57 protein-coding genes, 1 tRNA gene and 1 pseudogene (1 of these 59 running past the window's edge) are annotated in these 57,551 nt (G+C 59.3%); 21 read left to right on the top strand and 38 right to left on the bottom strand.

Going from position 1 to position 57,551, the window contains the following annotated elements; all coding sequences use genetic code 11:
- From HB376_RS30200 to HB376_RS30220, 5 genes are all read left to right on the top strand, one after another.
- Positions 1-311: hypothetical protein (locus tag HB376_RS30200; protein ID WP_213767345.1), on the top strand; the 311-nt coding region annotated here is incomplete at its 5' end.
- A gap of 62 nt (positions 312-373) precedes the next feature.
- Positions 374-1,588, top strand: coding sequence for a DUF2863 family protein (locus HB376_RS30205; protein WP_213767346.1), 1,215 nt, complete (start codon positions 374-376; stop codon positions 1,586-1,588).
- Positions 1,589-2,470: 882 nt separating this feature from the next.
- Positions 2,471-3,289 carry a response regulator transcription factor gene (locus HB376_RS30210; protein ID WP_213767347.1) on the top strand — a complete coding sequence of 273 codons (819 nt, stop codon included), beginning with the start codon at positions 2,471-2,473 and terminating at the stop codon, positions 3,287-3,289.
- 117 nt (positions 3,290-3,406) lie between these two features.
- A complete protein-coding gene (locus HB376_RS30215) occupies positions 3,407-4,081 on the top strand; it encodes a hypothetical protein (protein WP_213767348.1) in 675 nt (224 codons plus the stop codon).
- A gap of 162 nt (positions 4,082-4,243) precedes the next feature.
- Positions 4,244-4,843 (top strand): hypothetical protein, encoded by a 600-nt coding sequence (locus HB376_RS30220; protein WP_213767349.1) that lies wholly within the window; start codon positions 4,244-4,246, stop codon positions 4,841-4,843.
- A gap of 213 nt (positions 4,844-5,056) precedes the next feature.
- Here the strand turns inward: HB376_RS30220 and HB376_RS30225 are convergent, their stop codons facing one another.
- Both HB376_RS30225 and yaaA read right to left on the bottom strand, forming a co-directional pair.
- On the bottom strand, positions 5,057-6,217 hold the full coding sequence (locus tag HB376_RS30225; protein ID WP_213767350.1) for a M14-type cytosolic carboxypeptidase: 1,161 nt from the start codon (positions 6,215-6,217) through the stop codon (positions 5,057-5,059).
- 54 nt (positions 6,218-6,271) lie between these two features.
- A complete protein-coding gene (gene yaaA, locus HB376_RS30230; protein WP_213767351.1) occupies positions 6,272-7,051 on the bottom strand; it encodes a peroxide stress protein YaaA in 780 nt (259 codons plus the stop codon).
- A 55-nt stretch (positions 7,052-7,106) separates the two neighbouring features.
- Here yaaA and HB376_RS30235 point away from each other — a divergent pair, with 55 nt between their 5' ends.
- Positions 7,107-7,610: a putative toxin-antitoxin system toxin component, PIN family gene (locus HB376_RS30235; RefSeq protein WP_213767352.1), complete on the top strand. Its 504-nt coding sequence runs from the start codon at positions 7,107-7,109 to the stop codon at positions 7,608-7,610.
- Between the two features lie 42 nt (positions 7,611-7,652).
- Positions 7,653-8,834 (top strand): pyridoxal phosphate-dependent aminotransferase, encoded by a 1,182-nt coding sequence (locus tag HB376_RS30240; protein ID WP_213767353.1) that lies wholly within the window; start codon positions 7,653-7,655, stop codon positions 8,832-8,834.
- On the opposite strand, the gene HB376_RS30245 is transcribed toward HB376_RS30240, so the two are convergent.
- Positions 8,831-9,496 (bottom strand): glutathione S-transferase, encoded by a 666-nt coding sequence (locus tag HB376_RS30245; protein WP_213767354.1) that lies wholly within the window; start codon positions 9,494-9,496, stop codon positions 8,831-8,833. The two genes, HB376_RS30240 and HB376_RS30245, sit on opposite strands and share 4 nt — an antisense overlap.
- Positions 9,497-9,611: 115 nt before the next feature.
- Here HB376_RS30245 and HB376_RS30250 point away from each other — a divergent pair, with 115 nt between their 5' ends.
- From HB376_RS30250 to HB376_RS30275, 6 genes are all read left to right on the top strand, one after another.
- Positions 9,612-11,153, top strand: coding sequence for a 3-hydroxyacyl-CoA dehydrogenase (locus HB376_RS30250; protein ID WP_213767355.1), 1,542 nt, complete (start codon positions 9,612-9,614; stop codon positions 11,151-11,153).
- A complete protein-coding gene (locus HB376_RS30255; protein WP_213767356.1) occupies positions 11,150-11,938 on the top strand; it encodes an enoyl-CoA hydratase in 789 nt (262 codons plus the stop codon). The genes HB376_RS30250 and HB376_RS30255 overlap by 4 nt, the downstream gene beginning before the upstream one ends.
- Positions 11,935-12,663 (top strand): histidine phosphatase family protein, encoded by a 729-nt coding sequence (locus tag HB376_RS30260; protein ID WP_213767357.1) that lies wholly within the window; start codon positions 11,935-11,937, stop codon positions 12,661-12,663. The genes HB376_RS30255 and HB376_RS30260 overlap by 4 nt, the downstream gene beginning before the upstream one ends.
- 90 nt (positions 12,664-12,753) lie before the next feature.
- Complete coding sequence (locus HB376_RS30265) at positions 12,754-13,863, top strand: phosphotransferase (protein WP_213767358.1); 1,110 nt, start codon at positions 12,754-12,756, stop codon at positions 13,861-13,863.
- Positions 13,864-13,882: 19 nt separating this feature from the next.
- Positions 13,883-15,097, top strand: coding sequence for an acyl-CoA dehydrogenase family protein (locus tag HB376_RS30270; RefSeq protein ID WP_213767359.1), 1,215 nt, complete (start codon positions 13,883-13,885; stop codon positions 15,095-15,097).
- 116 nt (positions 15,098-15,213) lie between these two features.
- Positions 15,214-15,906, top strand: coding sequence for a glutathione binding-like protein (locus HB376_RS30275; RefSeq protein WP_213767360.1), 693 nt, complete (start codon positions 15,214-15,216; stop codon positions 15,904-15,906).
- Between the two features lie 58 nt (positions 15,907-15,964).
- Here HB376_RS30275 and HB376_RS30280 read toward each other — a convergent pair whose 3' ends face one another.
- The 28 genes from HB376_RS30280 to HB376_RS30415 form a co-directional block, all read right to left on the bottom strand.
- The gene (locus HB376_RS30280; protein ID WP_213767361.1) at positions 15,965-16,417 is read right to left on the bottom strand and encodes a MaoC family dehydratase; all 453 of its coding nucleotides are present in this window, start codon (positions 16,415-16,417) and stop codon (positions 15,965-15,967) included.
- Positions 16,414-16,872, bottom strand: coding sequence for a MaoC family dehydratase (locus HB376_RS30285; RefSeq protein WP_213767362.1), 459 nt, complete (start codon positions 16,870-16,872; stop codon positions 16,414-16,416). Before HB376_RS30285 ends, HB376_RS30280 begins: the two co-directional genes overlap by 4 nt.
- 31 nt (positions 16,873-16,903) lie before the next feature.
- Positions 16,904-18,025 carry an acyl-CoA dehydrogenase gene (locus tag HB376_RS30290; RefSeq protein WP_213767363.1) on the bottom strand — a complete coding sequence of 374 codons (1,122 nt, stop codon included), beginning with the start codon at positions 18,023-18,025 and terminating at the stop codon, positions 16,904-16,906.
- A gap of 10 nt (positions 18,026-18,035) precedes the next feature.
- Positions 18,036-19,232 carry an acyl-CoA dehydrogenase family protein gene (locus HB376_RS30295; RefSeq protein ID WP_213767364.1) on the bottom strand — a complete coding sequence of 399 codons (1,197 nt, stop codon included), beginning with the start codon at positions 19,230-19,232 and terminating at the stop codon, positions 18,036-18,038.
- A 67-nt stretch (positions 19,233-19,299) separates the two neighbouring features.
- Complete coding sequence (locus HB376_RS30300) at positions 19,300-19,794, bottom strand: DUF1178 family protein (protein WP_213767365.1); 495 nt, start codon at positions 19,792-19,794, stop codon at positions 19,300-19,302.
- A gap of 226 nt (positions 19,795-20,020) precedes the next feature.
- The gene (locus tag HB376_RS30305; RefSeq protein ID WP_213767366.1) at positions 20,021-20,623 is read right to left on the bottom strand and encodes an NUDIX hydrolase; all 603 of its coding nucleotides are present in this window, start codon (positions 20,621-20,623) and stop codon (positions 20,021-20,023) included.
- A gap of 71 nt (positions 20,624-20,694) precedes the next feature.
- Entirely contained in the window at positions 20,695-20,991 is a 297-nt protein-coding gene (locus HB376_RS30310) for a DUF2818 family protein (protein WP_213767367.1), read from the bottom strand.
- Positions 20,991-22,469, bottom strand: a complete 1,479-nt coding sequence (nuoN, locus tag HB376_RS30315; protein WP_213767368.1) for an NADH-quinone oxidoreductase subunit NuoN — start codon at positions 22,467-22,469, stop codon at positions 20,991-20,993. The genes HB376_RS30310 and nuoN overlap by 1 nt, the downstream gene beginning before the upstream one ends.
- Positions 22,470-22,493: 24 nt before the next feature.
- On the bottom strand, positions 22,494-23,984 hold the full coding sequence (locus HB376_RS30320) for an NADH-quinone oxidoreductase subunit M (RefSeq protein WP_213767369.1): 1,491 nt from the start codon (positions 23,982-23,984) through the stop codon (positions 22,494-22,496).
- Between the two features lie 17 nt (positions 23,985-24,001).
- Positions 24,002-26,074, bottom strand: coding sequence for an NADH-quinone oxidoreductase subunit L (nuoL, locus tag HB376_RS30325; protein ID WP_213767370.1), 2,073 nt, complete (start codon positions 26,072-26,074; stop codon positions 24,002-24,004).
- A gap of 17 nt (positions 26,075-26,091) precedes the next feature.
- Positions 26,092-26,397: an NADH-quinone oxidoreductase subunit NuoK gene (gene nuoK, locus HB376_RS30330; protein WP_158933863.1), complete on the bottom strand. Its 306-nt coding sequence runs from the start codon at positions 26,395-26,397 to the stop codon at positions 26,092-26,094.
- Positions 26,398-26,411: 14 nt separating this feature from the next.
- A complete protein-coding gene (locus HB376_RS30335; RefSeq protein WP_213767371.1) occupies positions 26,412-27,113 on the bottom strand; it encodes an NADH-quinone oxidoreductase subunit J in 702 nt (233 codons plus the stop codon).
- Between the two features lie 189 nt (positions 27,114-27,302).
- Positions 27,303-27,791, bottom strand: coding sequence for an NADH-quinone oxidoreductase subunit NuoI (gene nuoI, locus HB376_RS30340; RefSeq protein WP_050381450.1), 489 nt, complete (start codon positions 27,789-27,791; stop codon positions 27,303-27,305).
- A gap of 18 nt (positions 27,792-27,809) precedes the next feature.
- Positions 27,810-28,874, bottom strand: a complete 1,065-nt coding sequence (nuoH, locus tag HB376_RS30345; protein ID WP_213767372.1) for an NADH-quinone oxidoreductase subunit NuoH — start codon at positions 28,872-28,874, stop codon at positions 27,810-27,812.
- Entirely contained in the window at positions 28,875-31,214 is a 2,340-nt protein-coding gene (nuoG, locus tag HB376_RS30350) for an NADH-quinone oxidoreductase subunit NuoG (protein ID WP_213767373.1), read from the bottom strand.
- A 31-nt stretch (positions 31,215-31,245) separates the two neighbouring features.
- Positions 31,246-32,571: an NADH-quinone oxidoreductase subunit NuoF gene (nuoF, locus tag HB376_RS30355; RefSeq protein ID WP_213767374.1), complete on the bottom strand. Its 1,326-nt coding sequence runs from the start codon at positions 32,569-32,571 to the stop codon at positions 31,246-31,248.
- A complete protein-coding gene (gene nuoE / locus HB376_RS30360) occupies positions 32,568-33,053 on the bottom strand; it encodes an NADH-quinone oxidoreductase subunit NuoE (RefSeq protein ID WP_213767375.1) in 486 nt (161 codons plus the stop codon). The genes nuoF and nuoE overlap by 4 nt, the downstream gene beginning before the upstream one ends.
- A 158-nt stretch (positions 33,054-33,211) precedes the next feature.
- Positions 33,212-34,465: an NADH-quinone oxidoreductase subunit D gene (locus HB376_RS30365; RefSeq protein ID WP_089164957.1), complete on the bottom strand. Its 1,254-nt coding sequence runs from the start codon at positions 34,463-34,465 to the stop codon at positions 33,212-33,214.
- 9 nt (positions 34,466-34,474) lie between these two features.
- Positions 34,475-35,077, bottom strand: a complete 603-nt coding sequence (locus HB376_RS30370) for an NADH-quinone oxidoreductase subunit C (RefSeq protein ID WP_213767376.1) — start codon at positions 35,075-35,077, stop codon at positions 34,475-34,477.
- Positions 35,078-35,200: 123 nt separating this feature from the next.
- Positions 35,201-35,680 (bottom strand): NADH-quinone oxidoreductase subunit B, encoded by a 480-nt coding sequence (locus tag HB376_RS30375; protein ID WP_027819582.1) that lies wholly within the window; start codon positions 35,678-35,680, stop codon positions 35,201-35,203.
- A 75-nt stretch (positions 35,681-35,755) separates the two neighbouring features.
- Positions 35,756-36,115 carry an NADH-quinone oxidoreductase subunit A gene (locus HB376_RS30380; protein ID WP_213767377.1) on the bottom strand — a complete coding sequence of 120 codons (360 nt, stop codon included), beginning with the start codon at positions 36,113-36,115 and terminating at the stop codon, positions 35,756-35,758.
- 166 nt (positions 36,116-36,281) lie between these two features.
- A tRNA-Leu gene (locus HB376_RS30385) sits at positions 36,282-36,366 on the bottom strand.
- Positions 36,367-36,480: 114 nt separating this feature from the next.
- Positions 36,481-36,858, bottom strand: a complete 378-nt coding sequence (secG, locus tag HB376_RS30390) for a preprotein translocase subunit SecG (protein WP_213767378.1) — start codon at positions 36,856-36,858, stop codon at positions 36,481-36,483.
- A gap of 87 nt (positions 36,859-36,945) precedes the next feature.
- Positions 36,946-37,728, bottom strand: coding sequence for a triose-phosphate isomerase (tpiA, locus tag HB376_RS30395; RefSeq protein ID WP_213767379.1), 783 nt, complete (start codon positions 37,726-37,728; stop codon positions 36,946-36,948).
- Between the two features lie 185 nt (positions 37,729-37,913).
- The gene (locus HB376_RS30400; RefSeq protein ID WP_213767380.1) at positions 37,914-38,930 is read right to left on the bottom strand and encodes an NAD(P)H-quinone oxidoreductase; all 1,017 of its coding nucleotides are present in this window, start codon (positions 38,928-38,930) and stop codon (positions 37,914-37,916) included.
- Positions 38,931-39,111: 181 nt separating this feature from the next.
- A complete protein-coding gene (pnp, locus tag HB376_RS30405; protein ID WP_213767381.1) occupies positions 39,112-41,259 on the bottom strand; it encodes a polyribonucleotide nucleotidyltransferase in 2,148 nt (715 codons plus the stop codon).
- Positions 41,260-41,625: 366 nt separating this feature from the next.
- Positions 41,626-41,904: a 30S ribosomal protein S15 gene (gene rpsO / locus HB376_RS30410; RefSeq protein ID WP_213767382.1), complete on the bottom strand. Its 279-nt coding sequence runs from the start codon at positions 41,902-41,904 to the stop codon at positions 41,626-41,628.
- A gap of 273 nt (positions 41,905-42,177) precedes the next feature.
- A complete protein-coding gene (locus tag HB376_RS30415; RefSeq protein WP_255631638.1) occupies positions 42,178-43,575 on the bottom strand; it encodes a branched-chain amino acid ABC transporter substrate-binding protein in 1,398 nt (465 codons plus the stop codon).
- 299 nt (positions 43,576-43,874) lie between these two features.
- On the opposite strand from HB376_RS30415, the gene HB376_RS30420 reads away from it, so the two are divergent.
- Together HB376_RS30420 and HB376_RS30425 are read left to right on the top strand one after the other, a co-directional pair.
- On the top strand, positions 43,875-44,384 hold the full coding sequence (locus tag HB376_RS30420) for a hypothetical protein (protein WP_213767383.1): 510 nt from the start codon (positions 43,875-43,877) through the stop codon (positions 44,382-44,384).
- 212 nt (positions 44,385-44,596) lie between these two features.
- The gene (locus tag HB376_RS30425) at positions 44,597-45,253 is read left to right on the top strand and encodes a carbonic anhydrase (protein WP_213767384.1); all 657 of its coding nucleotides are present in this window, start codon (positions 44,597-44,599) and stop codon (positions 45,251-45,253) included.
- A gap of 157 nt (positions 45,254-45,410) precedes the next feature.
- Here the strand turns inward: HB376_RS30425 and HB376_RS30430 are convergent, their stop codons facing one another.
- From HB376_RS30430 to HB376_RS30455, 6 genes are all read right to left on the bottom strand, one after another.
- Positions 45,411-46,955 (bottom strand): 2-isopropylmalate synthase, encoded by a 1,545-nt coding sequence (locus HB376_RS30430; protein ID WP_213767385.1) that lies wholly within the window; start codon positions 46,953-46,955, stop codon positions 45,411-45,413.
- Between the two features lie 351 nt (positions 46,956-47,306).
- Positions 47,307-48,170: a CDP-diacylglycerol--serine O-phosphatidyltransferase gene (gene pssA / locus HB376_RS30435; protein WP_213767386.1), complete on the bottom strand. Its 864-nt coding sequence runs from the start codon at positions 48,168-48,170 to the stop codon at positions 47,307-47,309.
- 66 nt (positions 48,171-48,236) lie between these two features.
- Positions 48,237-48,881, bottom strand: a complete 645-nt coding sequence (locus tag HB376_RS30440) for a phosphatidylserine decarboxylase (protein WP_062084542.1) — start codon at positions 48,879-48,881, stop codon at positions 48,237-48,239.
- A 136-nt stretch (positions 48,882-49,017) separates the two neighbouring features.
- The gene (gene ilvC / locus HB376_RS30445) at positions 49,018-50,034 is read right to left on the bottom strand and encodes a ketol-acid reductoisomerase (protein WP_213767387.1); all 1,017 of its coding nucleotides are present in this window, start codon (positions 50,032-50,034) and stop codon (positions 49,018-49,020) included.
- 70 nt (positions 50,035-50,104) lie between these two features.
- Positions 50,105-50,596, bottom strand: coding sequence for an acetolactate synthase small subunit (ilvN, locus tag HB376_RS30450; RefSeq protein ID WP_047844600.1), 492 nt, complete (start codon positions 50,594-50,596; stop codon positions 50,105-50,107).
- A 114-nt stretch (positions 50,597-50,710) separates the two neighbouring features.
- Entirely contained in the window at positions 50,711-52,474 is a 1,764-nt protein-coding gene (locus HB376_RS30455; RefSeq protein ID WP_213767388.1) for an acetolactate synthase 3 catalytic subunit, read from the bottom strand.
- A 384-nt stretch (positions 52,475-52,858) separates the two neighbouring features.
- Here HB376_RS30455 and HB376_RS30460 point away from each other — a divergent pair, with 384 nt between their 5' ends.
- Genes HB376_RS30460 through HB376_RS30475 form a run of 4 tightly spaced genes read left to right on the top strand, consistent with a single transcriptional unit; the run spans position 52,859 to position 55,165 of the window.
- Complete coding sequence (locus tag HB376_RS30460; protein ID WP_047844602.1) at positions 52,859-53,422, top strand: RNA polymerase sigma factor; 564 nt, start codon at positions 52,859-52,861, stop codon at positions 53,420-53,422.
- On the top strand, positions 53,419-53,865 hold the full coding sequence (locus tag HB376_RS30465) for a DUF3619 family protein (protein ID WP_213767389.1): 447 nt from the start codon (positions 53,419-53,421) through the stop codon (positions 53,863-53,865). Before HB376_RS30460 ends, HB376_RS30465 begins: the two co-directional genes overlap by 4 nt.
- A gap of 18 nt (positions 53,866-53,883) precedes the next feature.
- On the top strand, positions 53,884-54,633 hold the full coding sequence (locus tag HB376_RS30470) for a DUF3106 domain-containing protein (protein ID WP_213767390.1): 750 nt from the start codon (positions 53,884-53,886) through the stop codon (positions 54,631-54,633).
- Between the two features lie 7 nt (positions 54,634-54,640).
- Positions 54,641-55,165: an RDD family protein gene (locus HB376_RS30475; protein WP_213767391.1), complete on the top strand. Its 525-nt coding sequence runs from the start codon at positions 54,641-54,643 to the stop codon at positions 55,163-55,165.
- Positions 55,166-55,296: 131 nt separating this feature from the next.
- Here the strand turns inward: HB376_RS30475 and HB376_RS30480 are convergent, their stop codons facing one another.
- Positions 55,297-56,004 carry a class I SAM-dependent methyltransferase gene (locus HB376_RS30480; protein WP_213767392.1) on the bottom strand — a complete coding sequence of 236 codons (708 nt, stop codon included), beginning with the start codon at positions 56,002-56,004 and terminating at the stop codon, positions 55,297-55,299.
- A 590-nt stretch (positions 56,005-56,594) separates the two neighbouring features.
- On the opposite strand from HB376_RS30480, the pseudogene HB376_RS30485 reads away from it, so the two are divergent.
- Both HB376_RS30485 and HB376_RS30490 read left to right on the top strand, forming a co-directional pair.
- Positions 56,595-57,428 (top strand): annotated as a pseudogene (locus tag HB376_RS30485) (UDP-2,3-diacylglucosamine diphosphatase); the annotation flags it as partial.
- A 50-nt stretch (positions 57,429-57,478) separates the two neighbouring features.
- Positions 57,479-57,551 carry the 5' end (the start) of a glycosyltransferase family 1 protein gene (locus HB376_RS30490; protein WP_213767394.1) on the top strand. Its footprint extends 959 nt past the window's final position, so only the first 73 of its 1,032 coding nucleotides appear in the window; it begins with the start codon at positions 57,479-57,481; its stop codon lies off the right edge, out of view.

A 57,551-nucleotide genomic window follows, 5' to 3' on the forward strand; every position in this document is an offset into this window, starting at 1 on the left:
CGTGCAGCACAGAAACGAGATTATGTCCTGCGTTTCGCTTTCCGTCAACAGGTTTTTTACTCAACCCCGACTTTCTGATTCGCTGCGAAGCCCGTCCTGCTTGGCTCTGCGGCATCCTCAATAGCGACACGCGCCCTGCACTTTCTCACTTCCCTTCGCCTCTTCGTGAAGCGAAGGAACGGAATTCTAGTGCCCGTTTCTCACTCGCGCAAGAGGTTCGTGAAAAGATTTTCAGCGGTGCTTTTCTTCACCGTAATAAAGGGCGCAAAAGGAAGGCGCGAACCCGGTATCGCGGAGAGGTGGTGCGCTAATGGTCCAACCGGACGCATAGCGACTACAATCTAAGGTTCTCTGCACCTGATAACTGCCTCCTATGCGCTCGCGAATCGCCAAACGACTTCCCCCGGATGCCGACAAGCTCGTCGGTCTTTCGCTCTCGCTCTTCGCATCGGGCAGCCGTATAGAAGACCGGTTCTGGGAAGCGCGTCTCGACGCCCTTCTCGGGAAAATTGTGCGCAACGGCAATCAGACTGCGCTCGATGCCGCCCTCGACCATCTTCAACTCAAGTTCCCGGACGCCTACGGCGCGCTCGCCGATATGGCGGAAACACAAAGCGAGTCGTTCGCGATCGAGATCGACGGCGTGCCGCACGAAGCATTGCTGATCGCGGCACCCGTGCTGGCATGGACTCGCTACTCAATTCCATCCGGACCGCTCAAGGCCGACGTGGTCGACGCCTTGCGTGCTCAGCTGCAAGCCCACGTGCTCGCGGAAGGCGCCAAGGTGTCGGTTGCGCCGTATCTCTATAGCATCGACCAGTTGCCGCGCCACCATGTGGAGACTGCGCGCGTGGCGCAGCAACTCATACAAACCGTACTCGGCAACGCGCCAGCCCGCCTCAATCTCGCTGACCTGCCTGAAACCTCACCGATCCTCGCCGATCCGCGCTTTTTGCTTGCGATGGCCATCGTGCCCGCAGGCGAAGCGCTGTTTCGGTGGCAAGAAGAAACGGCCGGCACCCGGATCGAACGCGGTCAGTGCCTTGAACACTGGGCGGCCCAGGGCGGCGCCACTTTTGCCGCCATCCTGCCAGGCTGCGAATTCGAATGCCTGTTGCCCGACGCCTACTACTCGGCATGTCGTGACGCCGACGAACAAGTTCGGCCGCACTCGGTCCGCACCGCCGTTCGCTACCTGTTCGACACGCTCGGCACGACGCCTGACGAATTACGCGCCGTGATTGCAGGGTTCGGCGAGCAACGCGTGGACGAATATCGGATCGGCTTTACCCGCCGCGGCAGCAACGACGTGATCTACGGCGTCGTCTGGCCGCTTTACGGACGGGAAAACGGCGAAATTGGCGCGGCGGAAGAAGCGGCCGAGCTGGAAGGCGCGGACGGTCCGGTGGAAGAGATCGTTGCGTTGTTGAAGCGCTCGGGCGTAACCGATGTGCGTCGTCACACCGGCCGTTTCGAGCCGGAATATTGCGATGATTGCGGCGTGCCACTGTATGCGGATCCGCTCGGGGAGATCGTCCATGCGGAAATGCCGGAAGACGCTGAGCCAGCCCAGCCGCATTTTCACTGAGTTAAGCGGTTGAAGGCGTTGCGACTCGTGCGCCGAACGTTGCCGCCCTGCGCTGGTTCGTATCACCGCAAGCGATCGGGAGATTAGCGTATCCGGACTTGCGGAATAAGATGCAGCGCAAATCCTGATGGGTCTAATCTTAACTTCCTGATCCGATACAAAAAACCGTTCCAAGCGACCATTGGGACGGTTTTTTTTGCACGTCGCACTCCCGGCTACCAATTACATGGGACGTCTGCGGAACCCGCGTCGCGCGAACAAACAGGTACGCTCCAACTCCCTCGAAATAAAACCCATTTCCCGAAGCAGTCCCAAGCGTCGAGCTCGCTATCACCAGGAAGGGGCTAGGACAGCTGATCCGCCCTATCGTCTATGCGATGCAACCCCGGGTAGCAGCGTCTTTCTCGTGTTTTCATCCCCCGAGCCCCATCTACCACTCCGGCGGCGCTACCGACTTATCGGACGAAATCGATACGCGGAGCAGTGAAAAGCTCAAGCCACTTGCCGCGTTGTCAGATCAAAACAACGCCGCTAGTGGATTCAAGCAAGAACAACCCAAATTACCCCCGTGCAGGTGCGATGCCGCAGCACGGAAGCGCGCTTCAGATAAGTCTCATTACGTCTCGTATTCACACTTTCACTTGAGAATCATCCCAACTTCAACCGAGGGCATTCGAGACTTCTCCTAGCAAAACTGCCCTGAAGTGAAATTAATTCGCCAAATCAACCGCCAGGCGAAACACAGCCCGGGATTTTGTGCGTAATGCCTATGCCATTCGGTCAGGGCGCAATTTCGGCCGCGATTGGTCATTATCGGTTCAGCCGCATATCGCCCGCCCGGAAGCGGGCATCGCGCCGAACCCATATAACAACGAGGCACGCATGAAATTCACCATAGTCAACTCCGAAGCCGAGCGTCGCGAAGGTTTGAAGGCGCTTTTAAGGCATATCGACCGGCGCGCGCGTTTCAACGAGGCGAAAGACTGGCGGCAAGCGGCAAGCGCGGTCCTGCGGCTCGACCCTGACATGATCGTGATCGACTGGCACGACGCCATGCGCATGGCAGATCTGCGCACGCTGCTGAACGCCTTCCCCAGGATCCCCGCGGCAATCATCGTGGACGAAGCATCAACCGCGAAGGTCCGCATGCTTCTTAGCGCCGGCGTGCTCGGCGTCGTGCCACGCGATCTCGACCCCACATTGATTGTTCGTGCGCTTGAAATGGTTCTGCTGGGCGGCCATTACGTTCCTGCGTGCGCGCTTGATCCGACGCTCGAGCCCGTTTTCCTGCCGCGTCGTGATACCACGCCGAAAGAGTTACGAAAGGGCGCAAAACGGTTCAACACATTGTCGCTGCGCCAGCAGCAAATCATGCGGTGCGTGCATATGGGCAGCACTAACAAGATCATTGCGAAGACACTTGGAATCAGCGAGGGCACGGTAAAAATCCACTTGGGCAGCATTTTCCAACAACTCGGTGCACCGAATCGCGCCGCCGCCGTTGCTATTTATAACGGCTGGCAGAATGGCTATCTTGAAGTCCTGAAGCGCGAGGCTGACGCGTCGCCACGGCCCGCGCTCGGCGACGCCGGACCGGTACCACTGCGCGCAGCCGCTTTGCTGACGTATGCGCCGCGGCCGGAAATAGACGAACACCTGCTGCCAATGGCCGCCCAACCGCGACCCCGATTCGGCGATTGAACACGGTCATTTCATAGTCGGGACGCAACGCGTGAATTGACGCGTTGCGTGTTGGAAAATCCCCGCTGGCACAGTCAATGCGCACGTTTTCGGGCGCAAACGAGTAATATAAGATTTATGGGTTTCTTCTACACACCTCTTCCGCTTTGGCTCGCAATAGGTGGCTGGATTGTCACTGTGGGTGTGCTCGCGCTTGCGATCTGGAAGAACCCGTTTCGACGGTTGCAAGATGGGACGCTTCAGCACGTCTGGTTCGGCATTGTCGTCGCGGTGACGGTGCTGTGGGCGTGCAATACATGGTTCGAAGATGGTCCCGCCATTCATCTGCTTGGCGCCACGCTGATGGTCACGCTGTTCGACTGGCAACTCGCACTGGTCGGGATGGCCGTGACAAGCGGTCTGGCGGCCGTTGTGCTGGATGCCTCATGGCCCGGCGTTCCTGTGACCTTCATATTGTTCGGGGCATTGCCTGTTGCCGTATCGTCGCTGCTACAGAAGGCCATCCAGGCGTGGATCCCGCGCAGCCTCTTCGTCTTCATCGTCGGCCACGGTTTCCTGACATCGGCATGTGCCGTCGCCGTAGCATGCTCGGCTGGCCTGCTTCTGGAAATCGTGCTTGCCAACGGCGAGCTTATTATCCCTGCTGGATTTACGCTCGCTGCCTCCCTGCTCGTAGCCGGCGAGGCCTTGTTCACTGGCGTGTTCACCATCCTGATTACCGTCTACCGGCCTACCTGGATCACTACGTTCGACGTCCGGCGTTATCGGCTGGATCGTGGGCCGCGCGTCTGAACGCCGCACCAATTCCAAACCTTATCCCGCATCAAAGTCCACGACAGAACTGTGTCGAGGCCGGACATCGTTGGCTGTTCGTGAAAGAATTTAATATAAGATGGAACTCCCGCTCACTGTCGGGCATCTTACGTGCCTGTTGTCTCTTTAGTGCAGAACCTGATGGATAGTATTCAAGTACCGCGTCGACTGCTCCGGCTGGTCGGCCGGCTGGTGGCAATTGCATCAATGGCGACACTCGCGTCGGCCGCATGCAGCGCCACCGCGTTCGCCGATACGCTCGACGAACGCAACGAGCTCGTCAACCACTTCGTCACCGACTTCAACGCCAATCCCTTGGTGGCTGACTGCGCCGCACACGGAAGTTTCGTGGCGAGTACGTCGACGGCGTTCGATCACGTGGAGTTTCCGGCCAGTTCCTTCGACTCGGCTCATGGCAGCATCACCCCTTGGAACGACGCATTCGATGACCACAAGCAACGCATCAAGGTGGACAACGTCGTGACGGTCGAGGGCCTTGGCGTCACCAAGGACGGCGACTCCAGCCCTTCCACGCTGAAGTTCCGCTGCGGCTACGTAGGCAGCCAGATGCTGGCTTTCGGCTGGAATGATCCCGTTCCGTCAGCCAGGCCGCGCGCCGAACCCCGCTCGAGCCACGGTGCAAGAGGCCACCATGGCGCGGTCAAGGGCAAAGGCAAGACGAGCTCGAAATCGGCAGGCGGCAAGCCGACGAAAAAATCGGCGAGCAAAAAGAAGCACTGAGCTGCAGTACTCCGAGTCAATGCCTACTGCGGCGTAGACCTCTGAATCATAGGCCTCTGCGTCACCGTCTACTGAGTCACTATCTCAAGCTCAGACGCCAAGGCAAAAGGGCGTGATCGCCGTCCAGCGATCACACCCTTTTGATGCAGCTCCTTCGGAACGCACACCTATCGCGTGCATTCACCGGCGCTCACTTCACTCCGTTAGCTAGCCTCAGAACGCCTGCAGATGCCGCAGGATAGCCTGAAGCATCGACGCCCCCAGCGCAGCGCTACGCTCGCCGTTCCAGCCCACCCGCTCGTCCGGCAGATTCGCGTTGTCCTTGAATGGCATCTCAAGCGTCAGCGACAAACATCCGAACTCATTGCCCACATATTTAGACGCCAGCTTCAACGCGTCCGTCTGGTACTTGCTCGCTTCATAGCCGTACACGTCCTGAAAATCCGGGCTCGCCTGCTTGAAGCATTCGATGAAAGCCTTCTGTTCCTTCGCTTGTTTTTCGGTGAAGCCAGGCAGCATCTCCGAACCGGCCACGAACACGTAAGGCAGCGCTTCGTCGCCGTGGATATCGAAGAAAAGATCGCAGCCCAGCGCGTGAATGGCGTTACGAACGGCCAGCACTTCAGGGCTGCGCGCAGCGTCGGGTTCCATCCATTCGCGATTCAGGTTGGCACCCGCGGCGTTGGTGCGCAGATTGCCGAGCGCGCTGCCATCGGGATTCATGTTCGGCACGATATGGAACACGGCGTGATCAAAGATCAATCGCGCGACCGGGTCGCCCGCCCAGTCGCCCCAGCCCGCCAGCCGTTTGATCAGCCCTTCCACGAACCACTCGGCCATGGTCTCGCCGGGATGCTGACGCGCGATGATCCACACGTTCTTCTTCGGCTTCACCGGGCGCTCGGTCGCTTCGGTCAACCCCAGCGACACCAGCGACATCGGCCGGCCCTGCACCGTCTGGCCAATTTCCGTCAGCGTCGCGTGCGGCATCTGCTGAACGGCGCCGAGGAAACCCGCGTGGCGCTCTTCGCTATACGGCTCGAAATAGGCGTAATAGACGGCGTCGAAATCGGGTGTGTGCTCGATGGTCAATACACGGCCGTCGTAACGTGTGGGTACGCGGAACCAGTTGATCCGGTCGTAGCTCGCCACCGCCCGATAGTCGCGCCAGCCATCGGCGAACGCACAGTCAGCGGCGTTCTCGAAGGTCATCGTGAGCGGTTCGTCGCGCACGCCCGAAACCCGGAAGTAGAACCACTGCGCGAAGTCCGCGTGGCTGTCCGGACGCACACGCAGGCGAATGGCCGCGGGGTCCTCGGCCGACACAACGTCGATCGCGCCTGCATCGAATTGACTCGTGATTGAAATGCTCATGACGCTTCCTTAATAGTGCGGAATCAGGCGGAATCCAGTGCGCAATCGCTGCGCTCAAAGACCCAGCCGCCGGCGATACACATAACTCGTTTCGGTCGATGCCTTTTTATCGAAGGCATACCCTTCGCTCTCGAAAGCCTTCAGTCCTTCCGGCTCGTCAATTCGATGCTGCACCGCAAATCGCGCCATCAGGCCGCGTGCGCGTTTAGCGTGAAAACTGATGATCTTGTACTGGCCATTCTTCCAGTCCTGGAAGACCGGCGATATCACCGGTGCGTCGAGTCGCTTCGGCTGCACCGACTTGAAATACTCGTTGGAGGCGCAGTTCACCAGCACGCGTGCGCCCTTCTGCTTTTTCATCTGTGCGTTCAGGGCCGCCGTGATGCGGTTGCCCCAAAACGCATACAAATCCTTGCCGCGAGCGTTGGCGAACCTGGTGCCCATTTCCAGCCGATACGGTTGCAACAGATCCAGCGGCCGCAGCAGCCCATACAACCCGGACAGCACACGCACATGAGTTTGAGCGTAGTCGAGATCCGCTGCGTGCAGCGACTTTGCGTCAAAACCCTCGTAGACGTCACCGTTGAACGCCAGCATGGCCTGCTTCGAATTATGCGTGCCGAAGGTCGCTGACCAGTCCGCGTAGCGCTGGAAATTGAGTCGCGCGAGCGGATCGGATATATGCATGAGACTACCGATTTCCTGTGGCGAGAGCTTGCGCAAGGCGTCGATCAGTTCAGCGGAATCGGCGGCGAATTCAGGCAACGTGTGCTTGGTAACGTGAGGCGGGGTCTCGTAGTCGAGCGATTTGGCCGGCGATAGAACGATTATCATAGGGGCTCGCCGGCATGCTGCCAACGATGAAGACGGAAACCTTTGATTGTATCGAATGAAAAAATCCCCCGTGCTACGTGCCGTGCTGGATTCGAATGTCTGGATCGACATCCTGGTGTTCGATGACCCTATCACGCGTCCAATCCGCGCCGCGCTTGAAACCGGTACGCTGGAAGCGTTGATCGATTCGCGCTGCCTCAAAGAACTGACGTATGTACTGGACTATCCGCAATTCGTGCGCTTCGCCGTGAATAAGGACGAAGCGCTCGCAACGGTCGCGCGGCTTTCGCAACTCGTTGCCCCCGAACCACCGCCCGCCGACGCGCCGCCGCTGCCGAAATGCCGTGATCGTGACGACCAGAAGTTTCTTGAACTGGCGCATGCGAGCAAGGCGGACTGGCTGGTATCGAAGGATCGCGCGTTGCTTAAACTCGCGAAACGCACGGTACGTGACTTCGGGTTTCGAATCGCCCAGCCGGCGCCGTTCGTGGCCAGCTTTGAAGTACACATTCAGGCGCAGATTGAAGCTTGTGAAGAAACAAACGCGATCGATGTTTAAAATAGGACACATTTTCCTTTAGCGCCGCCGATCGCCCACACCATGAACGCCTCGCACGAACTGCCGTATTCGCCCGCTGTTCCCGCCATTACTTCGCGCTTGCCGAACGTCGGCACGACCATCTTCACGGTCATGAGCGCGCTCGCAACGCAAAAAGGCGCAGTCAATCTAGGTCAGGGCTTTCCCGATTTCGCCTGCGATCCGCGCATTGTGGACGCCGTGTCGAACGCCATGCGCGACGGCCATAACCAGTATCCGCCGATGGCCGGCGCCGCGCCGCTGCGCCACGCGATCGGCGAGAAGATCGAGCGCTTGTATGGCCATCACTATGACGTCGAGCGCGAGATCACGGTCACGGCCGGCGCGACCCAGGCCATCCTGACCGCCATTCTGTGCTGCGTGCATCCGGGCGACGAAGTCGTCGTGATCGAGCCGATGTACGACTGCTACGTGCCGGCTATCGAGCTGGCGGGTGGCAAACCGGTGTTTGTATCGTTGGAAGCACCCGATTACGCGGTGCCCTTCGACAAGCTTGCCGCCGCGATCACGCCGAAAACGCGCCTGCTGATCATCAACTCGCCGCACAACCCGACGGGTCGCGTCTGGCGCGCAGAGGACTTACAGAAGCTTGACGAGATCCTGCGCGGCACCGACGTGCTGATTCTCTCCGACGAAGTCTACGAACACATGGTCTTCGACGGCGCCCCGCACGAAAGTGTGTCGCGCTATCCGGACCTGGCCGCGCGCAGTTTCGTGGTATCGAGTTTCGGCAAGACCTTTCACGTAACGGGCTGGAAGGTGGGTTATGTCGCCGCGCCCGCCGCGCTGACCGCGGAATTCCGCAAGGTCCACCAGTTCAACGTCTTCACCGTGAATACGCCGATGCAAGTCGGCATTGCGGAATACCTGAAAGACCCCGCACCGTACCTGGAATTGCCCGCTTTTTATCAGCAAAAACGCGACTTTTTCCGCGACGGCCTCGCCAACTCGCGCTTCAAGCTGCTGCCTTGCGACGGCACGTACTTCCAGTGCGTGGACTATTCGGCCATCAGCGACCTGCCAGAAGCCGAGTTCTCGCAATGGCTCACGAGCGAGATTGGCGTCGCGGCCATTCCGGTGTCGGCGTTTTATCACGAGAGCCACGAATCGGGCGTCGTGCGTTTTTGCTTCGCGAAAAAGGAAGAGACGCTGCGCACCGCGCTTGAGCGTCTCGCCAATCTTTAAGACTCAATCTTCGGCAGCGTCTTTTTCTGCGCGTCCATGAAGGCGAGCCGGTCCGCCGTGACTTTCTGTGCGGCCGGCCGCTCGCCCACCAACTTGTTGTGCGTCTTCCAGTCGATCCCCGCTTCCAGCAGGAAATCCGCTCCGTAGATGGCTTTCGTCGTCAGCCCGATCAGCGGCAAATTCACGAATGCGCTTACATCGGCGATACTGAAGGTCGTGCCGAGCGCGTACGGTTCGAACCTCGCAATTCGCTTGAATCCGGCAATACCATGCCTGAGCCGTTTTTCCGCGCGCACCTTGGTGTAATCGGTCACGGTGCCACCGAAAAATGCCTGCTTGTAGAGCTCTCGGGCAACCAGTTCCAGGTGTGTTTCGATGAACACGATCATCTCGCGCTCCTTGGCGGCCGTGAACGGGTCGGCGGAAAAAATGGGTTTCTCCGGATAAGCGCTCGCCAGATATTCAACAATGACCTGCGACTCGCACAACGCCCCGGCCTCGGTCTCCACATAAGGAACCTTGCCGAGCGGCGAGCGCGCAAGCGTTGCTTCGTCCTGGCCGAAATTCGCACGCACCTCCTCGAACGGAATGCCGTGTTCGAGCAGCACGAACTTCACCTTGTTCACGTAATTGGATAGCGGAAAACCATACAGCTTGAGCATCTTGAGTCTCCTGGACATCTTTCGTTTTAAGCAATACGGGCAATCGGCGGCCTTCGGGGCCACCTTATAACAAGTACGACCGTGCTAATCTAGCAAATAAGGAGTGAGACACGCCATGAGTTTTCGCGACACAGAGATTCGGACCGTGGGTATTGTCGGCAGCGGCGCGATGGGACGCGGCATCGCGCAGATCGCAGCGCTGGGCGGCCTGAACGTGCGTCTGTACGACACCAACCAGCAAGCCGTCACGGCTGCACGCGAGTATCTCGCCGATACCCTGAACAAACTCGCCGCAAAAGGCAAGCTGAACGAAGCCGATGCGCATGCCGCGTTGACGCGCATTCATGCGGCCGGTGCGATCGGCGAGCTGGCCGATTGCGATGTGGTGGTTGAAGCAATCGTCGAAAAGCTGGACGTCAAGCGGGAGTTGTTCCGCGAGTTGGAAGGCGTGGTCGGCGAAAATTGCATTCTGGCGTCGAATACATCGTCGTTGTCCATTACTGCCATTGCCGCGGGCTGTGCCAAACCGGAGCGCGTAGTCGGCTTGCACTTCTTCAACCCCGTTCCGCTAATGAAAGTGGTCGAGGTGATCGACGGCTTGCGTGGCGACCCCGCTGCCGGCGACGCGCTGATGGCGCTCGGCCGCCAGATGGGCCACACAGCCGTGCGCGCGAAGGACATGCCTGGTTTTATCGTGAATCACGCCGGGCGCGGCATGAATACCGAGGGGCTACGGATTGCGAGCGAAGGCGTCGCGAGTTTCGTCGATATCGACCGGATCATGCGCGAACAAGCCGGCTTCCGGCTCGGGCCGTTCGAGTTGCTGGACCTGACGGCGCTCGACGTGTCGCATCCGGTGATGGAGTCGATCTATCACCAGTTCTATGAGGAACCGCGCTTCACGCCGTCGCCTATTACCGGCACGCGGCTCGCCGGCGGGTTGATCGGACGCAAGGTGGGTGAAGGTTTTTATAAGTACGTGGACGGCAAGCAGCAAATTCCCGAGGAAACGCCCGCTCCTACCGCGCTGCCGCGTCGCGTGTGGGTGAGCCGGGCATCTGCCCATGCGCGCGAAGAAGTGTTCCGACTGATCGCGAAAATGGAAACGGCTGTCACTATCGATACCGGCGGCACTCCGGCGCCCGATTCGCTGATCATTGTCACGCCGCTCGGCCACGATGCCACCACTGCTTCTGTCGCGGAGAAACTGGACGCAACGCGCACGGTCGCTATCGACACCTTGTTCCCGCTCGCCGATGCCGCCCGCCGCACCATCATGACCACGCCTGCCACGACCGCCGAGTTTCGCGACGCCGCGCACGCGCTCTTCGCTTTCGATGGCGTGCCCGTCACGGTGATCCGCGATTCGACCGGGTTTGTCGCGCAGCGCGTGGTGGCGACCATCGTCAACATTGGGTGCGATATCGCGCAGCAACGCATTGCATCGCCTGCGGATATCGATCTGGCCGTCACGCTTGGCTTAGGTTATCCGCGCGGTCCGCTTGCGCTTGGCGATGCGCTCGGCGCGAGCACGATTCTCACGATCCTGCGCAACATGCAGGCTGTGCTCGGCGACCCGCGTTATCGCCCGTCGCCGTGGCTCACGCGACGTGCGCAGCTCGGCTTGTCGCTCACCTTCGATGAGGCCGCAGCATGAGCGCCGAACTGCTCTCCGTCCGCCCCGCCGAAAGCGACACCACGCTCGTTCTCAAGCTGTCCAATCCGGGCGCACGCAATGCGCTGCACCCGGACATGTACACGGCCGGCATCGAAGCGATGAACACGGCTGAACGGGATACATCCGTGCGCGCAATCGTGCTGACCGGCGCCGATAACTTCTTTTGCGCCGGCGGCAACCTGAACCGCTTGCTTGAAAACCGCGCGAAGGATCCCTCGGTGCAAGCCGCGAGTATCGACATGCTCGGCGAGTGGATCGTGGCATTGCGGTCATCGACGAAACCGGTAATCGCGGCTGTAGAAGGCGCGGCAGCGGGGGCGGGTTTCTCGCTGGCGCTCGCGTGCGATCTGCTGGTCGCGGCTGACGACGCCAAGTTCGTGATGTCATATTCCCGCGTGGGCCTCACGCCTGACGGCGGCGGCTCGTGGTTCCTCACGCGCGCTTTGCCGCGTGCGCTCGCCACCGAAATCCTGCTTGAAGCAAAACCGATTGGCGCGACGCGGCTGCATGACGTGGGTGTCGTGAACCGCGTGACGAAACCGGGCGCAGCGCTCGATACCGCCGTCGCGTGGGCGGATGAACTGGGCCGCATGGCGCCGAAAGCACTCGCGCGGATCAAGACGCTGATCGCAGCGGCCGAAACGCAGTCGTTGGCGGAGCATCTGGATGACGAACGCGATGGTTTCGTCGATGCCCTGCATAACGGCAACGCGCTCGAAGGCATCAACGCATTCCTCGAAAAACGGCCACCGCACTACAAATGACGACCGCGTACGAATTGCCCAAACGCCGCCGCATCTTCCTGATGCGCCACGGCGACGTGACTTACTTCGATGCCAGCGGCCGCGCCATCGACCCGGAAGGCGTACCGCTGAACGAACGTGGCCGCGAGGAAGCGAGCGCGGCTGGACGCGAGTTCAAGGCGCAGCAGATTCGCTTCGATAAAGTCATCGCCAGCGGCTTGCCACGCACGATCGAGACGGCGCAGCGCGTGCTGGCCGAAACCGGTCAGCAGATCGACATCGACATCTGGCCGGAGTGGCAGGAAATTCGCGGCGGCCGGCTGGGAGACCTTCCTCCCAAAGATTTTGAGCGCGCTTTTCTCAGCGTTTTCGATGGCATCGTGCCGGAAGCCACGTCGTTTTTGGGCGGCGAGACTATCGGCGAGTTGCTGGATCGGGTGCTGCCGCCGCTGCAAAACCTGTGCGACGATGCATCGTGGGACACGGTATTGCTCGTGCTGCACGGCGGCGTCAATCGTGCGCTGTTGTCGCACGCAATCACCAGTGGAGGCCGCACGTTTTTCGGCCATCTCTCGCAGACCACGGGCTGCATCAATGCACTCGATGTCGGCGATAAACCCGGCGACTGGGTGATCCGCGCGCTGAACCATTCACCGCCCTCGCCGCTTCACGTCGGGGTGCGGAACACGACCATGGAACTGCTGTACGCGCAGTTTGTTCGTTTTAAATCGCTGATGAAGTCATAGCGGGCACGCGGCCTGCACGCGAAAAACAGCGCTGTGAACGGCACGACGCCGCGTGATGCCTCAACAAACGCGAGACCGGAGGAGACAACGATGGCTGCAAACGATACCCCCGCGCCGCAGGATTTTTCCGCGTTCGAGGGAACACGCCCGGTCAACGAGCGGCAACAATTCGATGTTCCGGCATTATCCGCGTGGCTGGAAACGCATGTTGAAGGCTTTGCCGGACCACTCACCGTCGAGCAGTTTGCCGGCGGCCAATCGAATCCCACGTTCAAGCTCATCACGCCCGCGCGCAGTTATGTGATGCGATCGAAGCCCGGGCCGGCGGCGAAGTTATTGCCATCGGCGCATGCAATCGAGCGTGAATATCGCGTGATGGACGCCCTCGCCGGCACCGACGTTCCCGTCGCCAAAATGTTCGCGCTATGCGAGGACGAAAGCGTGATCGGGCGAGCGTTCTATGTGATGGAGTTCATCGAAGGCCGGGTGTTGTGGGATCAGGCGCTGCCGGGCATGACGCCGTCCGAACGCGGCGCGATCTACAACGAGATGAATCGCGTAATCGCGGCGCTCCATTCGGTGGATATCACGCAAGTCGGGCTTGAGACTTACGGCAAGCCCGGCAATTATTTCGAGCGTCAGATCGGTCGCTGGAGCAAGCAATACGTTGCGTCGGAGACTGAGCCTATCGACGCAATGACCAAGTTGATCGAATGGCTGCCCAAACATATTCCACGCAGCGCAGAAGGCGCGCCGGCGGAACGCGTGTCGATCGTTCATGGCGACTTCCGGCTCGACAACCTGATCTTCCATCCGACGGAACCGCGCGTGCTTGCCGTGCTCGACTGGGAACTGTCCACGCTCGGCGATCCGCTCGCCGATTTCGCTTACCACTGCATGGCGTGGCACGTCGATCCGACGCAATTTCGCGGCATCGGTGGCCTTGATTGGGCAGCGCTTGGCATTCCCGATGAGGACGAATACGTCGCGACATACCTTGCACGCACGGGCTTGACGATTCAGGGCGACTGGAATTTCTACCTCGCGTACAACATGTTCCGCATTGCCGCGATCCTGCAGGGAATCATGAAGCGGGTAAGCGAAGGCACGGCGGCAAGCGCACAGGCTGTTGATGCCGGAAAGCGCGCGAAACCCATGGCCGAACTCGCGTGGTCGTATGCGCAGAAGGTCGGTGAATAGAGATTAATGAGGATAGCATATGAATTTCGATTACACGCCGAAAGTGCAGGAACTGCGCCAGAAGCTAAGCCATTTCTTCGATGAACACATCTACCCGAACGAACGCGCATTCAACAGTGAAGTCGCCGCCAATCGTGCCAACGGCAACGCGTGGGTTCCGACTGATCTGATCGAAAAGCTGAAGGAACAAGCCCGCGATGCCGGCCTCTGGAACCTGTTCCTGCCCGCGTCCGAACGTGGCGCCGGATTGAGCAATCTGGAATACGCGCCGCTCTGCGAGATCATGGGCCGCGTGCCATGGGCGCCGGAAGTCTTCAATTGCGGCGCGCCGGACACGGGCAACATGGAGACCATCGAACGATATGGCAGCGAGCAACAAAAGCTGCAATGGCTCGAACCGTTGCTGCAGGGCGAGATCCGTTCCGCGTTCCTGATGACTGAGCCGGACGTGGCTTCGTCGGATGCGACGAATATTCAGTGCAGCATCCTGCGCGACGGCGACAGCTACGTGATCAACGGCCACAAGTGGTGGTCGTCGGGTGCGGGCGATCCGCGCTGCAAGGTGTATATCGTGATGGGCAAGACCGATCCCGACGCGCCGAAACATCAGCAACAATCGATGATCCTCGTTCCCGCCGATGCGACCGGCATCACCGTGCATCGGCCGCTCTCGGTGTTCGGCTACGACGACGCGCCGCACGGCCACATGGATATCACGCTCGAGGATGTACGCGTGCCGGTATCGAATATGTTACTTGGAGAAGGATGCGGCTTTGAAATCGCGCAGGGACGCCTGGGACCGGGCCGCATTCATCACTGCATGCGCCTGATCGGGCTGGCTGAACGCGCGCTCGAATTGATGTCGAAACGCACGCTGCAACGGGTGGCTTTCGGCAAACCGATCGCCGCGCACGGTGTGACGCAGGAGCGTATTGCCGAGGCGCGCATCATGATCGAACAGGCGCGTCTGCTCACCCTGAAAGCGGCTTACATGATGGACACGGTAGGCAATAAGGGCGCACGCGGCGAGATCGCGATGATCAAAGTGGTAGCGCCGAATATCGCGTGCCAGATCATCGATTGGGCCATTCAGGCGCACGGCGCGGCCGGTGTGTCCGATGACTTTCCGCTGGCCTATGCCTATGCGCATGCACGGACATTGCGGCTTGCCGATGGGCCCGATGAAGTGCATCGGAACGCGATCGCCAAACTGGAGCTTTCACGGTACGCGTGAAGCAATGTTCAGCGTCTTTCTGCGAACTATGGTCTAATTTTTGACAGCGTTTTTGGGCGACGATTCCTGATTGGGCGGAGTCGCCGCTTTCCCCGTGTTGAGCACCAGGAACGAAAATGATCGACGTCTATAGTTGGGCCACGCCGAACGGCCACAAGATTCATATCATGCTCGAAGAACTCGGACTCGAGTACAAAGCCATTCCCATCGATATCGGCGCGGGCGATCAATTCACGCCCGAGTTCCTGGCGATCAGCCCGAACAACAAGATCCCCGCGATTGTCGATAGCGATGGCCCCGAAGGCAAGCCGCTCGCGCTTTTTGAATCCGGTGCGATCCTGTTTTATCTCGCTGAGAAAACGGGGAAGTTCTTGCCTCTCGATCCAGTGGGCCGATACACGACCATGCAGTGGTTGATGTTCCAGATGGGCGGCATTGGACCCATGCTTGGCCAGGCGCATCATTTCCGGATCTACGCGCCGGAGAAGATCGAGTACGCGGTCAATCGATATTCGAACGAAGCCAAGCGCTTATATGGCGTGATGGACAAGCAATTGGGCGTGACGCGGTATCTCGCCGGAAATGACTATTCGATCGCTGATATCGCAACGTTTCCGTGGACACGATCCTGGAAAAACCAGGGTATCGAGCTGGACGAATTTCCGAACGTGAAGCGTTGGTTTGACGAGATTGCTGCGCGGCCGGCGGTTATTCGCGGCGTCGAGGTGCTTGCTTCTGCTCGCAAGGATTTGACCGGCGATAAACAACGCGAAGTGCTGTTTGGGGCGCAGCAATACGCGAGGCGTTAAGCGTAACGCAGCGCAGATTCCTCGCTAGGGGAACCTGCGCGATGACGAGCCCTGCCTTTCAGAAGTAATGCCGGGTGATGAACTCAGCGACGCATACTGGTTTCTCACCGCCTTCTTTCTGCACGGTCACGCGCCAGATCACCTGCACCCCACCCTCTTCCACGTCAGTCACCGTTTCCGCTACGAACCTCGCCCGGAGCTTCGTCCCGACCCGCACCGGCGACATGAACCGCACCTTGTTCATGCCGTAGTTCACGCCCATTTTCTGCTGCAGCGGCACGCACTGATCCAGCCACATCGGGACCAATGCCAAGGTTAAAAATCCATGCGCAATCGGCCCGCCAAACGGCGATTCTTTTTTCGCTCTCTCTACGTCGACGTGGATCCACTGATGATCGTCGGTGGCATCGGCGAATCGGTTCACGCGTGACTGGTCAATTTCCAGCCACTCGCTCACATACTCTTCGCCACCCTCCGCGGCTTTAACCTCGGCTGCGCTCGACAACTTCATTGCGAGTTTCCCGGATGACGAAGCCCGAAGATGGCCGCTGAATCCACGGTCAATACCAACTCGTCATGCTGGTTATAAGCCTCCCAACGCGTGCCGACAATTCCACGATCCGGCTTGCTGGCCGATACGCGCTTGCTCAACACTCGCACGGTCAACCTCACGGTGTCATTCACGCGAACCGGCTTGAGCCAGCGGATGTTATCGAGTCCGGGCGAACCCATCGATGTGGAATCGGCGAGCATGTCACGCACCAGAATGCCCATCATTGCCGAACATGTATTCCAGCCGCTCGCGACTAATCCGCCAAACGGCGATGCCTCGCCACCCGCCTCGCTCAAATGAAAAGGCTGCGGATCATAGCGCCCGGCAAATTCGATAATCTCTTCTTTCAGAAACGTATGGCCGCTCAATTGAGCCACCGCTCCAACCTCGAAATCCTCATAGCTGAACGTCATGCCCGCTCTCCTTTTTCAATGCATCGATTATTTAAACGTCAGTGTCGGCGAATCCAGGCAACGACGCAAACCGTGCCAGATGATGATCGACATCGCCTAACGTTGTCTCGATGATCGACAAGCGCTTGAACCAATGCGCTGCCGCGACTTCGTTCGTCACGCCCATCCCACCATGCAGCTGCACCGCCTGCTGACCGACAAAGCGCGCTGCCTGACCGACGCGTGCCTTGGCTGCAGAAATTGCGCGGCGGCGTTCATCGGCGTCCTCGCTCGTGTATCGCGCGGCGGCAAGATAGGTGATCGAACGCGCCTGCTCGGCGTGAATCAGCATCTCGACCATGCGATGCTGCAACGCCTGGAAACGCGCGATGGGCGTGCCAAATTGCTTACGCTCCTTCGTGTACTCGACCGTCGCGTGATTCAGTGCATCGAGTACGCCGACGGCTTCGGCGCACAGCAGGAACGTAGCGTAATCGGCGATGCGCTCAAGCGTGGCTGCGCCCGTGCTGGCCTTGCCGAGACGATCGGCAGGCGTGCCCGTGAACGTGAGCGTTGCGGCGCGCTGCCCGTCGATCGTCCGATACTCGGTGACTTCCACATTCGCCGCGTCACGCGCAACTGCAAACAACGCGATTTCGCCAGCGAGCCTTGCCGGCACGATCCAGTAGTCCGCCTGTGCGCCGTGAAGGACCAACGACTTCTGGCCACTCAGCACGAAACCATCGCCTTTCTCTTGCGCGGTGGTATCGACCGAGAATAGGTCGTAGCGGGCATGCGGTTCGTGAAACGCCACCGCGAGCTTGATCTCGCCGCTGGCAGCGCGTTCCAGCAATGCGTTCGCGTGGTCATCGCCCACCAGTCGCAGTGCTTCGATGCCCACCGCCGTCGCCCAATACGGCTCCACGACAAGCGCACGTCCAAGTTCCTGCATCACGACCAGCATGTCGGCCGGGCCGCCATCGAAACCGCCTTGCGCTTCAGGCGCCGGCAAGGCCGTCAAGCCTAGTTCGGTAAATGCCGCCCAATGTTTTGCATCGACACCCTCCTTGGACGCCACGATCTTCTGCCGTGCATCGAACGTGTACTCGTTGTCGAGATACCGGCGCAATGCGTCCCTGAACTGTTGCTGCTCATCGGTGAAATTGAAGTCCATGTGCAGCTCCTCACAAGCCCAGAATCATCTGCGCGATGATGTTTTTTTGAATTTCGTTCGAGCCGCCGTAGATCGACGTCTTGCGGAAGTTGAAGTAATACGCGGCAAGCGGCGCGGCGTCGTCGTCACCGGCCAGGCTGTGTTCACGTTCGCCTTCCAGATACGCGGGATCGAACGCGGCAGCCTGCGGGCCGATGGCTTCGACCATGAGTTCGGTCAGCGCCTGCTGGACTTCGGTACCCTTGATCTTGAGCATCGATGCCTCCGGCCCCGGCCCGCGCCCGTTCGCTTCGCTCGCCACGACGCGTTGTACGGTGACCTCGAGCGCCATCATCTCGATCTCCAGCGCGGCAATTTTTGATGAAAACACCGGGTCGCTGAGTAACGAAAGGCCGCCCTTCTTTTGATTGGCGGCGAGCCGTTTCAGGAACACCAGTTCTCGCTTCGATTGCCCCACGCGCGCAATGCCCGTGCGTTCATGCCCGAGCAAATACTTCGCATAGGTCCAGCCGCGATTTTCTTCGCCGACCAGATTCTCAAGCGGCACCTTAACGTCTTCGAGGAACACTTCGTTGACCTCGTGATCTTCGTCGAGCGTGATGATTGGGCGCACGGTGATGCCCGGCGTCTTCATATCGATGAGAAGAAACGAGATGCCTTCCTGTTTCTTCGCGCCGGTGTCGGTGCGCACGAGGCAGAACATCATGTCGGCGAACTGGCCGAGCGTGGTCCAGGTTTTCTGGCCGTTGACCACGTAGTGATCGCCCTGGCGTTCAGCGCGCGTTCTCAGCGACGCCAGATCAGACCCCGATCCGGGTTCCGAATAACCCTGGCACCACCAGTCGGTGCCATCGAGAATGCGCGGGAGATAGTGGGCTTTTTGCGCGTCGCTGCCATATTTCATCAGGACGGGCGCGACCATCGATACCCCGAACGGCAACACGCCGGGCGCACCAATGCGAGCGCATTCTTCGTCCCAGATGTGGCGCTGCGTCGCGTCCCAACCCGGGCCGCCGTACTCCTTCGGCCACGCGACAACCGACCAGCCACGCGTGCCGAGCAGCTTGTGCCAGCTCGCGAAGTCGTCGCGATTCAGACGTTTGTGATCGAGTACCTTGGTCCGCAGAGCTTGCGGCAGGTTGGCGTCGAGCCAGGCGCGGATGTCGGCGCGAAATGCGTCGTCGGCGGGGGAATAATTCAGGTCCATGCGCTGTGTCTCCTGTCATGACCCGGGTCGGCCATGAGGAGACGCGCCTTAGCTGAACCTGTTCAGCTTATTGCAGCGGCTCTTTCAGTGCGGCCGGCACGGACAACGGCATCACGTCGATGCCTTCTTCCATCAATGCGTGCGCATCTTCAGGCGTTGCGACGCCGCGAATATTGCGCGCCGGCGCTTCGTCGTAATGCATGCGCCGCGCCTCTTCAGCAAAACGGTCGCCCACGTTCTCCGTCTTCGCGAGAATTTCCCGCATGAACTGCAGCGCACGCGCCTGAAGCGCCTGGTCGGCGTCTTGCGGCGGTCTGGCCGCTTGCATGACGTTCGACCCGTTCGATCCGGCGGCTTCTTTTTCGCCCTGATCGGAACTGCTCGAAGAGCGGCTCGCCGACAAATTCAGGCGCGGCGCCGACGGCATGCGGCTCACCTCCGTTGTCGAGCACACCGGGCAAGCCACGAGCTTGCGCGACAACTGGGATTCGAACTCATCGGTCGAAGCAAACCAGCCTTCGAAACGATGGTCGTGCGAGCACTTCAAGTCGAGAACCTTCATGCTGATCGGGGCTTGTTAGAAAGTTTAATCGCAAAAACGCGTTTTGTGAACGACCGTTCGCAAAAAATCACATCGCGACCATTTGATAGATGGGTGGAACACACGTTCGATTTTAGCCCGGCGCCGGAACGCGTGCCGAACGACGCGCAGTCCTGATTGAGCAGACAAATAAAAAGCGGCCTTCACGGCCGCTTTTTTGGGGTGCGTCGGGCATTTCAGTCGCAGCTCAGTCGCTGACCGGATCGCCCAACGCCCACTCACCCGACATCACCTTTTCCAGCCAGAAGCTGCCGATGATCGTCTTGACGTCGCTGATATGACCACTTTTGATCCACTCGAAAATCTGCGACCGGTCCGCGATAAACGTCTCCAGGAACTCACCCTCGTCGAGCTTGCTTTCGCCTGCGGTCAAGCCACGGGCCAAATAAAGGTCGATGAATTCAGTGGAGTAGGAAATGACCGGATGAATCCGCGTCAGCAGAAACCACTCGCGTGCTGTATATCCGGTTTCTTCAAGAAGCTCGCGTTTTGCACACGCCAGTTCGCTTTCGTTCGGGTCGATCTTGCCGGCGGGATATTCGAGCAGGACCTTGGCGATCGGATATCGATACTGTCGTTCAAGCAGCACGCGGCCGTCATCGAACAGCGGCAGGATCATCACGGCGCCCGGATGTTCGACGAACTCGCGCGTGGCGTGCTTGCCGTCGGGCAGTTCGACCGTATCGATCTTGAGCGTGAGGAACTTGCCCTTATGCAGCAACGTGCTCTCGACCGTCTTCTCGAGCAAGCCATCGTCGGAGTCGGGGAAATCGAGAGATTGGTCAGCCATCGTGCACCTTGAAAGAGACGCGCTCAACTTTAGAGTTAAACACGAGGATCAAGCCACGACGGCCGTCGCCGTCAGCGGCGCTTGACGAGATACTGGAACGTGAAGCCGGGGAACGCGAGCACCAGGAACAGGCTGAAGGTCACGGCGTAAAACTGCCAGCCCTGCTCGAACCGGTTGCCCGCACGCGCTTCAAGCATAAAGCCGAGCGCGCCCACGACAAAATAAAGCACGATCAATTCCGCGATGCGAATCCAGCCGTTTTTCTTCGTCGTCTTGAGCGAGACGACAGAAAAAAGGCGCTGATTCGCGAACGGGAGGTTAGCGCCGACCAGCGCCAACAACACGATAAACCAGCCCGCTGCCGACATTACAACTGGAACGGCAAGGTATGCGTGATCGCGGCCAGGCAGGCGTTCATCAGCGGTCCGGGGACAATGCCAAGCACCAGCACAGCCAGGCCATTGAACGCGAGCAGCGCGCGCTTCAGGTTGTCCGCGATGATCGGCGATGTATCGGTCGGTGCATCGAAGTACATCAACTTGACGATACGCAGGTAGTAGAACGCACCCACGAGCGACGACATCACAGCCAGCACCGCGAGCCACGTCAGGCCGGCGTTCATGGTGGCCTCGAGCACGGCGAGCTTCGCGTAGAAGCCGACCATCGGCGGAATGCCGGCGAGCGAGAACATCATGATCATCATCACGAATGCGAACACCGGGCTACGCTGGTTCAGGCCCTTGAAGTCGTCGAGCGTTTCGGCTTCGAAGTCCTTGCGTGCCAACAACATGACGATACCGAAGGTGCCGAGCGTGGTCAGCAAATAGATGATGCTGTAGAACATGGCCGAGCTGTATGCGTTCGCGGCGCCGTCAGCCTTGCCGTCGACCACGCCTGCCAGCATGCCGAGCAGCACGAAGCCCATGTTCGAGATAGCCGAGTACGCCAGCATCCGCTTGATGTTCTTCTGCACGATACCCGTCACGTTACCCACGATCAGCGACAACGCGGCCAGGATCACCAGCATCTCTTGCCAGTCCACCGCCAGTGGCAGCAGCGCCATCACGAGGAAACGCAGACCCCACGCAAACGCCGCGGCCTTCGGGCCGCCGCCGGTGAGCAGCGTCATTGCGGTCGGTGCGCCTTGGTACACGTCAGGCACCCACATATGGAACGGCACCGCGCCCATCTTGAACGCCACGCCTGCCACCACGAAGATCACGCCGAACAACAGGACTGCGTCGTTGATGCGGCCAGTTGCGATCGCCTTCGCGACTTCGTTCAGTTCGAGCGAGCCGGTCGCGCCGTACAGCATCGAGATGCCGTAGAGCAGGAAACCCGAAGCGAGCGCGCCAAGTACGTAGTACTTCATCGCGGATTCGTTGGCTTGCGGCGAGTCCTTGCGCAACGCGATCACTGCGTACAACGACAACGACATCAGTTCCAGGCCGAGATACAGCGTCAGGAAGTTGTTGCCGGAAATCATCACGCACTGGCCGAGCAGCGAGAACAAGCCAAGCAGGAAGAAGTCGCCGCGGAACAGGTCGCGATCTTCAAGATACTTGCGTGAATAGATGATCGATACCGCGAAGCCGAGCGTCACGACCGCTTTCATCGCGCTCGCAAACGGATCGACCACGTACATGCGCGTGAAGTAGTAATGCGGCGTGGGATCGAGCGCCTGGAAGGCGAACCACACACCGACCACAATGGCCGACACAACTGAAATCAGGTAGGTCGTGTGACGGCTCTTCACGCCGAAGATGGTGTCGTTCAACCAGGCCACGACGACCATCAACATCAACAGTCCATCGGGTAACAGGGCACTCATGGGGGCGTTTTGCATGATCTATTATTTCCTCCGCACGCGTTACTGGGCCAGCGGCAGTTTGGACTGCGCGACGTGGGAGAGGAGATTTTCTACGGATGCGTGCATCACGTCGGTGAACGGCTTCGGATACAGGCCCATGTACAGCGTGAATACGGCAAGCACGGCGAGCATGAAGAATTCGCGCTTGTTGATGTCCTTCAGCTTCGCCACGTGCTCGTTCGCTATCGCGCCGAACTGCACACGCTTGTACATCCACAGCGTGTAAGCCGCGCCGAGAATCAGCGTGAAGGCAGCCAGGAAACCGATCCAGAAGTTGAACTTCACGGCAGCCAGAATCACCATGAATTCACCAACGAAACCTGAGGTACCCGGCAAGCCGCAGTTGGCCATCGCGAACAGCATGGCGAACGCGGCGAACTTCGGCATGACGTTGACCACACCGCCGTAGTCCGCAATCTGGCGCGAATGCATACGGTCGTACAGCACGCCGATACACAGGAACATCGCACCCGAGACAAAGCCGTGCGAGATCATCTGGATGATCGCGCCTTCCATGCCGAGCGTGCTGAAGATGAAGAAACCCAGCGTGACGAAGCCCATGTGCGCAATCGACGAATACGCCACCAGCTTCTTCATGTCTTCCTGCACCAGCGCCACGAAGCCGATGTAGATCACCGCGATCAAGGACAACGTGATCACCACCGGCGCCAGGAAATGACTGGCATCGGGCGCGATAGGCAGCGAGAAGCGGATGAAACCGTACGCACCGAGCTTCAGCATGATCGCGGCCAGCACGACCGAGCCGCCCGTCGGCGCTTCCACGTGGGCGTCAGGCAACCACGTGTGAACCGGCCACATCGGCACCTTCACGGCGAAGGCCAGGAAGAACGCGATGAACAGCAATATCTGCGGCGTGAAACCGATCTTCAGCGCGTGCCACGCAGCGATGTCGAACGTGTGCGTCTGTGTGTACAGATACAGCAACGCGATCAGCATCAGCAGCGAGCCCATCAGCGTGTACAGGAAGAACTTGAACGCGGCATACACGCGGTTCGGCCCGCCCCACACACCGATGATGATGTACATCGGAATCAGCGTTGCTTCGAAGAAGACGTAGAACAACATGCCGTCGGCGGTCGAGAACACGCCGATCATGAGGCCCGACAAGATCAGGAACGCGGCCAGGTATTGCGCCACGCGAACCGTGATGACTTCCCACGCGCTGATGATCGTGACCACCGTGATCAACGCGGTCAAGACGACGAACCACATGGAAAGACCGTCGACACCCAGGTGATACGAGATGTTGAAGCGATCGATCCAGACAGCCTTTTCTTCGAACTGCAGCGCGGCCGACGAGTTGTCGAAGCCGGTAATCAGGGGAATGGTGACGACCAGCCCAAGAATCGAGCCGATCAGCGCAAGCCAGCGCGACGGGCCCGGATTGCTGTCATTGCCTATTGCCAGTACCAGGATGCCGACAATGATCGGCGTCCAGATCGCGAGACTAAGAATGGGTAAAGAGTGCATAGATAGGTGTCCCCGCCTTATTTGCCGCCGAGCGTTACAAACAGGGTCAAGAGCCCCAACATGCCAATGATCATGGCGAACGCGTAGTGATAGATGTAACCGGATTGAAGGAAGCGAATCACACCGGCAAACCAGCCGACGAACTTCGCGAGACCGTTGACGATGCCGTCGATGACCGCGACATCGCCCTCTTTCCAGAGTCCGCGGCCAATGGCGACCGCGCCCTTTGCAAATACGACTTCATTGATCTTGTCGAGGTAGTACTTGTTGTCGAGCAAGGTCCAGATCGGCAGGAAGCGTTGCTTGATCACGCCCGGCAAATCCGTGCGCTTCCAGTACAGGAACCACGACACCACCACGCCAGCGAGCGCCAGCCACACCGGCAAGCCCTCGACTGAACTCAGGCCCATCGCAAACCAGCCGTGGAATTCCTCGGCCATTTCATGCAGCGCCGGATGGTTTTCGCCGATGAAGATCACCTTGTCGAACACCACGCCATGCGCGAAGAAGTCGCCGAACAACATGGGGCCGATCGCGATTGCGCCGATGATCACCGACGGAATCGCCAGCAGGATCAGCGGAAGCGTGATGACCCATGGTGTTTCGTGCGGAACGTGCGGGCCGTGACCATGACCGTGATCGTCATGACCGTGTGAATCATGCGCGTCGTGTGCATGTGCCGCAGCTTCGATCGCCATCGGGCTTTCCGGATGCTTCGGACCGCGGAAACGCTCCTTGCCGTGGAACACCAGGAAGTACATGCGGAACGAATACAGCGCCGTGACGAACACGCTTGCCACCACCGCGAAATACGCGAAACCCGAGCCGGCGATGTGCGAGGCCTTCACGGCATCGATGATCGAATCCTTCGAGTAGAAGCCCGAGAAGAACGGTGTACCGATCAGCGCCAGCGAACCGATCAGTGACGTGATCCACGTGATCGGCATGTACTTACGCAGGCCGCCCATGTTGCGCATGTCCTGGTCGTGGTGCATGCCGATGATCACCGAACCCGCGCCAAGGAACAGCAGCGCTTTGAAGAACGCATGCGTCGCCAGGTGAAACACCGCCACCGGGTAAGCGGAGACGCCGAGCGCCACCGTCATGTAACCGAGTTGCGAGAGCGTGGAGTAAGCCACCACGCGCTTGATGTCGTTCTGCACCACACCAAGAAAACCCATGAACAGCGCGGTGATCGCGCCGATCACCGTCACGAACGACAACGCCGAATCCGACAATTCGAACAGCGGCGACATGCGCGTGACCATGAAAATACCGGCCGTCACCATGGTTGCCGCGTGGATCAGCGCCGAGATCGGCGTCGGGCCTTCCATGGAGTCCGGCAGCCACACGTGCAGCGGGAACTGCGCCGACTTACCCATCGCACCAATGAACAGGCAGATACAGGCAACGGTCAGCAGACCCCAGTCCGTGCCCGGGAACGTCATGCCGGCCAGCGCGGTACGGTGAGCGAAGACATCGCCGTAATTCAGCGAACCCGCAAACGCCAGCAACAAGCCGATGCCGAGCAGGAATCCGAAGTCGCCCACGCGGTTCACGATGAACGCCTTCATGTTCGCGTAGATGGCCGTCGGACGCGTGAAGTAGAAGCCGATCAGCAGGTACGACACGAGACCCACCGCTTCCCAGCCGAAGAACAACTGCAGGAAGTTGTTGCTCATCACGAGCATCAGCATGGAGAACGTGAAGAGCGAGATATACGAGAAGAAGCGCTCGTAGCCCACTTTCTCGTCGGCCATGTAGCCGATCGTGTAGATGTGCACCATCAGCGAGACGAAGGTGACGATCACCATCATCATCGCGGTGAGCGAGTCGACCAGGAAGCCGATCTCCATCTTCAGCGGACCGACCGTCATCCATTCGTAGATGGTCGCGTTGAAGCTCGCGCCCTGCATCACGTCGACCAGGACGAAGCAGGAGAGCACGAACGAGATCATCACGCCGAGGATCGTGATGCGGTGCGAAGCCTTGCGCCCGATCTTCCAGCCGAACAGGCCGGCGATCAGCGAACCGGCAAGTGGCGCCAGCGCAATCGTGAGCAGAAGGTTTTCATTGAGTGTCGTGGACATATCTGTCTTGCCTGAAATTAACCTTTGAGCTGATCGAGGTCTTCGACGTTGATCGTGTCGAGACTGCGGAACAATGTGACCAGGATAGCGAGGCCGATTGCGGCTTCAGCCGCCGCGACCGTCAGCACGAAGAACACGAAGATCTGTCCGTGGATGTCGCCGAGATAATGCGAGAAGGCGACGAAGTTCGTGTTGACCGCCAGCAGCATCAATTCGATCGCCATCAAGATGATGATGATGTTACGTCGATTCAGAAAAATGCCGACGATGCTGATCGCGAACAGGATCGCGCCAAGCACAAGGTAATGGGCAAGACTCAACATGGTTATTTTTCTCCTCAGCCTTTGTTGTCGACCGTGCCGGCGCCGGCATTGCCGGTCACGGGCGGATTGGTCGTGGCGTCCGGCGCTTCTTTCTCGGACTTCATCTTGACGATCCGCACGCGATCTTTCGCCCGCACCTTGACCTGGTCGCTGATGCGCTGGCGCTTGCTGTCCTTCTTCTCGCGAACGGTCAGCGAGACGGCCGCGATAATGGCCACCAGCAGGATCAGGCCGGCAATTTCAAACGCGAAGATATAGTCGGTGTAGATGACCTTGCCGATCAGCTGCGTGTTCGACATCACCGCGTTCGGGCCCACGCCGGAACCCACCCCGTTGACCAGCATCGCGTCGCGCACCGGCGTCACCGTCGCGCCGTAACCGTGCCAAAGAATCAGCGCGGTTTCTATGATGATGATCGCGCCCACAATGCTCGCTATAGGCACGAACTTCTTGAAGTCGCCGTGCAGCACGTCGAGGTTGATGTCCAGCATCATCACCACGAAGAGGAACAGCACCATCACCGCGCCGACGTAGACGAGAACCAGCAGAATGGCGAGGAATTCGGCCTCAAGCAGCATCCAGATCGCGGCCGCGTTGAAGAACGCGAGCACGAGGAACAAGGCGGACGCCACCGGATTGCGCGAAGTGATCACCTTCAACGCCGAGACAACCAGCAGCAGCGCGAAGATGTAAAACAGTACGGTCGTGAATTCCATGATTACCGGTTCATCGTTAGGCTTTGTGTTTTGACACAAGCACGCCGTGTCGCGTTTTTTAAGAACGCAACCTACAAGCTTGGCGCGCGGGCCGGAACAGCAGGTCAATTCAAATGCAGGAACAGCAAGGGGCGCGGCGGTGTTCAGCTTGCTCTGCCCCGCTCCGCTTTATTGCGTTTTTACCGCGTCTTACCGATAAGGCGCATCAGCCGCTTTCGCAGCAGCAATCTCCGTTTCATAACGGTCGCCTACTGCGAGCAACATGTCTTTCGTGAAATACAGGTCGCCGCGCTTCTCGCCGTGATATTCGAGGATGTGCGTTTCGACGATCGAATCGACCGGGCAGCTTTCTTCGCAGAAACCGCAGAAGATGCATTTGGTCAGGTCGATGTCATAACGCGTGGTACGGCGTGTGTTGTCAGCGCGTGTTTCCGATTCAATCGTGATGGCAAGCGCCGGGCACACAGCCTCGCACAGCTTGCACGCGATGCAACGCTCTTCGCCATTTTCGTATCGGCGCAATGCATGCAGGCCACGGAAACGCGGGGAGATCGGGGTCTTCTCTTCCGGGAACTGAACAGTGACCTTGCGCTGGAACAGGTAACCGCCTGTCAGCGCCAGACCCTTCAGCAACTCGGTCAGGAAAAACGTTTTGAAGAAATTCTGTAGTGCGTTCATGGTTATTTCATCCGCCCATTATTTCCAGATGTTCAGCGGCGACATGATCCAGAACCCGACCACGACCACCCACACCACCGACACCGGCAGAAAGATTTTCCAGCCGAGACGCATGATCTGGTCGTAGCGATAACGCGGGAACGTCGCACGGGCCCAGATGAACACCGACAGCAGGAAGAAGATCTTCAGCACGAACCAGAAAATGCCCGGGATGAAGGACAGGAAACCAAACGGTGCGCTCCAGCCGCCGAGGAACAGCGTGGTTGCAATTGCCGAGATCACGATCATGTTGATGTATTCGGCGAGGAAGAACAGCGCGAACGCCATGCCGGAATAATCGATCATGTGACCCGCGACAATCTCCGACTCGCCTTCCACCACGTCGAACGGGTGGCGGTTCGTTTCAGCAATGCCCGACACGAAGTACACAACGAACATGGGCAGCAGCGGCAACCAGTTCCACGAGAGGAAGTTGATACCCCAGTTCGCGAAGATGCCCTGTTCCTGCGACACCACGATGGCCGACATATTCAGGCTGCCCGTGACCATCAGCACGACGACGAGCGCGAAGCCCATCGAGATTTCGTACGAGACCATTTGCGCTGCCGCGCGCATTGCGCCGAGGAACGCGTACTTCGAGTTCGACGCCCAGCCGGCGAGAATCACGCCATACACGCCGACGGACGAAATCGCCATCACGTAAAGCAAGCCCGCGTTGATGTCGCCGAGCACCGCTTTCGCCTGGAACGGAATCACCGCCCACACCGCGAACGCGGGCACGACAGTCATGATTGGCGCGATCAGGTAGATCCAGCGACTGGCTTGCGTCGGCTGAATCACTTCCTTCAGCAGCAGCTTCAGCACGTCGGCGATCGGCTGCAACAGACCGAGCGGACCCACGCGATTCGGGCCGAGACGAACGTGCATCCAGCCGATGAGCTTGCGTTCCCACAGAATCAGGTACGCCACGCACAGCAGGATCACCACCGAGACCACGAGAATGCGGACTAGCGCCCACACCGTCGGCCAGGCGACGCCGAGAATCTGCGTCCCGCCTGCGTTGATCGTATCGAACAAGCCCATTTACGCCTTCTCCACTACCAGTTCACCGAACAGAGCCCCGAGCGCTGCACCGGCCGACGTTCCCGCCGATACACGCACCACGCTTTCCGCCAGGTTCGCATCGCGAACTGCCGGCAGGACCACCGCGAGATCACCTTGGGCAACGCGTACTGCGTCGCCGTTTTTCAGACCGAGTTTCTCGAACAGCGACGTCGGCAGCGCAACTACATTCGCGTCGCGCGCGGCAGTCGTCAGATGCAACGATTCAGCACGACGCGACAATGCGTCGGCGTGATAAATCGGCGTGTCGGCGAGACGTTCGTAGCTGCCTTCCTTAGGCTGAGCCGCTTTCGCAACCGCCTTGATCGCCACGTTCGTCTTGTTCGACAGACGCGCCGTCAGATCGCCCGTGCCCAATGCGGCATCGCGGACTTCTTCGGCGGTATCGAATTCGAAACCCTTCAAGCCGAGGATGCTGCCCAGCACGCGCAGCACCTTCCAGCCCGGACGCGTTTCGCCCAGCGGACGCACCACGCCGTTGAACGTCTGCGCGGTACCTTCAGCGTTGACGAACGTGCCCGACGTTTCCGTGAACGGTGCGATCGGCAGCAGCACGTCGGCGTAGTCGGCGCCATGCTTGAAGGCCGACAGCGCGACGACCATTTCCGCCTGCTTCAATGCGGCGAGCGCAAGAGCTGGGTTGGCGGTATCGAATGCGGGTTCGACGTTGAACAGCACATAACCCTTGCGCGGCTGCTCGAATACTTCACGTGCGTTCAGACCGCCTTCGCCCGGCAGTGCATCGACGAGATGCGCGCCAACTGTATTGGCCGCTTCCGTCAGATAACCCAGCGTGGCGCCGGTGCTGTCCGCGATCCACTGGCATACCGCCTGGATCTGCGCGAACTGCGGATGCTGAACCGCGCTGTTGCCGAGCAACACCACGCGCTTGTCACCCGCCGACAACGACGCTGCAATGTCTTTCGCAGCCGCTGACGCTTCGTGTGAAGCGAACGCTTCCGGCACTGCGACGCCTCGTGCTTCGGCTACCGCTGCGGCGAGACTGCCGAGGCGATCGAGCCATTCCGACGGTGCCGCGACCACGCGATGCGCAGCCGGAATCAGCGAGTCATCATTCGTGGCGTTCAGGAACGTGAGCTTCGCGCCGCCCTTCGCGGCTTGCCGCAGACGCGCTGCGAACAGCGGATGATCGCGACGCAGGAACGAACCGACTACAAACGCCGTGTCGATATTCGTCAGGTCTGCGATCTTCACACCAAGCCACGGCGCGCTGTCCGACACCGGCGCCGAGAAGTCGCTCTGACGGAGGCGGAAGTCGACGTTCGGTGTACCCACGCCTTCAGCAAATTGCTTCAGCAGATACAGTTCTTCGACCGTGCTATGCGGCGTAGCCAAGGCAGCGATCTGATTCGCGCCGTGATCGGCCGTAATGCCCTTGATACCCTTTGCCACATATTCCAGCGCCGTTTGCCAGTCGGTCTCGATCCACTTGCCGCCCTGCTTCAACATGGGCTGCGTGAGACGTTCGTCGCTGTTCAGCGCTTCATACGAGAAACGATCCTTGTCCGAGATCCAGCATTCGTTGATGGCTTCGTTTTCCATCGGCAGAACGCGCATCACGCGGTTGTTCTTCACTTGCACGACCAGGTTCGCGCCGACGGAATCGTGCGGGCTGATCGACTTGCGGCGCGACAACTCCCACGTACGGGCGCTGTAGCGGAACGGCTTGCTCGTCAACGCGCCGACCGGGCACAGGTCGATCATGTTGCCCGACAGTTCCGAGTCCACCGTCTTGCCGACGAACGACGTAATTTCCGAGTGCTCGCCACGACCCAGCATGCCGAGTTCCATCACGCCGGCCACTTCCTGACCGAAACGGACGCAACGCGTGCAATGGATGCAACGCGTCATCTCTTCCATCGAGATCAGCGGTCCGACGTTCTTGTGGAACACCACGCGCTTTTCTTCGTTGTAGCGCGATTGCGACTTGCCGTAACCCACGGCCAGATCCTGCAATTGGCATTCACCGCCCTGGTCGCAGATCGGGCAATCGAGCGGGTGATTGATCAGCAGGAATTCCATCACGGACTGCTGCGCCTTCACGGCCTTGTCCGATTTCGTGCGCACGATCATGCCCGCCGACACCGGCGTGGCACAGGCGGGAACCGCCTTCGGCATTTTCTCGACTTCGACCAGGCACATCCGGCAGTTCGCCGCGATCGACAGCTTCTTGTGATAGCAAAAGTGCGGAATGTAGGTATCGACCTTATGCGCAGCCTGGATCACCATGCTGCCTTCAGGCACTTCTACACTTTTGCCGTCGATTTCTAGTTCAACCATGATGGGGAATGGTCCTTGGCCTGATCACTGATCACGCGGTAAGCGCTTCGGACGTGTGCGCATGATGCGCGTGTCCGTCGACGAGACAATGTTTATGCTCGACGTGATATTCAAATTCGTCCCAGAAGTGCTTCAGCATGCCGCGCACCGGCATGGCCGCCGCGTCGCCGAGAGCACAGATGGTGCGACCCATGATGTTTTCGGCGACCGAGTTCAGCAGATCCAGGTCTTCCTTGCGCCCGAGTCCATGTTCGATCCGATGCACCACGCGATACAGCCAGCCCGTACCTTCACGGCAAGGCGTGCATTGACCACATGATTCTTCGTAATAGAAATACGAAAGACGCAGCAGCGAACGCACCATGCAGCGCGTTTCGTTCATCACGATCACGGCGCCCGAACCGAGCATTGACCCGGCTTTCGCGATGGCGTCGTAGTCCATGTCGGTGTTCAACATGATCTCGCCCGGAATCACGGGTGCCGACGATCCGCCCGGGATCACCGCTTTCACCGACTTGCCGCGCACACCGCCAGCCAGATCGAGCAAGGTGGCGAACGATGTACCGAGCGGCACTTCGAAGTTGCCCGGACGATTGACGTCGCCGGCAACCGAGAAGATCTTCGTGCCGCCGTTATTCGGCTTGCCGATCTCGAGATACTTCTGCGGGCCAATAGCCAGCAGGAACGGCACGGCAGCGAACGTTTCCGTGTTGTTGATCGTGGTCGGCTTGCCATACACGCCGAAACTCGCCGGGAACGGCGGCTTGAAGCGCGGCTGGCCTTTCTTGCCTTCCAGCGACTCAAGCAGCGCAGTTTCTTCGCCGCAAATATACGCACCGTAACCATGATGCGCATGCAGTTCGAACGAGAAGCCCGAACCCAGAATATTCGCACCGAGGTACCCGGCCGCACGCGCTTCTTCAAGCGCCTGTTCGAAGATCTTGTAGACCTCGAAAATCTCGCCGTGAATATAGTTGTAGCCGACCGTGATGCCCATGGCGTACGCGCCGATGGCCATGCCTTCGATCAGCGAATGCGGATTCCAGCGCAGGATGTCGCGGTCTTTGAACGTACCCGGTTCGCCTTCGTCCGAGTTGCAGACGAGGTACTTCTGCCCCGGGAACTGACGCGGCATGAAGCTCCACTTGAGGCCGGTCGGGAAACCCGCACCGCCGCGGCCACGCAAGCCGGACGCCTTGACGTCGGCAATGACCTGCTCTTGCGGAATTTTTTCTTCAAGAATGCGGCGCAGCTGGGCGTAACCGCCGCGCGCCACATAATCTTCGAGGTGCCAGTTGTCGCCGTTGAGGCCGGCGAGAATCAGGGGCTGGATGTGGCGGTCGTGAAGAGACGTCATTTCGATAGTTCCTCGAGGAGCGTGTCGATCCGCTCGCGACTCATGAAACTGCACATACGGTGATTGTTCACGAGCAACACGGGGGCATCGCCGCACGCGCCGAAACATTCGCCTTCTTTCAAGGTGAATTTGCCGTCGGCGGTGGTTTCGCCAAAGTCGATGCCGAGCTTTTGCTTCAGGTATTCAGCAGCGCTTTCGGAGCCGCCGTCCGGACCGAGTTGGCACGGCAAGTTCGTACAGAGCGTGATCTTGTATTTGCCGACCGGCGAGGTGTTGTACATGGTGTAGAACGTCGCCACTTCCTGCACGGCCACGGCGGGCATGCTGAGGTAGTCGGCCACGAACTGCATCAGTTCCGGCGATAGCCAGCCGTGCTCTTCCTGAGCGACGGTCAACGCCGACATCACCGCGGACTGTTTCTGGTCCACGGGATATTTCGCGATCGCGCGATCGATTTCTTTCAGGCCTTCAGCTGAGATCATTTCAGACACGACTCTTTCAGTTCCTACCGAACGAAAACCCGCCGCGCCCTTCTTTTGCGGCAGACCTGGCGTCCTGCTGTTGTTGGTTCGCCGGCGTGCTCAGCGCTATTGCGCGTGCATGCCGGCGTGGTGCGGCGCAGAATCCTGGCGACTGCATGTCAGCGATCGATCTCACCGAACACGATGTCCTGCGTGCCGATGATCGTCACCGCGTCCGCAATCATGTGACCGCGAGCCATTTCGTCGAGTGAAGCAAGATGCGCATAACCCGGAGCACGAATCTTCAGCCGATACGGCTTGTTCGCGCCATCCGAAATCAGATAGATACCGAACTCGCCCTTCGGATGCTCGATTGCCGCGTAAGTCTCGCCTTCGGGAACGTGAAAACCTTCCGTGAAGAGCTTGAAATGGTGAATCAGCTCTTCCATGTTGGTCTTCATGCCCACGCGCGACGGCGGCGCAATCTTGTGATTGTCGACCATCACCGGGCCTGGATTCTTACGAAGCCAGTCAATACATTGTTTCGCGATGCGGGTGGACTGACGCATTTCTTCCACGCGCACGAGATAACGGTCGTAACAATCGCCGTTCACGCCGACCGGAATGTCAAAGTCCAGTTGGTCATAGACTTCGTACGGCTGCTTCTTGCGCAAATCCCATTCAATGCCCGAGCCACGCAGCATCGCGCCGGTCATGCCGAGCTGCAACGCGCGCTCAGGACTGACCACGCCGATACCCACCAGCCGCTGCTTCCAGATACGATTGTCGGTCAGCAGCGTCTCGTATTCGTCGACGCACTTCGGAAACCGGCCGAAAAACTCTTCGATAAAATCGAGCAACGAACCCTGACGGGTTTCGTTCATCCGTGACAACGCCTTCGCATTGCGGATTTTCGACGCTTTGTATTGCGGCATTGCGTCAGGCAGGTCGCGATATACGCCGCCCGGACGGTAATACGCTGCGTGCATCCGTGCGCCGGAGACCGCTTCGTACACGTCCATCAGGTCTTCACGTTCGCGGAACGCATACAGAAACACCGCCATGGCACCGACGTCCAACGCGTGCGAGCCGATCCACATCAGGTGGTTCAGCACGCGCGTGATTTCGTCGAACAGCACGCGGATATATTTCGCGCGAATGGGGATGTCGATGCCGAGCAGCTTCTCGATCGCCAACACGTAGCCGTGCTCGTTGGCCATCATCGACACATAGTCGAGACGGTCCATGTACGGTACGGACTGAATGAAGGTCTTCGATTCCGCGAGCTTTTCAGTCGCGCGATGCAGCAGCCCGATATGCGGATCGGCGCGCTGAATCACTTCGCCGTCCAGTTCCAGCACGAGGCGCAGCACACCGTGCGCGGCCGGGTGTTGTGGGCCGAAATTGAGCGTGTAGTTCTTGATCTCTGCCATGGCGTTCTCTTAGTGTTTCAGACCGCCATAGCGGTCCTCGCGGATCACGCGCGGCGTGATTTCGCGCGGCTCGATCGTCACTGGCTGGTACACGACGCGCTTCTCTTCGGGGTCGTAACGCATTTCGACATAACCCGACACCGGGAAGTCCTTGCGGAACGGATGACCGATAAAACCGTAGTCGGTGAGAATGCGGCGCAGGTCGGGGTGGCCTTCGAAGACGATACCGAACAGGTCGAATGCTTCCCGCTCGTACCAGTTCGCCGATGACCAGACGTCGACTGCCGACGGAACGATAGGCACTTCGTCGTCCGGTGCAAACACGCGCACGCGCAGACGCCAGTTGTTCGCGATCGAAAGAAGATGGAGGACGGCCGCGAAACGCGGGCCTTCGTAGGCGCCTTCGCCGTACGTGGAGTAGTCGACGCCGCACAGGTCGACGAGTTGTTCGAAGCCGAGCGAACGGTCGTCGCGCAGCTTGAGTATCACGTCGGCGTAGTTCGCCGCTTTGACGACGATGGTCAGTTGCCCGAGCGAGTCGGTGATGCTTTGCAGGCGGTCGCCGAACGCCGCCTCGAGGTTCGCTTTCAGGGTCTCGAGTTTGCTTGCCATATTGGGGAGGCTCTGGCCTTGGTGACGCTTAATGGGACTTCAGGGACTTCAACAACGCTGACTGGCGTGCCTAATCTGTGCCATGAGTGCGCCATGACCTATCGGCGCACATACTAACGACAATTACTGGCGAGCGATCGTGCTGGTGCGACGAATCTTCGCCTGCAACTGAATCACGCCATACACCAGCGCTTCAGCCGTCGGCGGGCACCCGGGCACGTAGACATCGACCGGTACGATCCGGTCACATCCGCGCACGACCGAATACGAATAGTGGTAGTAACCACCGCCGTTGGCGCACGAACCCATGGAGATGACCCAGCGCGGCTCGGCCATCTGGTCGTAGACCTTGCGCAGTGCCGGCGCCATTTTGTTGCATAGCGTGCCGGCGACGATCATCACGTCCGACTGCCGCGGACTCGGACGAAACACGACGCCGAAACGGTCCAGATCGTAGCGGGCAGCGCCCGCGTGCATCATCTCGACCGCACAACACGCCAAGCCGAACGTCATGGGCCACAGCGAACCCGTGCGCGTCCAGTTGATCAGTTTGTCAGCCGTGGTGGTGACAAACCCTTCCTTCAAGACCCCTTCGATACTCATTTGCTTTCACTCCAGATGAGCAGCCAGCCATAGCCGCCCAGCAATCCGGTGATCTTCAACCCGCCCGTTATACCGTTACTCCCAGTCCAGCCCACCCTTTCTCCAGATGTAGGCAAAACCAAGCAGAAACTCGAGCAGAAAAACCATCATTGACAGGAAACCGGGCCAGCCGATGTCGCGCAGGGCAACGCCCCACGGAAACAGGAACGCGGTCTCGAGATCGAAAATAATGAACAGAATAGCGACGAGATAGTAACGCACATCGAACTTCATACGCGCGTCTTCGAATGCCTCGAAGCCGCACTCGTAAGGCGCGTTCTTTTCAGTGTCAGGCTTATTGGGACCGAGGATCTTACCGATGCTGACCAGCGCAATACCTAGACCGGTACCTACGACAAGGAACAGAAAGACGGGATAATAGGCTGAGAGATTCACGACTATCCTCAAATCGGTTTGATCTGGTGTGCCGGCCGGGACGACTGCCCGACCGATTTTCAACTAAAGCCGAGAAACTTGCACAAGAGACCTTGAGCAGATTTTCACTCGCCAGAAGTGACAATGCCAGCCGAAGCAATGCATGCGGCTGGCATTGGATAACTTTTGGTGCCGACGGCGAGACTCGAACTCGCACAGCTTTCGCCACTACCCCCTCAAGATAGCGTGTCTACCAATTTCACCACGTCGGCACTGTCTTGAAATCCGGAAAAACAACTTCTTATTGCCGGGAATCGCTTCAAGAACAAAATTATAACCGGGTTAACCAGTTTGTTCAACGCACAAAAAGCGATCCAGGCGAAAAATTATTTCGGAACGTCAGAGCCAGGACCCGACGATGCGACAGGTGCCGAAGCCGCTGCCGACCCCGATGCGCCAACTGCCGGATGGGTTGCGGGCGCGGTCACTGCCGCCCCGCCCAGCAAGCCTGCGGAGGCCGCCGGCTTGTAGCTGCCAAGGTACGTCAACGTCAGTGTCGAGATGAAAAACACGGCTGCAAGCACAGCTGTTGTACGCGACAGGAAGTTGGCCGAACCGGTTGCCCCGAACAGGCTTCCCGACGCCCCACTACCGAAGGCCGCGCCCATGTCGGCACCCTTACCGTGCTGCAGCAATACCAGCCCGATAACACCAAACGCCGACAACAACTGGACGACGATAATCAAAGTCTTTAAATACAGCATTCCGTTCACCCGACTCTTTTAATGTTCACATGACACTGTTGCGTCATGCTTTTAATGCTTACATTTTCGAAAGCTTAAACTCGGCGATTAAACCGAAACGTTTTGTGCCGCCTGACAAATCGCAAGGAAATCGTTCGACTTCAGCGATGCACCGCCAATCAATCCGCCGTCGATGTCCTGTTGAGCGAATAACTCTTCCGCGTTCTCCGGCTTGACGCTGCCGCCGTATAACACCGGGACGCCCGCCACTGCCGCGCTCTTGCCCACCAGTTGCGCGCGCAGGAATGCGTGAACCTGTTGCGCCTGCGCTGTCGTCGCGCTTTTCCCAGAGCCGATCGCCCAGACCGGCTCATACGCCACGACGATCTTCGCCGCCTGGGCTTCGCTCAGCACCCGCAACACCGCTTCCAGTTGCGTACCGACCACTTGTTCTGTCAAACCCTTGTCACGCTGTTCCAGCGTTTCGCCCACACATACGATAGGCGTCAGCCCCGCTTCCAGGGCTCGCTGCGCCTTCACCGCGACCAGGTCCGAATGCTCGCCGTGATAGGCGCGCCGCTCCGAGTGACCCACGATCGCGAATGTTGCATCAAAATCCGCCGCCATGCCTGCGGCGACTTCGCCGGTATAAGCACCCTGCGTGTGGGCTGACACGTCCTGAACACCCCACGCGACCACCGATCCGCCCAGCAGCGCCTGCGCCTGCGCCAGATACGGCGTGGGCACGCAAACCGCTGTGCGCACGCCCTTCTGCAAGATCGCGGCGCCGGCGGCCACGGCTTGCATCAAGACCGCGTTCTCAGCCAGACGGCCGTGCATCTTCCAGTTACCGACCACCAGCTTGGCGCGTTTGGCTTGTTCTTTCGGCATTTGTCTCGTCGTAGCAGCGAGGCTGCCGATCATTGAAATAGAAAAATTGGAACTTTCGGAGGCAACGCGCCAGCACAACATGCAATTTTACTGTGCGCGGCGGAAAACGGTCAAACACGCGCTTAAACAACGCGGTCAAACGACGTAATCTGATCCGTCGCCCATTTCAACTCCGGGGTCCGGAATCAGGCGACCTGACTCCAGTCCAGCATGATCTTGCCAATGTGCGTACTACCTTCCATCAACGCGTGTGCGGCGGCGGCCTGATCGGCGGGGAAAACCTGGTGAATGACAGGCTTGATCCGTCCCGCTTCGATTTCCGGCCACACCTGCGTCTTCAGTTGCACCGCGACCCTGCCCTTGAACGCGACCGAGCGTGGCCGCAATGTGGAACCGGTGATTACCAGACGGCGGCGCAGCACTTCGTTGAGGTTGATCTCGGCCTTCGAACCACCCAGGGTTGCGATGACCACCACCCGGCCGCCGTCGGCCAGCGCCTTCAGCTCGCGCGGAAGATAGTCGCCGGCGACCATGTCGAGGATCACATCGACACCGCGGTCGTTCGTCAGCGACTTCACCACGTCAACGAAATCTTCCGTGTTGTAGTTGATCGCGCGTTCCGCACCCAGCTTTTCGCACGCCTGACACTTTTCGTCGTTTCCGGCCGTCACGAACACGCGATGCCCCAACGCCTTTGCTATCTGGATAGCCGTCACGCCAATGCCACTCGACCCGCCCTGGATCAGCAACGTTTCTTCCGCGCCGTTCTCGCCCTTGCCCAGATGCGCGCGTTCGAACACGTTACTCCAGACCGTGAAGAACGTTTCCGGCAGCGACGCCGCCTCGATATCCGTCAACCCCTTCGGCACCGGCAGGCATTGCTCGAGCGGCGCGCACGCGTATTCGGCGTAACCGCCGCCCGCGAGCAGCGCGCACACGCGGTCCCCTGCTTTCAAACCGAACGGATTGTGCTTCGGATCGAAGTCACCGCGCACGATCTCACCCGCGACCTCCAGCCCCGGCAGATCCGACGCGCCCGGCGGCGGCGCATAACCCCCCTTGCGCTGGAACACGTCTGGACGATTCACGCCCGATGCCGCGACCTTGATCAGCACTTCGCCGGCCTTCGGCTCCGGCATCGGACGCTCGCCCAGCTTCAGTACGTCGGGTGCGCCAAACTCGGTGATTTCGATGGCTTTCATCTGCTTGTTCCCTTCAAGTCACACGCGCGTAACACCGATGCATAACCCCATGGCATTGCGGGCTCACTCAGCCGAACCCCGCAATAACATCGAATCACATCCGAACCATCACATTGCACCATCGCATTCAAAAATGGCCGGCGCGCGACCTTCACGCGCCGGCCACTCCGAACTTACCGCATTACTGCTGCGTCGGCTGGATCGGTTCGATAGGCGCGCCGCCTTCATTCAGCAAAGCCTTCGCCGACAAACGGACACGACCCTTTTCGTCTGTCTGGATGACCTTGACCTTCACGATCTGGCCTTCCTTCAGGTAGTCGTTGATGTCCTTGATGCGCTCGTTGACGATTTCCGAGATGTGCAGCAGACCATCCTTACCCGGAAGAATATTCACGATTGCACCGAAGTCCAGCAATTTGAGTACCGGGCCTTCGTAGACCTGACCCACTTCCACTTCAGCCGTGATGTTCTCAATGCGCTTCTTCGCTTCCGCCATGCCTTCGCTGCTCGTGCTGGCGATAGTCACCACGCCGTCATCGGAAATGTCGATGGTCGTGTTGGTTTCTTCGGTCAACGCACGGATCACCGAACCGCCCTTGCCGATCACGTCGCGGATCTTCTCCGGATTGATCTTCATGGTGATCATGCGCGGCGCGTAGTCCGACAGGTTCGTGTTCGTACCCGGAACAGCGGTCGTCATCTTGCCCAGGATATGCATGCGGCCTTCCTTCGCCTGCGCGAGCGCGACCTGCATGATTTCCTTCGTAATGCCCTGGATCTTGATGTCCATCTGCAGTGCCGTCACGCCTTGCGCCGTGCCCGCCACCTTGAAGTCCATGTCGCCGAGGTGATCTTCGTCGCCCAGGATGTCCGTCAGCACCGCGAACTTGTTGCCTTCGAGGATCAGGCCCATCGCGATACCCGCGACGTGCGCCTTCATGGGCACGCCGGCGTCCATCAGCGCGAGACAGCCGCCGCAAACCGAAGCCATCGACGAAGAGCCGTTCGATTCCGTGATTTCCGACACCACGCGAATGGAGTAGCCGAATTCCTCGGCGCTCGGCAGCACTGCCACCAATGCGCGCTTCGCCAGACGGCCGTGACCGATTTCACGGCGCTTCGGCGAACCGACGCGACCCGTTTCGCCGGTCGCGAACGGAGGCATGTTGTAGTGAAGCATGAAGCGTTCGCGATACTCGCCTTCGAGCGCGTCGATGTTCTGTTCGTCGCCCTTCGTGCCCAGCGTCGCGATCACGAGCGCTTGCGTTTCGCCGCGCGTGAACAACGCCGAACCGTGCGTACGCGGCAGCACGCCGGTACGGATTTCGATCGGACGGACGGTGCGGGTGTCGCGGCCGTCAATACGCGGTTCGCCGTTCAGGATCTGCGTACGGACGATCTTCGCTTCGATGTCGAACATCACGTTGCCGATGGTCGCCTTGTCAGCGGGCGTTTCGCCCTTGGCAACGGCTTCTTCGGTCAGCTTTGCGGTCGTCGATGCGTAGACTTCCTTCAGCTTTGCGGTGCGAGCCGATTTGTCGCGGATCTGGTACACGGCATTCAGATCGGCTTGAGCGAGTTCCGCCACGCGTGCGATCAACGGCTCGTTCTTCGGTGCCGGCGCCCAATCCCATTCCGGCTTGCCACCTTCGGCAACCAGTTCATGGATTGCGTCGATAGCGATTTGCATCTGATCGTGACCGAACACAACAGCGGCCAGCATGACTTCTTCGGTCAGTTGCTGCGCTTCCGATTCCACCATCAGCACCGCGCGTTCCGTACCGGCGACGATCAAATCGAGCGCCGATTCCTTCATTTGCGGACGCGTCGGGTTCAGGACGAATTCGTTATTGATATACGCGACGCGGGCAGCACCCACCGGGCCGTTGAACGGCAGGCCGGAGATAGCCAGCGCGGCCGACGCGCCGATCAGCGCGGGGATGTCGGCGGGCACATCGGGATTCAGTGACAGCACGTGAATCACGACCTGGACTTCGTTGTAATAGCCTTCCGGGAACAACGGGCGCAACGGACGATCGATCAGGCGCGAGATCAGCGTTTCGCCTTCTGACGGACGGCCTTCGCGACGGAAGAAACCACCCGGGATCTTGCCGGCTGCGTAGGTCTTTTCCAGATAATCGACGGTCAACGGGAAGAAATCCTGGCCCGGCTTTGCCGTCTTCGCGCCGACAACCGTCGCGAGCACCACGGTATCTTCAATATCAACGATCACGGCGCCGCTTGCCTGGCGCGCGATTTCACCTGTTTCCAGGCGTACGTTGTGTTGTCCCCACTTGAATTCCTTGACGATCTTTTTAAACATTCTCACTCCTTCTTCGTTATGCCTCGCGCTTGTTCGAGCGTGTTGTCGTGGACTCCGGAGCATCCGGAGCCCGTGCACGCGCTGAAAAAACGGCGAAGCCAAGCGATGACCGGAACCGCGCGAAAAGAGGGGTGTATGTCATTCCAACGCAACACGACACGCGATGCGCATGACGCGCTGGAATGACACAAAGCTCTGCCGCGAGGCCCGGTCCTGTAGTCGAATCGGCTTCCGATCCGGGGTTGGCTTTAATGCAAGCCTTCGATATTTCCCGCTACTTTCACTTCTGCGCCCATGAAGAGCGCGCCGTTCAAAAACAAAATGCCTGTATCAGCAAACTGACACAGGCATTTCGTTGTGAACGCTGGCCGCTTACTTACGCAGGCCCAGCTTCTCGATCAGCGTGCGATAACGATCAGCGTCTTTGCCCTTGAGGTAATCGAGCAGCTTACGACGGCGGCTCACCATGCGCAGCAGGCCGCGGCGGCTGTGGTGATCCTTCGTGTGAGCCTTGAAGTGAACGGTCAGTTCATTGATACGGGTGGTCAGCAGTGCAACCTGCACTTCTGGCGATCCGGTGTCATTAGCGGCGCGCGCGTATTCTGCGACGACGTCGGACTTCTTTGCATGAGCAGCAACTACGGTAGACATTTGATTTTCCTTTGAAACGGACAGGCGGTCACGGAAGAAGGGCCGTGCCGTGGGTTTTCTACATCTGTCCTCAGCCGCCGAAACTTGATCTCGACCTTGGACTTCCTTGCCGGACGGGCCTGAGGAACGCTTTAAACGGGCTTTGCAACCCACAATTCCGCTCAACCCGGAGTACGGCAAGTCGCGAATTATAGCACAGCAACTTTTGCCGTCGACCGGGTTCGAGACGACGGGTGAAATGATGCAATAGGCCTGCGCCCAAGCTTATTGTTTTTACGACGCCGGGCGTTTCATCTGGCAGGTGGTCGGCATCGCGGTCTGGGCGGCCGGGATCTTGAGCAGCGTCCGAAAGCCAAAGCCGGAACCTTCGTTGTCGAAACGCACACCACGCACGCCGGCCGAACCCGCCTTATCCATTTCGATCACGTAAAGGGGCTGGATCAGTTGATGGTCGGCGGCGCGCATTTCTATCGTCTGGAAACCCTTGTCCAGCGTCATGCCTTCCAGCGCGTGCGCGACCGCGGCCGGGTCGGTGCTGTGCGCTTTCTCCATGGCCTGCGCCAGCATCTCGATCATGAGCGGCATGCGCAGGAAGAGGTAATCGTCGGCAGGCGCGGGGAAACGGGCGCGGAACGCTTCGTAATAAGCATCCGACGCCGTGCCGCCTGTGTTCGGATGCCAGTCGGCCACCGCCACGACATGTTTTGCGCCGGCGTCGCCCAGAGCGGCGGGCGCGCCCAGGCTGTTGCCATAGAACGTATAGAAATGCGTGTCGAGTCCTTGTTCGCGAGCGGCCTTGACGAGCAGCGTCAGGTCGTTGCCCCAGTTGCCGGTGATCACCGCGTCGGCGCCGCTTGCGCGGATCTTGGCAATGTACGGCGCGAAGTCCTTCACGCGGCCGGCGGGGATGAATTCATCGGCGACGATCGCGATGTCCGGACGGCGCTCCTTCAACGCTCGCTGGGCTTCATGGCTGACATCGTGGCCAAAGCTGTAGTCCTGGTTGAACAAATAGACTTTCTTCACCGATTGATCGCGCTGGATGACATCGGCGAGCGCATTCATGCGCATGCCGGCGTGGGCATCGAAGCGGAAATGCCAGAAGCTGCAATCCGCATTGGTGAGCGCGGGGTCGTCGGCGGAATAATTGAGGAACACCACGCGATGCCCGGGATCGCGGGCATTTTGTTTATTGATCGCGTCGATGAGCGCCGCGGCAACCGCCGAACTATTGCCCTGCATGACAAAGCCAATATTCTGGTCGATGGCCGCACGCAACTGGACAAGGCTGGCTTCGCTGCTGCCCTTGCCGTCGAGGACCACGAGTTGCAGCGGGTGTTTGCCATCGGGCAAGGTGACGCCGCCGTTCGCGTTCACGCGCTCCACACCGAAGCGCAGATTGCGCTCGACGGCCGCGCCCGCGTTGGCGAACGGTCCCGACATGCCTTCGATCATCGCGATTCGAATGGGGGGCAAACCGGGAGCGGCATCCGTCGCGCACGCGGGGGCGACCAACACGCTGCCAACACATGAAGCCACCAGCAACGAACCACCCAGGCGCTTACCGGCGCGCAATGCGCGGCCGAGCAAGCCGAACCACCCCGCCGGCAGGAACCGATTACCTGCCCTGAAAGAAACCACGCGCCGCAAACCGAGACCCATACAGTCCATTACAGTTCATCCGTGAATAAATGACGCCGAACATGACAGCAAAGCGAATCGCGGATCATAGGGCGTTCGGCACGCTGCATGCAACCGCCCAGGAAAATGCGAACGGAAATGGAATAGCTACCCGAGCCCGCGCGTTCCAGCTATAACCGCAAGCACGCTCTGACCGAAGGACGAACCGGCGACCGCAATCAAAACCGCCCGCCTACCGCGTGTCAAAATAAGCGACACAACGCAGATCACCAGAAAAACCCACAACCAATCGTGGATACAGCGTGGAAACGAATACGAAGGAGGCTTCGATGTTGAGCAAGGCAATACGAAAACCCGCGGCAGCAATGGCGCTCGCCCTGCTGCTTACGGCGTGCGCGCAGCCGTGGCAGAACTACCAGGCTGGCGCCGACTCATCGACCATCACGGCAAAGCTGGGGCCGCCGAAAGAGGTCTATGACCTGCCGACTGGCGGCAAGCGCCTGATGTGGCCGACCCAACCGCTGGGCGAGGTGACGACGGCGGCGGATATCGACGCATCGGGAAAGATCGTGAGCGTGCGGCAGGTCCTCGATGAAAACGAGTTCTACAAAGCGCAGATCGGCACCTGGACGCGCAAGGACGTGCTGATCAACTTCGGCCGTCCGGAGGAGACGTCCTACTTCCCATTGATGAAACGCGAGGTATGGACGTACCGGTACATGGAGGCAAACGTCTGGTACATGATGTACAGCTTTTACTTCGATGACCAGGGCACGCTCCGCCTGACGCAAAAAACGCCCGACCCGCTTCACGATCCCGACGCCCGGAATTTCTTCTGATTTCTCTGAAAAGTACCGAAGAACTCTGTTGTCGACGAAAAAATGCCGCCCGAAAAAGCGGCATTTTTTTACGCCTGGACTGCCGGAACCTTTTAATAAAAAGTGATTCGCAAGGTTAATCGCGGCGCAGCAATGACGCCGGAAGCCCGTTTCCAGCGATAATTTGACCGTTGCAGTGCTGTACCTCTCGTTACGCTTTGGAGCTGATACCCATGCATCGACCTAAACGCATGCTGGCTGAGAACGCCGACTGGGCGGCTGAAATTGCCGCCAGCGACCCGGATTTCTTCGAAACACTGGCACAGGGTCAAAGTCCGACCGTGCTGTGGCTGGGATGCTCCGACAGCCGTGTGCCGGCCGAAACCATCACGCACTCGAAGCCCGGTGATTTATTCGTCCATCGCAACATCGCGAACCTCTTTTCTCCGGACGATGACAACACCATGAGCGTCCTCGAATACGCGGTGAGGGTGCTGAAAGTGGACCACGTGATTGTGTGCGGACACTACGGCTGCGGGGGCGTGCGTGCGTCGTTGCTGCCGTTGTCCGACGCCCTGCCCCACGTCAACCGCCGCATTGCCCCGCTGTGCACGCTGGCGCGTGAGCACAGCAGCGAACTCGACGCAATGAGCACGATGGATTCGCGCATCGACCGGCTGGCGGAACTGAGCGTGCTTGAACAAGTGGGCGCGCTACGTGACACGCCCATCGTGCGCGACGCCGAACGTCCACCACGCGTTCACGGCTGGATCTTCGGTCTGCGCGACGGCCGCATCAAGGTGCTTTCGTCCGGAGACCCCGCCGATTCCGATACGGACACCGCGGGCGAGCCCACCGGCTCTTCAAATGCAGCCGCGAAAGCGGCATGACCCGCACCGGCGCCAAGCACGTGATCGAAACCGCCGGCTTGCTGTCGGGCATAAAGCTGCAATGAAAAACGGCCCTCGCTTTTGGCGAGAGCCGTTTTTTAACCGATGAAGCGCCGGATACGCGCCTCAATCGAATCAATCACTCAATCGAATCAATTTAGGAAAGCTGCGGATTCAGCTTCTCGACCTTCGAATGCAGCTTGTTCAGTGCCGCGAGATATGCCTTCGCCGACGCCGCCACGATATCCGGGTCCGTGCCCACGCCGTTCACGATCCGGCCGCTCTTCGACAAACGCACGGTCACTTCGCCCTGAGCCTGCGTACCCGTGGTAATGGCGTTCACCGAATACAGCACCAGCTCGGCGCCGCTCGTCACCTTCGATTCGATCGCGTGCAGCGTGGCATCGACCGGGCCGTTACCTCGCGATTCACCCTGCACTTCGATACCATCGACCGCAAACACCACACGCGCATGCGGCTGCTCACCCGTTTCCGAATGCTGAGCCAGCGACACGAAGCGGAACGTTTCCTTCGCCTGCATTTCCGCTGATTCTTCGGAGACGATCGCCATGATGTCTTCATCGAAGATCTCGGATTTACGATCGGCGAGTTCCTTGAAGCGCACGAACGCGGCGTTCACATCCGTTTCCGATTCCAGCGTCACGCCGAGATCTTCCAGGCGCTGCTTGAACGCGTTACGACCCGACAACTTGCCGAGCACGATCTTGTTGGTCGCCCAGCCCACGTCTTCGGCACGCATGATCTCGTAGGTATCGCGCGCTTTGAGCACGCCATCCTGGTGAATGCCGGAAGCATGCGCAAACGCGTTCGCGCCGACCACAGCCTTGTTCGGCTGCACGACAAAACCGGTGATCTGCGAGACGAGCTTCGAGGTCGGCACAATATGCGTTGTATCGATACCGAGTTCCAGCCCGTAGTAATCCTTGCGCGTTTTCATCGCCATCACGACTTCTTCCAGCGCCGTGTTGCCCGCGCGCTCGCCGAGGCCGTTGATGGTGCACTCAATCTGACGCGCGCCGCCGATATGCACGCCGGCCAGGGAATTCGCGACCGCCATGCCGAGGTCATCGTGGCAATGCACGGACCACACCGCCTTGTCCGAATTCGGCACGCGTTCGCGGATGGTCTTGATCAGGTTGCCGTAGCCTTCCGGCACGGCGTAGCCAACCGTATCGGGAATATTGATGATGGTCGCGCCTTCATCGATCACTGCTTCCAGCACGCGGCACAGGAAATCGAGATCCGAACGGCTGCCGTCTTCCGGCGAGAACTCGACGTCGTCGGTGAACTTGCGCGCGAAACGCGTGGCGAGACGCGCCTGCTCGTAGACCTGATCCGCGCTCATGCGCAGCTTCTTTTCCATATGCAGCGCCGACGTGGCAATGAACGTATGGATACGGAAGTGATCGGCGGGCTTCAGAGCATCGGCGGCGCGCTGGATGTCTTTATCGTTGGCGCGGGCCAGCGAGCAGATCGTGCTGTCCTTGATCAGGCCGGCAATGGTATGAATGGCGTCGAAATCGCCGTTCGAGCTGGCCGCAAAGCCTGCTTCGATCACATCGACCTTCATCCGTTCGAGCGCCTTCGCGATCCGGATCTTCTCGTCCTTCGTCATCGACGCGCCGGGGGATTGCTCGCCATCGCGCAAGGTCGTGTCGAAAATGATCAGTTTGTCTGCCATGTCGGGCTCCAGTGGGGAGTTTTAGAGTGTTGAAAACGGTGGGGAAAAACAATACGGAATCCGGGTGTTCGCGCCACCGCTGGCGTCGAAAACCACGAACGAGCAGACGGGAGGCGGGAAGCTTAGCGCGGCAGGCGCGCTAGTAGCGGTAGCGCGCGTAGCGGCGCACCAGCTAGGAAAAACGAGAGGGGATGGGCGAAAAAAATCATTTGCAGACTATAACGAGATTTTTGGGAGCGTGCAATTGGGCTTTCCGATCGATCCGATTGACTTTACCCGCATGGTTTTGGACCACGCGGCGCCCAAAAGCAAAAAGCGCGCACCGGGTTCAAGCCGATGCGCGCGGTTCTTTCAATGCGCTTTTTCAGACGATCTGGCCGGATTCGGCCGGCCGCGTATGGCCATGTACCCCCACCATGCGTAACCGGAAAAACCGTACAACACGAACAAGCCGAACAACATCAACGGCGGATCCGACGACACCAGCACAAACGCCACCACCACCAGCAGCACGCCGGCGAACGGGACACGAAAGCGCACATCGAGCGCCTTGCCGCTGTAGAACGGTGCGTTCGATACCATCGTGACACCGGCATAGATGGTCAGCGCAAACGCCACCCACGGCAGCCAGACCAGCTTCAGCGGCACGCGGTTGTCGGTAGCGAGCCACACGAAACCCGCGATCAGCGCCGCCGCTGCCGGGCTCGGCAGGCCCTGGAAATAGCGTTTATCGACCACGCCTACGTTCGTATTGAAGCGCGCAAGACGCAATGCCGCACCCGAGCAATAGACGAACGCCGCGAGCCAGCCCCAGCGGCCCAGGTCCTTCAGGATCCATTCGTACATCACCAGCGCGGGCGCCACGCCAAACGAGACCATGTCCGAGAGGCTGTCGAACTGCTCGCCGAACGCGCTCTGCGTATGCGTCATGCGCGCGACCCGGCCGTCCATGCCATCCAGCACCATGGCTACGAAGATCGCGATGGCCGCGATCTCGAAGCGCACGTTCATAGCCTGAACGACCGCGAAAAAGCCGCAGAACAACGCGGCCGTGGTGAACGCGTTGGGCAGCAGGTAAATGCCGCGCTTCCTCAAAAACTGTTGCCGCTTCGCACGCCGCGTTTCCAGCACGCCGATGTCCTGCGCCGACTTGTTACGGCGAAACGCCCGTGGGGGTGTTGCCGTGCTTCGCGTTCGGCGCGGTTTGAGTGCCATCGAGTCCTCCGTTGTGCAGCCTGGTTTTACCGCTTTATTTGTACTGATTCTCTGCCGGTTCACTGACTACTCTGCGAACTCAGCAAGGATGGTAGACGAGGCCGACACCTTCTCGCCAATCGCCACCCGCGGACGGCTGCCCACCGGCAGATACACATCGACTCGCGATCCAAAGCGGATAAAGCCATAACGCTGGCCACGGTTAAGCGGCTCGCCAACGTGGACGTAGCACAAAATACGCCGCGCGATCAGTCCGGCGATCTGCACCGAAGTCACCGTATGCCCTGCCGCCGTCTGGATCACGATCGCATTGCGTTCGTTCTCGGTCGAGGCTTTATCGACGGCTGCATTGAGATACGAACCGGGAAAGTACTCGACCTTGCTGATAGCGCCATCGACCGGCGAGCGCTGCGAGTGGACATTGAACACGTTCATGAACACGCTGATCTTCAGCGCTTCGCGGCCCGCGTAAGGGTCGTGCGCGGTTTCCACGGCAACGATACGGCCGTCTGCCGGACACAGCACGGCGTTCGCCTGAACGGGAATCGGCCGGGCGGGGTCACGGAAAAACTGGACGACGAAGATCGTCAATAGCCAGAACGGCCAGGCAAAACCAAAGCCGCCGATGGCCTGGATCAACACGGCAATGACAGCCGCAATGGCAATAAACGGCCAGCCTTCACGCGCGATGATCGGATGTGGATAGTTCATGAACGAGTTCTATGTTTTTAGTAAAACCGTAGGATAGCAAAAGCCGTCCGGCGCCAAGCGACACCGGACGGCTTGCGGTCTTCACCAGGACCGGCATACGAGGCCGGTCGTTCAGCTTTTTAAGTTCTGAAGCTGCTTAGTTCTTCGACTGATCAACCAGCTTGTTTGCCGCGATCCACGGCATCATGGCGCGCAGCTTGGCGCCGACCGTTTCGATCTGGTGCTCAGCCGTCAGGCGGCGGCGCGATTGCAGCGTCGGTGCGCCAGCCTTGTTTTCGATGATGAAGCTCTTTGCGTACTCGCCGGTCTGGATGTCCGTCAGCACTTGCTTCATTGCCTTCTTCGTTTCCGACGTCACGATCTTCGGGCCCGTCACATATTCGCCGTATTCGGCGTTGTTCGAGATCGAGTAGTTCATGTTGGCGATGCCGCCTTCATAGATCAGGTCGACGATCAGCTTCAGTTCGTGCAGGCATTCGAAGTACGCCATTTCCGGCGCGTAACCCGCTTCCACCAGCGTTTCGAAGCCAGCCTTGATCAGGTCGACCGTACCGCCGCACAGCACAGCTTGCTCGCCGAACAAGTCAGTTTCCGTTTCTTCGCGGAAGTTCGTTTCGATAATACCGGCACGGCCGCCGCCGTTCGCTGCTGCATACGACAATGCCACGTCGCGTGCCGCGCCCGACTTGTCTTGTGCCACGGCGATCAGGTGGGGAACGCCGCCGCCCTGGGCGTACGTGCTGCGAACCGTGTGGCCCGGCGCCTTCGGGGCGATCATGATCACGTCGAGGTCGGCACGCGGGATAACCTGGCCGTAATGCACGTTGAAGCCGTGCGCGAATGCCAATGCAGCGCCTTCCTTGGCATTGTCGTGCACTTCGTTCTTGTAGACTTCAGCGATCTGCTCGTCCGGCAGCAGCATCATGACCACGTCCGCGCCCTTCACGGCTTCAGCGACTTCCTTGACCTTCAGGCCGGCCTTCTCAGCCTTGCTCCACGATGCGCCGTTCTTGCGCAGACCGACCGTCACGTTCACACCGCTTTCCTTCAGGTTCAGCGCGTGCGCATGGCCTTGCGAGCCATAACCGATGATCGTGACTTGCTTGCCCTTGATGAGGGAGAGGTCGGCGTCTTTGTCGTAGAAAACTTTCATGGTGGTTCCTTTGCTTGAATTTAGTTTGTGAAATTGGGTGCCAAATAACGCACGCGTTGTTCAGGCGCTCTCAGACCTTCAGGATTCGCTCGCCCCGGCCAATGCCGGAACTGCCTGTGCGCACGGTCTCGAGAATTGCCGTTGCGTCCAGCCCCTGAATAAATGCGTCGAGCTTGTCGCTCGCGCCCGTCAGTTCCATCGTGTAGCTTTTTTCGGTAACGTCGATGATGCGGCCGCGGAAGATGTCCGCCATCCGCTTCATCTCTTCCCGTTCCTTACCGACCGCTCTCACCTTGATCAGCATCAGCTCGCGCTCAATGTGGGCGCCCTCTGTCAGGTCGACCACTTTCACCACCTCGATCAGGCGGTTCAGGTGCTTCGTGATCTGTTCGATCACGTCATCCGAGCCAATGGAAACGATGGTCAGCCGCGACAGCGAACTGTCTTCGGTCGGCGCCACCGTCAAGGTTTCAATGTTGTAGCCACGCGCGGAAAAGAGCCCGACGACACGCGATAACGCGCCCGGTTCGTTTTCCAGCAGCACGGAAATAATGTGTCTCATGATAGGTGCGTTCCTGATTTATCCAGTTAGATAGCTTGTTTTCGCGAGACTCGTGCGCGGCCGGACGTCTTTTGTGGAGACGGGCGCGCGCGAGCCGCGCTTGGGAAAACAGCGTTATAGATCTTCCGATCCGAGCAGCATTTCCGTGATGCCCTTGCCTGCCTGGACCATCGGAAACACGTTTTCGGTGGGATCTGTCTGGAAGTCGAGGAACACCGTGCGATCCTTCAGGCGCAGTGCTTCTTTCAGCGCCGGTTCGACGTCGCGCGTGTGCTCGATGCGCATGCCCACGTGACCATAAGCCTCAGCCAGCTTCACGAAGTCAGGCAGCGCGTCCATGTAAGAACTGGAGTAGCGCTTCTTGTATTCGATCTGCTGCCACTGGCGAACCATGCCGAGATAGCGGTTGTTCAGCGAGATGATCTTGATCGGCGTGTTGTATTGCTTGCACGTCGACAATTCCTGGATGCACATCTGGACCGAGCCTTCGCCCGTGATGCACAAGACCTCGTCGTCCGGGTGCGCCATCTTCACGCCCATGGCCGCCGGCAAGCCGAAGCCCATGGTGCCGAGACCACCTGAATTGATCCATCGGCGCGGCTTGTTGAAGCGATAGAACTGCGCCGCCCACATTTGATGCTGGCCGACGTCCGAACAAACGAATGCTTCGCCGTCGGTCAGTTCCCACGCCTTTTCGACCACGTACTGCGGCTTGATGATCTCGCTTGCACGGTCGAACTTGAGGCAGTCCTTCGAACGCCACGCCTCGATGTCCTTCCACCAGTCGGCCAGCGCCGCCGTGTCCGGACCGTGTTCGGCCGTCTGCAACTGTTCGATCAACTCTTTCAACACTTCCTTCACGTCGCCGACAATCGGAATATCGACCTTCACGCGCTTGGAAATGGACGACGGATCAATGTCGATGTGAATGATCTTCTTCGCATGCGACGCGAAATGCTCCGGATCACCGATCACGCGGTCATCGAAACGCGCGCCGATCGCGATCAGCACATCGCAATGCTGCATGGCCATGTTGGCTTCGTACGTGCCGTGCATGCCGAGCATGCCGAGGAATTTCTTGTTGTCCGCGCGATAACCGCCCAGGCCCATCAGCGTATTCGTCACCGGATAACCAAGCAGGTCGGCGAACTGGTTCAACTCACGCGCCGCATTCGCCAGGATAATGCCGCCGCCCGTGTAGATGTACGGACGCTTCGCCGAGAGCAACAACTGCACGGCCTTGCGGATCTGGCCCGAATGGCCTTTGGTGACCGGATTGTACGAACGCAGCGAGACGGATTTGATTGGTTCGTACTTGCACGGCGTCTTCGACACATCTTTCGGAATGTCGATCAGCACCGGGCCTGGACGTCCCGTCCGGGCGATGTAAAACGCCTTCTTGATGGTCAAAGCAAGCTCGCGCACGTCCTTCACAAGGAAGTTGTGCTTGACGCATGGACGCGTAATGCCGACCGTATCGCATTCCTGGAACGCATCCTGGCCGATTGCCGCGGTAGGAACCTGGCCGCTGATGATCACGAGCGGGATGGAATCCATGTAGGCAGTGGCAATACCGGTCACCGCATTGGTGACGCCGGGGCCAGAGGTCACGAGGCACACGCCGACATTACCCGTGGAGCGCGCGTAGGCGTCAGCGGCATGAACCGCGGCCTGTTCGTGGCGCACGAGGATGTGCTGGATCTGGTCCTGCTTGTACAACTCGTCGTAGATATAGAGTACCGAGCCGCCGGGATAGCCCCAAATGAACTCGACTTTTTCGTCAGCGAGCGCGCGCATGAGCACGGTGCCGCCGATGGATTCAGCTTCGAGGGGGGGAGTCGTATCCGACGTGGAGAATTCCGCGCTGGGCATATTCATACATTCACCTTTCGAATTTTCGGCAAAAAATTGATTGGGTGCTCTCTGCCGGGCTTATGGCTCGGGTTCAAGCGGCGCGTCTAAATGGGAAGCGGGCTTCTTGGGCTCGCCTCAAAGAGACAGTTCACTTTATGATGCGAGTCGGAAACGATAGCCCGAGGCAATAAAGGTCGTCAAGGAAAAATTGCACAATCCTCCCTGAAGCGAGCAGGAATCGCAGCTTAAAGGCTCGGATTTATCCGAAATACTGAAGAAAACTCTGTGTTTCAGCCTGTAACGGCGGCGCATTTCCTCGCTGTTCACTCAAAAGTTTGCTAGCATCCGCAGGTTTTAAACCTCTCACCAACTCTTATCGACGCACGCTCGTTGCGCCGGGCCTCACGGATGGCATCAGACAAGGAACTCGCCGATTTTCTGGCGGGCGTCGAAAGACGCGCGTTTAAGCAGACGGTGTACACCGTACGCGACGACGATGCGGCGCTCGACATCGTTCAGGATGCGATGATCAAGCTCGCCGAAAAATACGGCGACCGGCCACCGCCCGAATTGCCCCTTTTGTTTCAGCGTATCCTGCAGAATGCAACGCACGACTATTTCCGGCGCCAAAAGGTCCGCAATACGTGGGTAAGCCTGTTCTCCTCGTTCGGCAACGCCGACGACGACGAATTCGACCCCCTGGAGACCTTCGAATCGCAGGACGGGACGGTCGGTGCGGAAAGCAGCGAGAGCCGGCTCGAGCGTGAACAGGTGCTCAACCTGATCGACGCGGAGATCCAAAAACTACCAGCACGTCAACGGGAAGCGTTTCTCATGCGTTACTGGGAGGATATGGATGTCGCCGAAACCGCCGCTGCAATGGGCTGCTCTGAAGGCAGCGTAAAAACACATTGCTCGCGGGCCACGCACGCGCTGGCACACGCGCTGAAGGCGAAAGGAATCACGCTATGAGCAACGCTCTCGATCACAAGGAAACCGAGTTCGCGCTGAAGGTACGCCGCGCGCTCGACGAAAACATCAATTCGCTACCCGCCGCATCGCTCGACAAGCTCGCAGCGGCGCGCCGGACGGCGATTGCACGCAAGAAGCCGGAAAAAGTCGCGGTCGCCGCGCCGGTTTTCGCGCCTTCGCTCGCCGGGGCGGGCATGGCAGGTCCGGGTTCGCTCGGCCCGGCCGGCTCTGGCCACGCGGGTAAACGCGGCCGCTTCTCGCGCCTCGCGCTGGCGTGGCCGCTGCTCGCGCTCGTGATCGGGTTGGCTGGCATCGCTTATTTCGAGGACCAGCAGCGCACCGCGGAACTCGCCGATATCGACGCGGCCATGCTCAGCGACAATCTCCCGCTCGACGCCTATCTCGACCACGGTTTCAACGCGTACCTGACGCGCAATCATTAAGACTGCAGGAGTCATCGGGTGAGTTACAAGCGCGGCCTCGCGATTGTCTTTGGATGCGCAATTGCGGGACTTGTCGCGTTTGCCGCCACCTATCCGCGTTTCTACTCGTCCGCTTCGGCGGTGCCTGTTGCCGCTGCGCCGGCCGGGGCGAGCGCGGGAGAAGTCCTGTCGCCGCTTTCTTCGCTCTCCTCCCCCGCCAGTCCTATGGCATGGGCCCGGCTTACCGACGCGCAACGGGTCGCGCTCGCGCCGTTCGCCTCGCAATGGGATCAATTCAGCGAAGAACGTAAGCGCAATTGGATCAAGATAGCCTCGCGATACAAGAAGATGTCGCCCGATGCGCAAAAACGCCTGCATGAACGAATGACCGAATGGGTCCACATGACCCCGGAACAACGCAAGGTCGCGCGCGAAAATTATCAGGTTTCGAAGTCCGTCCCTGTTGAGAAGCGGGAACGCGCCTGGGATGCTTATCAAAAGCTCCCGGAAGATCAGAAGAAAAAGCTCGCCGCCACCGAACACCCGCGCCGGCCAACCGTTGTCAGCGCGCCGCCTTCCGGTAAAACCGAAGTCAAGGATATCGACCGGCTGATGACCGCGCGGGAACATTCGCGTGCTTCCGAGGCTGCTGCAATGGGGACGTCGGCTTCTCCAGCGGCGCCCGCCGCTCCCGTTGGTCCCGCCATTCCCAGCGCCGCCAGTTTTGTGCCGGCCACGCCGATTCCGGTTTCGCCGCAACAGGCGCCGTCCATATTCAACGGGTCTTAGGCACAAATTGAGCGCTTCCTCTCTGGAATCTGTCGAGTCTCCCGAATTGAGCGCGCCCAGGCTGCGTCGCCGACTGGCTACGATGCTCTATGAAGGCGTGATCCTGTTCGGGATCGTCTTTGTTGCCGGGTATTTGTTCAGCACGCTCACCCAGCAACGCAACGGACTCACCCACCACAATCTGCTGATGGCGTGGATCGGGTTTGTGCTCGCAGTTTATTTCGTCTACTTCTGGACGCATGGCGGCCAGACACTGCCCATGAAAACCTGGCGGCTGAAAGTGGTCGATGCGCGTGGAGCGCCGGTTTCCATAACACGCGCCATCGCGCGCTATGTGTTTGCGTGGTTGTGGTTCCTGCCGCCGCTGGCATTGCATCCGTTGCTCAAGCTTTCCGTTCCGGCCACGCTTGTAGTGACCGCCGTGTGGATCGTGCTGTGGGCCACAGCAGTGTGGCTCGATCCGGCACGACAGTTTTTGCATGACCGGCTGGCCGGAACGCGGATCGTGGGCGTGGTCCCACCGGCGGCTTAGTCCAACATCCGCAATGTTGAACCGCTGTGGATCACGGCAACGAAAAAACCTCAAGCGATATCTCTCAGGCCTCCGAAGCGTCAGTTGCGCGCTGAAATCCGGCCTTCTCCCCTATCTTGCTTTTGTCGGTCTCAGCTCAGCCAGTCTGGAGCTTCCTTCAGCGCCATATGCAGGTTGTCGTTGAAGTGATGGATCCGATAACCCAATCCCCCGAACATTGTCTGCAATGACCGTCGCGTATAAAGCGTGATATGGCCATTGCGAGGCGCGATGTACCAGTTGTCCATCCCCCGCGGCGACACGTGATCTATCGTCAACGTGGAGAACAGCAATACACCACGCCCGTTTAGCAGCCCGAGCGCTTCCTGGACAGAGACCAGCGGTTCGGGCGTGTGCTCCAGAACCTCGAACGCGCTGATGAAATCGAATGAGCCTGACGGCGGCACCCCTTCTTCATCCATCGGGTCCCAGCTATGTCCGTCTACTCCGCCATTGCGCAATAACGACGTCAGCGTGCCATTGCCGCCACCATAGTCGAGACACCTTAACCCGTGACCTTTCTTGATGAAATCAAGAATGAAAGCGGCATTGCCCGCAGGCCGTGAATCAATGTAGTCAGGGTCGACCAGCACGTAATCATCGTTATAAATGTGCCGCAGGTAGTCGGCCTTGCTCCAATGATCGAACGCAGTGGTGAAGATGAGACCGCAAGCATTGCATCGGTTGTAATAGACCGGCACGCCGGTGAGCGGCAGATAGCGCCCGCGCCGCTCTTCGCAACTCTTGTTGAAGTCGGTGACGCCGTAGAGAGGCGCCGGTTCGTTGCATACTTTGCACATCGACATTCGAACGGCCTGCCCCACTGTTCCGCTATCCAGTTGCATAGGATTCCATCGTAAATCCGAGAGTATAGGCGAAGCCAACACGATGAGGACGCTCAGCTCCCCGCGTACTTGCGGCGATGTATCGCATCCGGTTATCGGCGAGTCATGCCAGTTTTCGCGTGGTCGTGGCGCTGCAGCAACGATAGTCCGTCAGGGCAACGTCCATCTGCGCGAACCCGACCGCGAAACGAAATCGCGCATAAACATCGCGCGTTGTAATGCGGGGTAAGCGCCCGCAAAGCCAACCGGACGGGCTTGCCATCTGTCCCACCGGACACCTCGAAGAACCTTAAATCGCGGCGTTTTTCCTTCTTCAATGCACACTCGGCACTTCCGCCACAACCTTTAGTAATAAGAAGTTTTCGTGACTGTCATGGCTCCGTCACGCGAGCATGGCGCAATGGCCGCACTGCAACCCGTTGCGCGTGCCCATGGCCACTAAATCGTCTGCGAGTCACCTCCTAGGCATTACCCTCCGCGATGCCGAAGCCATCGCGTTCCGCACCGACGTGGCGCCTCCCCCTTCCACTGAAACCACCGGCGCCAGCCTCGCTCCCCCGACCGCTTCTGGAACCACCTCTCGCCCCGACGACGAACCTGCCGACCATCGCTACCGTACCATCTGGCTATCCGATATCCATCTCGGCTCCGGTGGCTGTCAGGCGCACTATCTGCTCGATTTTCTCCGCCATAACGATTCCGAGTACCTGTACCTGGTGGGCGACATCATCGACGGATGGCAACTGCGCAAAGGCTGGTTCTGGCCGCAAGCGCACAACGACGTGATCCAGAAGGTGCTGCGCAAAGCCCGCAAGGGCACGCAGGTGGTCTACATTCCGGGCAATCACGACGAAGCCGCGCGACAGTTCTGCGACCTGGCTTTCGGCGACATCCATGTCCGCAACGAGGCGTTCCATACCACACTTGCGGGCAAGCGCCTGTGGATCGTGCATGGCGATCTCTTCGATGGCGTCATCCAGCACGCCAAGTGGCTCGCTTATCTCGGTGACACGCTCTACACGCTGATCCTGCTGCTCAACCGCTGGTTCAACCGGGTGCGCAGCCGCTTGGGCCTGAACTATTGGTCGCTCTCGCAATACCTCAAGCATCAGGTCAAGAACGCGGTGAACTTCATCTCGAAGTTCGAGCACGTGATGACCGATGAAGCGCGCCGCCGCGGCTGCGACGGCGTTGTCTGCGGTCATATTCACAAAGCTGAAATCCGCGATATCGACGGTGTCCTGTACTGCAATGACGGCGACTGGGTGGAAAGCCTGTCGGCGCTTGTCGAGACGTTCGAAGGCGAGCTGAAGATCATTTACTGGACCGTCCTGCGCTCTCCTGAACACCATTCGCAAAAGGCCGCGGCGACTGCTTGATCGACTGCCTGAGCAACCGCCTGAGCGCTTTCACTTATCGAGGCCATCGAATGAAAATCATGATTGTTACCGACGCATGGGAACCGCAAGTCAACGGCGTCGTGCGTACCTTGAAAAGCACCA

The organism is Caballeronia sp. dw_19 (assembly GCF_018449515.1).
Lineage (GTDB): Bacteria > Pseudomonadota > Gammaproteobacteria > Burkholderiales > Burkholderiaceae > Caballeronia.

Coding starts and splice junctions, on each gene's coding strand:
- HB376_RS30205 (WP_213767346.1), top strand. CDS start 374: ATGCGCTCGCGAATCGCCAAACGACTTCCCCCGGATGCCGACAAGCTC.
- HB376_RS30210 (WP_213767347.1), top strand. CDS start 2,471: ATGAAATTCACCATAGTCAACTCCGAAGCCGAGCGTCGCGAAGGTTTG.
- HB376_RS30215 (WP_213767348.1), top strand. CDS start 3,407: ATGGGTTTCTTCTACACACCTCTTCCGCTTTGGCTCGCAATAGGTGGC.
- HB376_RS30220 (WP_213767349.1), top strand. CDS start 4,244: ATGGATAGTATTCAAGTACCGCGTCGACTGCTCCGGCTGGTCGGCCGG.
- HB376_RS30225 (WP_213767350.1), bottom strand. CDS start 6,217: ATGAGCATTTCAATCACGAGTCAATTCGATGCAGGCGCGATCGACGTT.
- yaaA (WP_213767351.1), bottom strand. CDS start 7,051: ATGATAATCGTTCTATCGCCGGCCAAATCGCTCGACTACGAGACCCCG.
- HB376_RS30235 (WP_213767352.1), top strand. CDS start 7,107: ATGAAAAAATCCCCCGTGCTACGTGCCGTGCTGGATTCGAATGTCTGG.
- HB376_RS30240 (WP_213767353.1), top strand. CDS start 7,653: ATGAACGCCTCGCACGAACTGCCGTATTCGCCCGCTGTTCCCGCCATT.
- HB376_RS30245 (WP_213767354.1), bottom strand. CDS start 9,496: ATGCTCAAGCTGTATGGTTTTCCGCTATCCAATTACGTGAACAAGGTG.
- HB376_RS30250 (WP_213767355.1), top strand. CDS start 9,612: ATGAGTTTTCGCGACACAGAGATTCGGACCGTGGGTATTGTCGGCAGC.
- HB376_RS30255 (WP_213767356.1), top strand. CDS start 11,150: ATGAGCGCCGAACTGCTCTCCGTCCGCCCCGCCGAAAGCGACACCACG.
- HB376_RS30260 (WP_213767357.1), top strand. CDS start 11,935: ATGACGACCGCGTACGAATTGCCCAAACGCCGCCGCATCTTCCTGATG.
- HB376_RS30265 (WP_213767358.1), top strand. CDS start 12,754: ATGGCTGCAAACGATACCCCCGCGCCGCAGGATTTTTCCGCGTTCGAG.
- HB376_RS30270 (WP_213767359.1), top strand. CDS start 13,883: ATGAATTTCGATTACACGCCGAAAGTGCAGGAACTGCGCCAGAAGCTA.
- HB376_RS30275 (WP_213767360.1), top strand. CDS start 15,214: ATGATCGACGTCTATAGTTGGGCCACGCCGAACGGCCACAAGATTCAT.
- HB376_RS30280 (WP_213767361.1), bottom strand. CDS start 16,417: ATGAAGTTGTCGAGCGCAGCCGAGGTTAAAGCCGCGGAGGGTGGCGAA.
- HB376_RS30285 (WP_213767362.1), bottom strand. CDS start 16,872: ATGACGTTCAGCTATGAGGATTTCGAGGTTGGAGCGGTGGCTCAATTG.
- HB376_RS30290 (WP_213767363.1), bottom strand. CDS start 18,025: ATGGACTTCAATTTCACCGATGAGCAGCAACAGTTCAGGGACGCATTG.
- HB376_RS30295 (WP_213767364.1), bottom strand. CDS start 19,232: ATGGACCTGAATTATTCCCCCGCCGACGACGCATTTCGCGCCGACATC.
- HB376_RS30300 (WP_213767365.1), bottom strand. CDS start 19,794: ATGAAGGTTCTCGACTTGAAGTGCTCGCACGACCATCGTTTCGAAGGC.
- HB376_RS30305 (WP_213767366.1), bottom strand. CDS start 20,623: ATGGCTGACCAATCTCTCGATTTCCCCGACTCCGACGATGGCTTGCTC.
- HB376_RS30310 (WP_213767367.1), bottom strand. CDS start 20,991: ATGTCGGCAGCGGGCTGGTTTATCGTGTTGTTGGCGCTGGTCGGCGCT.
- nuoN (WP_213767368.1), bottom strand. CDS start 22,469: ATGCAAAACGCCCCCATGAGTGCCCTGTTACCCGATGGACTGTTGATG.
- HB376_RS30320 (WP_213767369.1), bottom strand. CDS start 23,984: ATGCACTCTTTACCCATTCTTAGTCTCGCGATCTGGACGCCGATCATT.
- nuoL (WP_213767370.1), bottom strand. CDS start 26,074: ATGTCCACGACACTCAATGAAAACCTTCTGCTCACGATTGCGCTGGCG.
- nuoK (WP_158933863.1), bottom strand. CDS start 26,397: ATGTTGAGTCTTGCCCATTACCTTGTGCTTGGCGCGATCCTGTTCGCG.
- HB376_RS30335 (WP_213767371.1), bottom strand. CDS start 27,113: ATGGAATTCACGACCGTACTGTTTTACATCTTCGCGCTGCTGCTGGTT.
- nuoI (WP_050381450.1), bottom strand. CDS start 27,791: ATGAACGCACTACAGAATTTCTTCAAAACGTTTTTCCTGACCGAGTTG.
- nuoH (WP_213767372.1), bottom strand. CDS start 28,874: ATGGGCTTGTTCGATACGATCAACGCAGGCGGGACGCAGATTCTCGGC.
- nuoG (WP_213767373.1), bottom strand. CDS start 31,214: ATGGTTGAACTAGAAATCGACGGCAAAAGTGTAGAAGTGCCTGAAGGC.
- nuoF (WP_213767374.1), bottom strand. CDS start 32,571: ATGACGTCTCTTCACGACCGCCACATCCAGCCCCTGATTCTCGCCGGC.
- nuoE (WP_213767375.1), bottom strand. CDS start 33,053: ATGATCTCAGCTGAAGGCCTGAAAGAAATCGATCGCGCGATCGCGAAA.
- HB376_RS30365 (WP_089164957.1), bottom strand. CDS start 34,465: ATGGCAGAGATCAAGAACTACACGCTCAATTTCGGCCCACAACACCCG.
- HB376_RS30370 (WP_213767376.1), bottom strand. CDS start 35,077: ATGGCAAGCAAACTCGAGACCCTGAAAGCGAACCTCGAGGCGGCGTTC.
- HB376_RS30375 (WP_027819582.1), bottom strand. CDS start 35,680: ATGAGTATCGAAGGGGTCTTGAAGGAAGGGTTTGTCACCACCACGGCT.
- secG (WP_213767378.1), bottom strand. CDS start 36,858: ATGCTGTATTTAAAGACTTTGATTATCGTCGTCCAGTTGTTGTCGGCG.
- tpiA (WP_213767379.1), bottom strand. CDS start 37,728: ATGCCGAAAGAACAAGCCAAACGCGCCAAGCTGGTGGTCGGTAACTGG.
- HB376_RS30400 (WP_213767380.1), bottom strand. CDS start 38,930: ATGAAAGCCATCGAAATCACCGAGTTTGGCGCACCCGACGTACTGAAG.
- rpsO (WP_213767382.1), bottom strand. CDS start 41,904: ATGTCTACCGTAGTTGCTGCTCATGCAAAGAAGTCCGACGTCGTCGCA.
- HB376_RS30415 (WP_255631638.1), bottom strand. CDS start 43,575: ATGGACTGTATGGGTCTCGGTTTGCGGCGCGTGGTTTCTTTCAGGGCA.
- HB376_RS30420 (WP_213767383.1), top strand. CDS start 43,875: ATGTTGAGCAAGGCAATACGAAAACCCGCGGCAGCAATGGCGCTCGCC.
- HB376_RS30425 (WP_213767384.1), top strand. CDS start 44,597: ATGCATCGACCTAAACGCATGCTGGCTGAGAACGCCGACTGGGCGGCT.
- HB376_RS30430 (WP_213767385.1), bottom strand. CDS start 46,955: ATGGCAGACAAACTGATCATTTTCGACACGACCTTGCGCGATGGCGAG.
- pssA (WP_213767386.1), bottom strand. CDS start 48,170: ATGGCACTCAAACCGCGCCGAACGCGAAGCACGGCAACACCCCCACGG.
- HB376_RS30440 (WP_062084542.1), bottom strand. CDS start 48,881: ATGAACTATCCACATCCGATCATCGCGCGTGAAGGCTGGCCGTTTATT.
- ilvC (WP_213767387.1), bottom strand. CDS start 50,034: ATGAAAGTTTTCTACGACAAAGACGCCGACCTCTCCCTCATCAAGGGC.
- ilvN (WP_047844600.1), bottom strand. CDS start 50,596: ATGAGACACATTATTTCCGTGCTGCTGGAAAACGAACCGGGCGCGTTA.
- HB376_RS30455 (WP_213767388.1), bottom strand. CDS start 52,474: ATGAATATGCCCAGCGCGGAATTCTCCACGTCGGATACGACTCCCCCC.
- HB376_RS30460 (WP_047844602.1), top strand. CDS start 52,859: ATGGCATCAGACAAGGAACTCGCCGATTTTCTGGCGGGCGTCGAAAGA.
- HB376_RS30465 (WP_213767389.1), top strand. CDS start 53,419: ATGAGCAACGCTCTCGATCACAAGGAAACCGAGTTCGCGCTGAAGGTA.
- HB376_RS30480 (WP_213767392.1), bottom strand. CDS start 56,004: ATGTGCAAAGTATGCAACGAACCGGCGCCTCTCTACGGCGTCACCGAC.